At 45.6% G+C, this 57671-nt stretch carries 53 protein-coding genes (1 of these 53 running past the window's edge); 38 read left to right on the top strand and 15 right to left on the bottom strand.

Features of this window, described 5'->3' with window-relative positions; translation table 11 throughout:
* On the top strand, positions 1 to 446 hold the 3' portion of the coding sequence (metF, locus tag ACTRWI_RS07100) for a methylenetetrahydrofolate reductase (RefSeq protein WP_499130103.1). 454 nt of this gene lie to the left of the window's left edge; the window shows 446 of its 900 coding nt (coding positions 455-900); its start codon lies beyond the left edge, outside the window; the stop codon is at positions 444 to 446.
* 156 nt (positions 447 to 602) lie between these two features.
* On the opposite strand, the gene ACTRWI_RS07095 is transcribed toward metF, so the two are convergent.
* The 3 genes from ACTRWI_RS07095 to argE form a co-directional block, all read right to left on the bottom strand.
* The gene (locus tag ACTRWI_RS07095; protein WP_063525247.1) at positions 603 to 1142 is read right to left on the bottom strand and encodes a PadR family transcriptional regulator; all 540 of its coding nucleotides are present in this window, start codon (positions 1140 to 1142) and stop codon (positions 603 to 605) included.
* 348 nt (positions 1143 to 1490) lie between these two features.
* Positions 1491 to 4121, bottom strand: coding sequence for a phosphoenolpyruvate carboxylase (ppc, locus tag ACTRWI_RS07090; RefSeq protein WP_499130101.1), 2631 nt, complete (start codon positions 4119 to 4121; stop codon positions 1491 to 1493).
* Between the two features lie 257 nt (positions 4122 to 4378).
* Positions 4379 to 5515 carry an acetylornithine deacetylase gene (argE, locus tag ACTRWI_RS07085; RefSeq protein WP_499130099.1) on the bottom strand — a complete coding sequence of 379 codons (1137 nt, stop codon included), beginning with the start codon at positions 5513 to 5515 and terminating at the stop codon, positions 4379 to 4381.
* Positions 5516 to 5669: 154 nt separating this feature from the next.
* Between argE and argC the strand changes: the two genes are divergently transcribed.
* From argC to argH, 4 genes are all read left to right on the top strand, one after another.
* A complete protein-coding gene (gene argC, locus ACTRWI_RS07080; protein WP_499130097.1) occupies positions 5670 to 6674 on the top strand; it encodes an N-acetyl-gamma-glutamyl-phosphate reductase in 1005 nt (334 codons plus the stop codon).
* Between the two features lie 12 nt (positions 6675 to 6686).
* The gene (gene argB, locus ACTRWI_RS07075) at positions 6687 to 7475 is read left to right on the top strand and encodes an acetylglutamate kinase (protein WP_499130096.1); all 789 of its coding nucleotides are present in this window, start codon (positions 6687 to 6689) and stop codon (positions 7473 to 7475) included.
* 113 nt (positions 7476 to 7588) lie between these two features.
* The gene (locus ACTRWI_RS07070) at positions 7589 to 8800 is read left to right on the top strand and encodes an argininosuccinate synthase (RefSeq protein ID WP_063522850.1); all 1212 of its coding nucleotides are present in this window, start codon (positions 7589 to 7591) and stop codon (positions 8798 to 8800) included.
* Positions 8801 to 9147: 347 nt separating this feature from the next.
* Positions 9148 to 11022, top strand: a complete 1875-nt coding sequence (argH, locus tag ACTRWI_RS07065) for an argininosuccinate lyase (protein ID WP_499130094.1) — start codon at positions 9148 to 9150, stop codon at positions 11020 to 11022.
* Positions 11023 to 11240: 218 nt separating this feature from the next.
* Here the strand turns inward: argH and ACTRWI_RS07060 are convergent, their stop codons facing one another.
* Positions 11241 to 11489, bottom strand: a complete 249-nt coding sequence (locus ACTRWI_RS07060) for a DUF3624 domain-containing protein (RefSeq protein ID WP_499130092.1) — start codon at positions 11487 to 11489, stop codon at positions 11241 to 11243.
* 87 nt (positions 11490 to 11576) lie between these two features.
* Between ACTRWI_RS07060 and ACTRWI_RS07055 the strand changes: the two genes are divergently transcribed.
* On the top strand, positions 11577 to 11924 hold the full coding sequence (locus ACTRWI_RS07055; protein ID WP_004737155.1) for a RidA family protein: 348 nt from the start codon (positions 11577 to 11579) through the stop codon (positions 11922 to 11924).
* A 370-nt stretch (positions 11925 to 12294) separates the two neighbouring features.
* On the opposite strand, the gene ACTRWI_RS07050 is transcribed toward ACTRWI_RS07055, so the two are convergent.
* Together ACTRWI_RS07050 and ACTRWI_RS07045 are read right to left on the bottom strand one after the other, a co-directional pair.
* Positions 12295 to 13761, bottom strand: a complete 1467-nt coding sequence (locus ACTRWI_RS07050; RefSeq protein WP_499130090.1) for a dihydrolipoyl dehydrogenase — start codon at positions 13759 to 13761, stop codon at positions 12295 to 12297.
* 208 nt (positions 13762 to 13969) lie between these two features.
* Positions 13970 to 14698, bottom strand: a complete 729-nt coding sequence (locus tag ACTRWI_RS07045) for a glutathione peroxidase (protein ID WP_499130088.1) — start codon at positions 14696 to 14698, stop codon at positions 13970 to 13972.
* A 225-nt stretch (positions 14699 to 14923) separates the two neighbouring features.
* Between ACTRWI_RS07045 and oxyR the strand changes: the two genes are divergently transcribed.
* Positions 14924 to 15817, top strand: coding sequence for a DNA-binding transcriptional regulator OxyR (gene oxyR, locus ACTRWI_RS07040; protein WP_004737158.1), 894 nt, complete (start codon positions 14924 to 14926; stop codon positions 15815 to 15817).
* A 93-nt stretch (positions 15818 to 15910) separates the two neighbouring features.
* Here the strand turns inward: oxyR and ACTRWI_RS07035 are convergent, their stop codons facing one another.
* Entirely contained in the window at positions 15911 to 18472 is a 2562-nt protein-coding gene (locus ACTRWI_RS07035) for a penicillin-binding protein 1A (protein WP_499130087.1), read from the bottom strand.
* 151 nt (positions 18473 to 18623) lie between these two features.
* Here ACTRWI_RS07035 and pilM point away from each other — a divergent pair, with 151 nt between their 5' ends.
* The 18 genes from pilM (at position 18624) to ACTRWI_RS06945 (ending at position 39313) form a co-directional block, all read left to right on the top strand.
* On the top strand, positions 18624 to 19649 hold the full coding sequence (pilM, locus tag ACTRWI_RS07030) for a type IV pilus assembly protein PilM (RefSeq protein ID WP_499130086.1): 1026 nt from the start codon (positions 18624 to 18626) through the stop codon (positions 19647 to 19649).
* Entirely contained in the window at positions 19633 to 20232 is a 600-nt protein-coding gene (locus ACTRWI_RS07025) for a PilN domain-containing protein (protein WP_499130084.1), read from the top strand. Before pilM ends, ACTRWI_RS07025 begins: the two co-directional genes overlap by 17 nt.
* Positions 20225 to 20836: a type IV pilus inner membrane component PilO gene (locus tag ACTRWI_RS07020; protein WP_499130083.1), complete on the top strand. Its 612-nt coding sequence runs from the start codon at positions 20225 to 20227 to the stop codon at positions 20834 to 20836. Before ACTRWI_RS07025 ends, ACTRWI_RS07020 begins: the two co-directional genes overlap by 8 nt.
* On the top strand, positions 20823 to 21341 hold the full coding sequence (locus ACTRWI_RS07015; RefSeq protein ID WP_499130081.1) for a pilus assembly protein PilP: 519 nt from the start codon (positions 20823 to 20825) through the stop codon (positions 21339 to 21341). The genes ACTRWI_RS07020 and ACTRWI_RS07015 overlap by 14 nt, the downstream gene beginning before the upstream one ends.
* 35 nt (positions 21342 to 21376) lie before the next feature.
* Positions 21377 to 23092 carry a type IV pilus secretin PilQ gene (locus tag ACTRWI_RS07010; RefSeq protein WP_499130079.1) on the top strand — a complete coding sequence of 572 codons (1716 nt, stop codon included), beginning with the start codon at positions 21377 to 21379 and terminating at the stop codon, positions 23090 to 23092.
* A gap of 176 nt (positions 23093 to 23268) precedes the next feature.
* Positions 23269 to 23787 (top strand): shikimate kinase AroK, encoded by a 519-nt coding sequence (gene aroK / locus ACTRWI_RS07005; protein WP_004737165.1) that lies wholly within the window; start codon positions 23269 to 23271, stop codon positions 23785 to 23787.
* A gap of 25 nt (positions 23788 to 23812) precedes the next feature.
* Positions 23813 to 24901 carry a 3-dehydroquinate synthase gene (gene aroB / locus ACTRWI_RS07000; protein ID WP_499130077.1) on the top strand — a complete coding sequence of 363 codons (1089 nt, stop codon included), beginning with the start codon at positions 23813 to 23815 and terminating at the stop codon, positions 24899 to 24901.
* 79 nt (positions 24902 to 24980) lie between these two features.
* Positions 24981 to 26489, top strand: coding sequence for an SPOR domain-containing protein (locus ACTRWI_RS06995; RefSeq protein WP_499130076.1), 1509 nt, complete (start codon positions 24981 to 24983; stop codon positions 26487 to 26489).
* 69 nt (positions 26490 to 26558) lie between these two features.
* The gene (locus ACTRWI_RS06990) at positions 26559 to 27404 is read left to right on the top strand and encodes a Dam family site-specific DNA-(adenine-N6)-methyltransferase (protein WP_004737168.1); all 846 of its coding nucleotides are present in this window, start codon (positions 26559 to 26561) and stop codon (positions 27402 to 27404) included.
* A gap of 185 nt (positions 27405 to 27589) precedes the next feature.
* Positions 27590 to 28264 (top strand): ribulose-phosphate 3-epimerase, encoded by a 675-nt coding sequence (gene rpe, locus ACTRWI_RS06985; RefSeq protein ID WP_008222304.1) that lies wholly within the window; start codon positions 27590 to 27592, stop codon positions 28262 to 28264.
* Between the two features lie 120 nt (positions 28265 to 28384).
* Entirely contained in the window at positions 28385 to 29071 is a 687-nt protein-coding gene (locus ACTRWI_RS06980) for a phosphoglycolate phosphatase (protein ID WP_499130074.1), read from the top strand.
* Positions 29072 to 29222: 151 nt separating this feature from the next.
* A complete protein-coding gene (gene trpS / locus ACTRWI_RS06975; RefSeq protein ID WP_004737171.1) occupies positions 29223 to 30239 on the top strand; it encodes a tryptophan--tRNA ligase in 1017 nt (338 codons plus the stop codon).
* A 384-nt stretch (positions 30240 to 30623) separates the two neighbouring features.
* A complete protein-coding gene (locus tag ACTRWI_RS06970) occupies positions 30624 to 33218 on the top strand; it encodes an ExeM/NucH family extracellular endonuclease (protein WP_499130072.1) in 2595 nt (864 codons plus the stop codon).
* 209 nt (positions 33219 to 33427) lie between these two features.
* Positions 33428 to 34006: an aminodeoxychorismate/anthranilate synthase component II gene (locus tag ACTRWI_RS06965; RefSeq protein ID WP_499130070.1), complete on the top strand. Its 579-nt coding sequence runs from the start codon at positions 33428 to 33430 to the stop codon at positions 34004 to 34006.
* Positions 34007 to 34470: 464 nt separating this feature from the next.
* The gene (locus tag ACTRWI_RS06960; RefSeq protein ID WP_063522871.1) at positions 34471 to 35682 is read left to right on the top strand and encodes an aspartate aminotransferase family protein; all 1212 of its coding nucleotides are present in this window, start codon (positions 34471 to 34473) and stop codon (positions 35680 to 35682) included.
* A gap of 107 nt (positions 35683 to 35789) precedes the next feature.
* Positions 35790 to 36809, top strand: a complete 1020-nt coding sequence (gene astA / locus ACTRWI_RS06955) for an arginine N-succinyltransferase (RefSeq protein ID WP_408743263.1) — start codon at positions 35790 to 35792, stop codon at positions 36807 to 36809.
* A 39-nt stretch (positions 36810 to 36848) separates the two neighbouring features.
* Entirely contained in the window at positions 36849 to 38306 is a 1458-nt protein-coding gene (astD, locus tag ACTRWI_RS06950; RefSeq protein ID WP_499130068.1) for a succinylglutamate-semialdehyde dehydrogenase, read from the top strand.
* Between the two features lie 215 nt (positions 38307 to 38521).
* Positions 38522 to 39313: a DUF1338 domain-containing protein gene (locus ACTRWI_RS06945; protein WP_499130067.1), complete on the top strand. Its 792-nt coding sequence runs from the start codon at positions 38522 to 38524 to the stop codon at positions 39311 to 39313.
* A 175-nt stretch (positions 39314 to 39488) separates the two neighbouring features.
* Here the strand turns inward: ACTRWI_RS06945 and crp are convergent, their stop codons facing one another.
* From crp to ACTRWI_RS06915, 6 genes are all read right to left on the bottom strand, one after another.
* Positions 39489 to 40124 carry a cAMP-activated global transcriptional regulator CRP gene (gene crp, locus ACTRWI_RS06940; RefSeq protein ID WP_499130114.1) on the bottom strand — a complete coding sequence of 212 codons (636 nt, stop codon included), beginning with the start codon at positions 40122 to 40124 and terminating at the stop codon, positions 39489 to 39491.
* Between the two features lie 237 nt (positions 40125 to 40361).
* A complete protein-coding gene (locus tag ACTRWI_RS06935; RefSeq protein ID WP_499130065.1) occupies positions 40362 to 41231 on the bottom strand; it encodes a phosphoribulokinase in 870 nt (289 codons plus the stop codon).
* 76 nt (positions 41232 to 41307) lie between these two features.
* Positions 41308 to 41520, bottom strand: coding sequence for a YheU family protein (locus ACTRWI_RS06930; RefSeq protein WP_004737179.1), 213 nt, complete (start codon positions 41518 to 41520; stop codon positions 41308 to 41310).
* 128 nt (positions 41521 to 41648) lie between these two features.
* Positions 41649 to 42629: a hydrolase gene (locus ACTRWI_RS06925; protein ID WP_499130063.1), complete on the bottom strand. Its 981-nt coding sequence runs from the start codon at positions 42627 to 42629 to the stop codon at positions 41649 to 41651.
* Positions 42630 to 42899: 270 nt separating this feature from the next.
* Complete coding sequence (locus ACTRWI_RS06920; protein WP_499130062.1) at positions 42900 to 43370, bottom strand: TIGR02444 family protein; 471 nt, start codon at positions 43368 to 43370, stop codon at positions 42900 to 42902.
* Positions 43367 to 45289, bottom strand: a complete 1923-nt coding sequence (locus ACTRWI_RS06915; protein WP_499130061.1) for an ABC transporter ATP-binding protein — start codon at positions 45287 to 45289, stop codon at positions 43367 to 43369. The genes ACTRWI_RS06920 and ACTRWI_RS06915 overlap by 4 nt, the downstream gene beginning before the upstream one ends.
* A 171-nt stretch (positions 45290 to 45460) precedes the next feature.
* On the opposite strand from ACTRWI_RS06915, the gene kefG reads away from it, so the two are divergent.
* The 5 genes from kefG (at position 45461) to ACTRWI_RS06890 (ending at position 49965) form a co-directional block, all read left to right on the top strand.
* A complete protein-coding gene (gene kefG / locus ACTRWI_RS06910) occupies positions 45461 to 46045 on the top strand; it encodes a glutathione-regulated potassium-efflux system ancillary protein KefG (RefSeq protein WP_499130059.1) in 585 nt (194 codons plus the stop codon).
* Positions 46032 to 47828, top strand: a complete 1797-nt coding sequence (kefB, locus tag ACTRWI_RS06905) for a glutathione-regulated potassium-efflux system protein KefB (protein WP_499130058.1) — start codon at positions 46032 to 46034, stop codon at positions 47826 to 47828. Before kefG ends, kefB begins: the two co-directional genes overlap by 14 nt.
* Before the next feature lie 148 nt (positions 47829 to 47976).
* Entirely contained in the window at positions 47977 to 48177 is a 201-nt protein-coding gene (locus ACTRWI_RS06900) for a YheV family putative zinc ribbon protein (protein WP_004737184.1), read from the top strand.
* Positions 48178 to 48270: 93 nt separating this feature from the next.
* Complete coding sequence (slyD, locus tag ACTRWI_RS06895; protein ID WP_499130056.1) at positions 48271 to 48813, top strand: peptidylprolyl isomerase; 543 nt, start codon at positions 48271 to 48273, stop codon at positions 48811 to 48813.
* A gap of 186 nt (positions 48814 to 48999) precedes the next feature.
* Positions 49000 to 49965: an isoaspartyl peptidase/L-asparaginase family protein gene (locus ACTRWI_RS06890; protein ID WP_499130055.1), complete on the top strand. Its 966-nt coding sequence runs from the start codon at positions 49000 to 49002 to the stop codon at positions 49963 to 49965.
* Positions 49966 to 50080: 115 nt separating this feature from the next.
* Here the strand turns inward: ACTRWI_RS06890 and ACTRWI_RS06885 are convergent, their stop codons facing one another.
* Positions 50081 to 50308: a SlyX family protein gene (locus ACTRWI_RS06885; protein WP_004737187.1), complete on the bottom strand. Its 228-nt coding sequence runs from the start codon at positions 50306 to 50308 to the stop codon at positions 50081 to 50083.
* Positions 50309 to 50313: 5 nt separating this feature from the next.
* A complete protein-coding gene (locus ACTRWI_RS06880; protein ID WP_499130053.1) occupies positions 50314 to 51120 on the bottom strand; it encodes a WD40 repeat domain-containing protein in 807 nt (268 codons plus the stop codon).
* Between the two features lie 302 nt (positions 51121 to 51422).
* Here ACTRWI_RS06880 and fkpA point away from each other — a divergent pair, with 302 nt between their 5' ends.
* From fkpA to fusA, 8 genes are all read left to right on the top strand, one after another.
* Positions 51423 to 52199 (top strand): FKBP-type peptidyl-prolyl cis-trans isomerase, encoded by a 777-nt coding sequence (gene fkpA / locus ACTRWI_RS06875; RefSeq protein WP_499130051.1) that lies wholly within the window; start codon positions 51423 to 51425, stop codon positions 52197 to 52199.
* A gap of 204 nt (positions 52200 to 52403) precedes the next feature.
* Positions 52404 to 53129, top strand: a complete 726-nt coding sequence (locus ACTRWI_RS06870; protein WP_004737190.1) for a helix-turn-helix transcriptional regulator — start codon at positions 52404 to 52406, stop codon at positions 53127 to 53129.
* Positions 53123 to 53512: a sulfurtransferase complex subunit TusD gene (gene tusD, locus ACTRWI_RS06865; RefSeq protein WP_004737191.1), complete on the top strand. Its 390-nt coding sequence runs from the start codon at positions 53123 to 53125 to the stop codon at positions 53510 to 53512. Before ACTRWI_RS06870 ends, tusD begins: the two co-directional genes overlap by 7 nt.
* Complete coding sequence (tusC, locus tag ACTRWI_RS06860; protein WP_499130049.1) at positions 53509 to 53865, top strand: sulfurtransferase complex subunit TusC; 357 nt, start codon at positions 53509 to 53511, stop codon at positions 53863 to 53865. The genes tusD and tusC overlap by 4 nt, the downstream gene beginning before the upstream one ends.
* An 8-nt stretch (positions 53866 to 53873) precedes the next feature.
* On the top strand, positions 53874 to 54149 hold the full coding sequence (gene tusB, locus ACTRWI_RS06855) for a sulfurtransferase complex subunit TusB (protein ID WP_499130048.1): 276 nt from the start codon (positions 53874 to 53876) through the stop codon (positions 54147 to 54149).
* Positions 54150 to 54331: 182 nt separating this feature from the next.
* A complete protein-coding gene (rpsL, locus tag ACTRWI_RS06850; protein ID WP_004737194.1) occupies positions 54332 to 54706 on the top strand; it encodes a 30S ribosomal protein S12 in 375 nt (124 codons plus the stop codon).
* A gap of 106 nt (positions 54707 to 54812) precedes the next feature.
* A complete protein-coding gene (rpsG, locus tag ACTRWI_RS06845) occupies positions 54813 to 55283 on the top strand; it encodes a 30S ribosomal protein S7 (RefSeq protein WP_004737195.1) in 471 nt (156 codons plus the stop codon).
* A 142-nt stretch (positions 55284 to 55425) separates the two neighbouring features.
* Positions 55426 to 57522 carry an elongation factor G gene (fusA, locus tag ACTRWI_RS06840; protein WP_499130041.1) on the top strand — a complete coding sequence of 699 codons (2097 nt, stop codon included), beginning with the start codon at positions 55426 to 55428 and terminating at the stop codon, positions 57520 to 57522.
* Positions 57523 to 57671: the final 149 nt, after the last annotated feature.

The following is a 57671-nucleotide window of genomic DNA, read 5'->3' as shown; positions in this document are numbered from 1 at the left end:
TCCCTGAAGTTCACCCTGAAGCAAAAAGCGCTCAGTCTGATCTTATCAACCTAAAACGTAAAGTAGATGCCGGTGCTAACCGAGCTATTACCCAGTTTTTCTTTGATGTGGAAAGTTACCTACGTTTCCGTGACCGTTGTGTAGCGGCTGGCGTTGATGTTGAGATTGTACCGGGCATCTTACCGGTTTCTAACTTTAAGCAAGCATCTCGCTTTGCAGCTATGAACAACGTAAAAGTACCGGGTTGGATGGCGAAGCAATTTGAAGGTTTGGAGGATGACCCAACGACTCGCCAATTAGTCGGTGCCAGCCAAGCGATCGATATGGTTCGTACGCTGAGCCGTGAAGGGGTAAAAGACTTCCACTTCTACACGCTAAACCGTGCAGAAATGACTTATGCACTTTGCCATACGTTAGGTGTACGCCCACAGGTTGCTGCGCTTTAAGCAAGACCTAAGAAGTAGAGCCCAAACTCTCATAAAAGCATCGCTGTAAAATTCAAACCCTACAGATACAAAAAAGGCTTGGACTCTAAGAGTTCAAGCCTTTTACTTTTCTAGCTTCTAGCTTCTAGCTTCTAGCTTCTAGCTTCTAGCTTCTGCTTAAGCGATAGCACCAAGTTCAAGCAGTACTTCTTCTGCCCATAAAATCCATGCTTCACGGATAAGTAGGTTACGACGAAGTGTTAGGCGCTCAAGGCGAGCTTGCTTGTCTAGAGTTGATGGCGTTGCGTAGTAAGCCGCTTCGATTTCTTTGTAGTGAGAAACCAGTTTGCGAGACTCTTCTACAAGCTCAGAAAGTTGTACACGGTACGCGTCAGAAGGTTGTACAGCACAAGCCATTAGCTTAGCTGAGAACTCATCACGAACAGTTGGGTGTGCAGTCGGCTGTTCAAACCATTCACCCAGAGCACTACGGCCAGCATCGGTGATAGAGTAAACTTTACGATCAGGTTTGCCTTCTTGAGGTTCAAGCACGCAAGTCACCTGTTCGTTCTGAGCCATTTTATTTAGCTCGCGGTAAACTTGTTGATGGCTAGCTTTCCAGAAGTAACCTATGCTTGCAGAGAATTCTTTTGTGATATCGTAACCAGTAGCGTCGCGTGTACTTAGAACGGTTAAAATTACGTGTGGTAATGACATGTCTGAAATCCAAATGGTAAACAGTAAACAAATACTTAAACATCAAGTGTGCTTCTAGTGGCACGTTATATTGGTTATGTTTAAGTTGTACCAACTCATGGGTTGGTTATGTCACCTTACAAAGCCGTTTATCACCTAGGTCGACCAGTTTATTGGTCAAAGTACTGCAGATTATGATTATTGAGTGTTTCCACAGTAGAGCTGTAGTATATCTAAATAATAAGCATAAAGTAGAATACATGGATAAAATAATCCAAAAAACTGACAAAAAACTCATTATGGTTGTTTTTTTGAAATAAAAGGTCGCACTGGGCGACCTTTTGTCTGTTTTGTAGTGTGAATCACTAATTAACCGGTGTTTCGCATGCCTGCAGCAATGCCTGCAATGGTCACCATTAGCGCTTCTTCTAACTCTGCTGGTGGTGTTTCGCTCTTACGAGTACGGTACAGCAGCTCAGCTTGAAGCATGTTCAATGGCTCTACGTAGATGTTACGTAGGCGAATTGACTCAAGCCCCCAAGGGTCGCTCTGCATCAGGTTTTCGTTGTTCTCTACATTTAGCACGGTCTTGATGTCTTTTTTCAGCTGTTCGCGCAGTAATTCACCCAGAGGTAATAGCTCTTCGTCAACAAGACGTTGGTCGTAGTACTTAGCGATCTCCATGTTGCACTTCGAGTACACCATTTCCAACATACCCAGGCGAGTAGAGAAGAATGGCCATTCGCGACACATTTCTTCAAGTAGGGCTTGGTGACCTTGGTCTACTGAGTATTGAATCGCTTCACCAGCGCCTAACCATGCAGGAAGTACCAAGCGGTTTTGGCTCCAAGAGAAGATCCATGGGATTGCACGTAGGCTTTCTACGCCGCCGTTCGGGTTACGTTTAGCAGGGCGAGAACCTAGAGGCAGTTTACCTAGCTCTAACTCTGGTGTTGCTTGACGGAAGTAAGGAACAAATTTCTCTTCACCACGAACCACGTTACGATAAGCTTCACAAGAGACTTGAGATAGTACTTCCATTAGGTCGCGCCAATCTTGTTTTGGCTCTGGTGGCGGCAGAAGGTTCGCTTCTAGAATCGCACTTGCGTACAGGTTGAAGCTGTTTACAGCAACATCTGGCAAGCCAAGCTTAAAGCGGATCATTTCACCTTGCTCAGTTACACGCAGGCCGCCTTTTAAGCTCTTAGGTGGCTGAGAAAGCAGTGCAGCGTGTGCTGGCGCACCACCACGACCAACCGTACCGCCACGACCGTGGAAGAGTGTCAGCTCAATGCCTTCTTCTTCACAAACCTTAACTAGCTTGTCCATCGCATCATACTGCGCCCAACCGGCAGACATTACGCCAGCATCTTTTGCTGAGTCTGAGTAGCCGATCATCACCATTTGGTGGTTTTGGATGAAGCCACGGTACAAGTCGATGCTCATTAGCTGTTTCATTACTGCTTCTGAATTGTTCAAGTCGTCTAGCGTTTCGAACAGTGGACATACGTCCATTCGGTACGGACAGCCACATTCTTGCAGTAGCAAGTGAACAGCCAGCACGTCTGATGCAGTACGAGCCATAGAAATTACGTAAGCACCGAAGGCTTCACGAGGTTGAGCAGCAATGACCTTACAGGTGTCTAAAACCTCTTTAACCTGCTCAGATGGTTCCCAATCGCGAGGAAGTAGCGGGCGCTTAGAGCTTAATTCATTGGTTAAGAAAGCAATCTTGTCTTGCTCGCTCCATTGGTCGTAATCGCCAATGCCTAGGTAGCGAGTCAGTTCAGACAGTACATCTGAGTGACGGGTACTTTCTTGACGAACATCGAGACGAACTAGGTGGACACCGAACGCTTTTAGGCGGCGCAAGGTATCAAGCAGGGAACCGTCTGCGATTACGCCCATGCCACACTCATGCAGCGATTGGTAACACGCGTAAAGCGGAGTCCAAAGTTGGTCGATGTTCTGTAGTATTTCTTTCTTCGGAACTTCAGTGTTATGCAGTTTTGCATCTAGTACTTCTAGTGTGTTGTTCAGCAGAGTACTTAGGTTCTTCAGAATGGCACGGTACGCTTCGTGCTCATCACCAGCTAGTTCACGAACGGTATCATTGCACTTAGTCATCGATAGTTCGGTAATCAGCTCGTTAATGTCACCCAAGTAAAGGTCTGCAGCTTTCCAGAGAGATAGGCGCAGTACTTCTTTGGTGATGGTGTGCGTTACGAATGGGTTACCATCGCGGTCACCGCCCATCCAAGATGAGAAGTGTACAGGGCGAGCATCAATTGGCAGGCCTTCGCCAAGGTAGCCTTTTAGTCGACCATCCATTTCGCGTAGGAAGTCAGGAACGGCTTCCCATAGTGAGTTTTCTACTACTGCAAAGCCCCATTTCGCTTCATCAAGTGGCGTAGGGCGTTGCTGACGAATCACATCTGAGTGCCAACCTTGAGCGATCAACTGCTCTAGGCGACGTTCGGTCTTCGCGCGCTCTTTTTGTGATAGGTCGCTTAACTCTAATTTAGACAGACACTCGTTGATTTTTACCAACTTGTTGATCATGGTGCGACGAGTGATTTCTGTTGGGTGCGCCGTTAGAACGAGTTCAATGTTCAGGTCGCGAACGGCTTGAGCTGCATCTAGCTTACTGATGTCGTTCTGGCTTAATTTGGAAAATAGAGATTGCAGCACGTCTGGTTCACAAACATGCTCTTCACAGTGGCGAGAGATAGTGTGGTATTGCTCTGCCATGTTAGTGAGGTTGAGAAATTGGTTAAATGCACGAGCAACAGGGGTCAGTTGTTCGTTTGGCAGGTTTTTGATTTCTTCAACTAAGCTGTCACGATCAGCCTGGTTCCCTGCGCGGGCGGATTTGGAAAGTTTACGGATAGTTTCCACTTTCTCTAAGATAACGTCACCGTGTGCATTTTGGATTGTGTTACCTAGCAAGCGTCCCAGCATGCTTACGTTACTCTTGAGAGCGGCGTATTTCTCGTTCATTGTCATCCTGCCTCGTAAAAAAGTTACATCCATTGTTCCTTGTTAAGTACACAATCTAGCGAAAACTGCTGTATCTAGTCAAATAAAGCATTCTAAGTTTGTAATTATTAGTTTTCGAAATGCGGGAGAAGTAAATTTTTCAATACTTCGGAATAAAGTGAAATTTAATTACAAGATCAGCTTATAGCGGGGATAACAGAATAAAAGCCACCTTTTGGGGCAGCTTTTATAAAAAAGTATCGTATAGGTAGCAATAACTAGAAACAATATTTACGGATTGATTTACCTAAAATATCAATCGTTGGGTCAATGAAATCGAAGCTTAAGAATTCATCCGGCTGGTGGGCTTGGTCAATCGAACCCGGACCCAATACCAAGGTTGGACATAGCTCTTGTAGGAAAGGCGCTTCAGTACAGTAGTTGACGGTTTGCGATTCAACTTCACATACTGACTCCATGCCGCCGATAAACGGATGGTCGTGTTGGCACTCATAACCTGGGATTGGCTCATGCAGTGGTGTAATTTCAATTCTGCCCGGCCATTTTGCTTCTACTTCTTTCAGCGCGCTGCGCAGCATGTTATCTAAACCGTCTAAGCTGATACCTGGCAGAGGACGTACGTCGTAGTGCAGCTCACAGCAGCCACAGATACGGTTAGCGCTGTCACCACCATGAATATGGCCTAGGTTTAGTGTTGGGCTTGGAATGGCGAACCCTGGATGGTGGTACTCTTTAATTAATTTGTCGCGCAACTGCATTAAAGCAAACAAGACTTCATGCATGATCTCGATGGCATTAACGCCTAATGCTGGATCTGAAGAGTGACCTGATTTACCGGTTACGCGCACGGCATTCGCCACGTGACCTTTGTGCCCACGAATCGGCACTAGGCTAGTTGGCTCACCAATGATGCAGTAATCCGGTTTAAACGGTGCATTTTCAGTGAAGTGACGCGCACCTAGCATGGTGGTCTCTTCATCACAGGTTGCCAATACATAAAGTGGCTTGGTCTGTTTGCTCCAATCCATCTTTCTTACAGCTTCATAGATAAAGGCGAAAAAGCCTTTCATATCGGCAGTGCCCAACCCGTAGAAGCGATTGTTGTGTTCTGTCAGTGCGTGAGGGTCGAAATTCCAACGCCCTTCATCAAATGGAACGGTATCGCTGTGTCCAGCAAATAATAAGCCGCCTTCACCCGAGCCCATTTTTGCGATCATATTATGCTTGCCTGGCTCAACTTCCACGACTTCTACGCTAAAGCCCAGGTCTTTAAACCATTGAACCATTTTTTCGATCACTTTCTCGTTGCCATGATCCCAGCTTGGATCAGTAGAGCTAATAGAGTCGGTGGAAATTAGGCCTTTATAGACCTCAAGGAAACTCGGTAATTGCATAATATCTTCACTTCTACTATTGACAGGAAAACTATAAGTCGGTAAAACACATATTAAATCATATTTAATGCATAATAAATCAAATAAAGCCAGGGATTAAGTATGAATAGTCAAATTTTGAAATGTAACTTACCTCGGAAATGGATGTGTTGAGATGTTGAAAACCACGATCATTGGCGCAAGCGGCTACACAGGAGCAGAACTGGCTCTAATGATAAACAGACACCCTGAGCTCACGCTATCAGGTTTGTATGTCTCAGCCAATAGTGTAGACGCAGGTAAACCTATTGCATCGCTACACGGTAAGCTAACGGGCTTGATTGATATGCCAGTTCAGCCGCTGACTAATCCAGAAGAAGTGGCAAAACAGTCTGATGTGATTTTCCTAGCGACAGCACATGAAGTGAGTCATGACCTAGCTCCTATCTTTTTAGAGAATGATTGCCAAGTATTCGACCTATCGGGTGCTTTTAGAGTTAAAGGCGAAAACTTCTACCAAGAGTTTTACGGCTTTGAACATCAACACGAACAGTGGCTAGACAAAGCGGCTTACGGCTTAGCTGAATGGAACGAACAAGAAATAAAAGAAGCTCAGCTTGTTGCAGTCGCAGGTTGTTACCCAACCGTATCACAACTGGCGATTAAGCCTTTGGTTGAAGCTAAGTTACTAGACGAGAACCAGTGGCCTGTGATTAACGCGACCAGTGGTGTCAGTGGAGCAGGGCGCAAGGCGACCATGGTCAACAGCTTCTGCGAAGTGAGCCTGCAAGCTTATGGTGTATTTAACCACCGTCATCAACCTGAAATGGCTGCACATTTAGGGTGTGATGTGATTTTCACTCCGCACCTAGGAAACTTTAAGCGCGGCATTTTAGCGACCATTACTATGAAGCTGGCTCAGGGCGTGACAGAACAACAGGTACAAGATGCCTTTGAACAAGCTTACCAAGGCAAGCCAGCCGTAAGGTTGCTCGAAGAGGCATTGCCAAGAATCCAAGATGTAGAACAGACACCTTTCTGCGATTTAGGTTGGAAGGTACAAGGTCAACACATCATCGTTGTTTCAGCGATTGATAACTTATTGAAGGGTGCATCTAGCCAAGCGATGCAGTGTTTAAATTTACGTTATGGTTTTGCGCCATTAACTGCGTTAGTGTAAAGGAATCTAGATATGAGCTTTAATAATCAACCATTAGTCATAAAGTTAGGCGGCGCTGCGCTATCTTGTGGTGAAACACTTAGCAAGTTATTTGGTGCTATCTCTGCTTACCAACAAGAAGCACAACGACCTATCGTGATTGTTCACGGCGGTGGTTACCTTGTTGATGATTTGATGAATAAGTTGAACCTTGAGACCGCTAAGAAAGAAGGTTTACGCGTTACTCCTTATGATCAGATTGCTGTTATTGCTGGCGCGCTAGCGGGCACGGCGAACAAATTACTGCAAGGTCAGGCGATTAAAGATGGTATTAATGCCGTTGGCTTGAGCCTAGCTGATGGTGGTTTATGCAAAGTGAGCGAATTGAACCCTGAACTGGGCGCAGTTGGCAAAGCTGAGCCAGGTGATTCAACAGTTCTACAAGCCATTCTGAATACTGGCGCACTGCCAATCATTAGTTCCATTGGTCTTACTGAGCAAGGTCAACTGATGAATGTGAATGCTGATCAAGCTGCGGTTGCTGTTGCTGGCGCACTTGATGCAGAGCTGGTACTGCTTTCTGATGTCAGTGGCGTACTAGATGGCAAAGGCCACCTAATTCCAAGCCTTAACCAGCAGCAAGCTGATGACCTTATCGAAGGTAAAGTGATTACTGATGGCATGATCGTGAAGGTGCAAGCCGCACTAGAAGCTGCTAACGACCTTGGACGACCAATCGAAGTCGCGACGTGGCGATACCCAGAAAAGCTAACACAACTGTTTTCAGGTAAAAGCATAGGAACACAGTTTTTACCTCAGTAGGCCTCACTGCGAGTCACTACTTAAAGAATTTAGACAAATTAAATAAACATATAATTATGAAGTCATTTCCAACGCTGACCGCCATGTGCAGTATGGAAACTAGGAGAAAGAAAATGAGCAAAGTTAACGTAAAGAAAGTTGTAGTAGCCTACTCTGGCGGTCTAGACACATCAGTAATCATTCCATGGTTGAAAGAGAACTATGACTGTGAAGTCGTGGCGTTTGTCGCGGATGTTGGTCAAGGAGCTGAAGAACTAGAAGGTATTGAAGAGAAAGCAAAAGCTTCGGGTGCTTCTGAGTGTTACATCGCTGACCTTAAAGAAGAGATGGTTGCTGATTACATCTTCCCAACGCTAAAAACCGGTGCTTACTACGAAGGAAAATACCTACTAGGTACTTCAATGGCTCGTCCAATCATTGCTAAAGCCCAGGTTGAAGTTGCGCGTAAAGTAGGTGCAGACGCACTGTGTCACGGTTGTACGGGTAAAGGTAATGATCAAGTTCGTTTTGAAGGTGCATTTGCTGCACTAGCACCAGATCTACACGTAATTGCACCATGGCGTGAATGGGATCTAGTGAGCCGTGAAGAATGTCTGGATTACCTAGCTGAGCGTAACATTCCTTGTACTGCTTCTCTGACTAAGATTTACTCGCGTGATGCAAACGCATGGCACATCTCTACAGAAGGTGGCGTACTAGAAGATACATGGAACGCGCCAAACGAAGATTGCTGGGCTTGGACGGTAGATCCTGAGCAAGCGCCAAACGAATCTGAAACAGTAACGCTTAAAGTAGAAAAAGGCGAAGTGGTTGCCGTTGACGGTGAAACAATGACGCCATACAACGCACTGGTTTACCTGAACGAGAAGGGTGCTAAGCACGGTGTTGGTCGTATCGATATCGTAGAGAACCGTCTTGTTGGTATGAAGTCACGTGGTTGTTACGAAACTCCGGGTGGTACTATCATGATGGAAGCACTGCGTGCAGTAGAGCAACTGGTTCTTGATAAAGCAGCATTTGAGTTCCGTGAAGAGCTAGGCGTTAAAGCTTCTCACCTTGTATACGATGGTCGTTGGTTCACTCCACTATGTAAGTCAATTCTTGCTGCGACAGAAGAGCTAGCGCAAGACGTTAACGGTGAGGTAGTTGTTAAGCTTTACAAAGGCCATGCAACGGTAACTCAGAAGCGTTCTGACAACAGCCTATACTCAGAAGAGTTTGCAACCTTTGGTGAAGATGAAGTTTACGACCAAAGCCATGCTGAAGGCTTCATCCGCCTTTACTCGCTATCAAGCCGTATCCGTGCTCTGAATAGCCAAAAGTAATGCTAACAATGAGTTAGTAAGCTAGCCTTCACTGAAATATTGAAGGCCAGTAAACAGACATGATTATGCAAAGCCCACTCACTATTGATTAGTGAGTGGGCTTTTTACTTTCTAATCGCCTAATAAATCAGCTTCGGTTTTTACTATGGGATGGCATATAATTCGTGCTCTACGCTGTAAAGAATCAATGGATGAATTTTTGGGTGAATAAATATGTGAATAAAATGAATTAATACTTTATTTTCATTTTGAATTGCCGTAAGTTTAAACCATCAGAAAAATACTGAATCTTAATCAGAATTATCATTTGCAAAAACAGTGAGCACTGTGCAATTAGGAGATACACAATGGCATTATGGGGCGGTAGATTTACCCAAGCAGCAGACACGCGGTTTAAAGATTTTAACGATTCTCTTCGTTTTGATTACCGATTGGCTGAGCAAGACATTGTGGGCTCAATTGCCTGGTCTAAAGCTCTACTGTCGGTCAACGTATTAACAGAAGAAGAGCAGCAGAAGCTTGAGTTAGCACTGAATGAGCTAAAACTTGAGGTGATGGAAGACCCGGAGCAGATTCTACGTTCTGATGCAGAAGACATTCATAGCTGGGTTGAACAACAACTTATCAGCAAAGTCGGTGATTTGGGTAAAAAGCTTCACACTGGCCGTTCTCGTAATGACCAAGTGGCGACAGACCTGAAACTGTGGTGTCGTCAGCAAGGTAATCAACTACTGTTGGCGCTTGATCGCCTGCAGAGCCAAATGGTTAATGTTGCTTCTCAGCATCAAGGTACCGTGCTTCCTGGCTACACTCACTTACAACGTGCTCAGCCAGTAACGTTTGCTCACTGGTGTTTGGCTTACGTTGAAATGTTTGAGCGTGATTACTCGCGTTTGAATGATGCGATTAAGCGTCTAGATACATGTCCGCTGGGTTCTGGTGCCCTTGCAGGAACCGCTTACCCGATGGACCGTGAAGAGTTAGCTCACAACTTAGGTTTCCGTCGTGCAACGCGCAACTCTCTAGATTCAGTATCAGACCGTGACCATGTGATGGAACTGATGTCGATCGCTTCTATCTCTATGCTTCACCTTTCTCGTCTTGCAGAAGATATGATTTTCTACAACTCTGGTGAATCAAACTTCATCGAGTTAGCGGATACCGTGACATCAGGTTCATCTCTGATGCCACAGAAGAAAAACCCAGATGCACTAGAGCTTATCCGTGGTAAAACAGGCCGTGTATACGGTTCACTTGCTGGCATGATGATGACAGTAAAAGCATTGCCTTTGGCTTACAACAAAGACATGCAAGAAGATAAAGAAGGTCTGTTCGACGCTTTAGACACTTGGAATGACTGTATGGAAATGGCGGCGTTGTGTTTTGACTGCATCAAAGTGAACGGCGAGCGTACACTTGAAGCGGCGAAGCAGGGTTATGCGAATTCTACGGAACTGGCCGATTACCTTGTAGCGAAAAACATTCCTTTCCGTGAAGCTCACCATATCGTAGGCGTAACCGTCGTTGCGGCGATTGCGAAAGGCTGCGCTCTAGAAGAGTTAACCATTGCAGAGATGAAAGAGTTCTCTGAGGTGATAGAAGAGGATGTGTACGACATCCTGACCATTGAATCGTGTCTTGAGAAACGTAGTGCGCTAGGTGGTGTATCTCCGAAGCAAGTGGCTTACGCAGTTGATCAAGCTGAGAAGCGTTTGGCGCAACGTGATACCTCTATCGTTAAGGTTCGTCCTGCTCGTTTGACTGATATTGAAGCGTTGGAAGGCATGGTTGCTTACTGGGCGAACATGGGTGAAAACCTGCCTCGCTCTCGTAATGAACTGGTGCGTGATATTGGCTCATTCGCCGTCGCAGAACATCATGGTGAAGTGACCGGTTGTGCATCGCTCTATGTCTATGACTCTGGCTTAGCTGAAATTCGATCATTGGGTGTCGAAGCTGGCTGGCAAGGTCAAGGTCAAGGTACCGCGATTGTTCAGCACTTGGTTGAGAAAGCACGACAAATGGCGATTAAGAAAGTGTTTGTGCTGACCCGTACACCTGAGTTCTTTATGAAGCATGACTTCTTACCAACATCGAAATCTCTGCTGCCTGAGAAGGTACTGAAAGATTGTGACCAGTGTCCTCGCCAACATGCATGTGATGAAGTCGCCTTGGAAGTGAACTTGGTCGAGCAGATAATTGCTAAGGTGAATGTTGCATAACACCTTGATTTTATGGGCCCTAAAAAAAGATAAAAAATCTGATCTTTTTTGGGAACAAATTAAGAAAAGCCCGGTCTATTAAAGTACCACTGCTTTTTCTTAGAATTTTCTAAGAAAGCCCCAAAACCGATTGGTTTTGGGGCTTTTTTCTATCTGCAGTTTGGCGAAAGGTAAGAGATCGATAATTGAGATGGCCGCCTGTCCTATAAATACCTCAGCTAACGCTTTTTGCTTCTCAAAGGCAGTACCAAAAACTTCATTATCCAATGCAGCGACAATAAGCCACTGAATGCGAAAGCTGCCATCGTCAAAACGATGGCATTGATGATTTTTGGGTTTTCCCTGAAAAACAGCCACCATACTCCCCAACTCAATATCGTCAACACCGTGAGTTGATTCATACAACGTTGGCAACGACCGAGTTTGTTGAAGATTTTTTCATTTTTATTGCAATGAAGACATGTCATCTTGGGCTTGATTCGCGTTATGCTTATTGCCCTGATAATAATACGTCACAAGATATTGGATCACGGTGACATAGAGAGAGAAGATCGATGATTGAGCGCCAAGAAACCAAGCAACGCATGAGCCGTATTGTAAAACACAACGGTACTATCTACCTATGTGGCCAAGTTTGTGCGGATGCTACAAAAGGCATTACAGAACAAACACAGACGATGCTGGACAAAGTAGAAGCGTTACTTGAGCAAGCAGGCAGCGACAAAGAGCACATGCTGTCAGCAACGATTTACTTGAAAGACATGAAAGACTTCCAAGAGATGAACGCAGTATGGGATGCATGGGTTCCAGAAGGTCACGCTCCAGCTCGCGCATGTGTGACTGGCGATATGGCTCGTGAAGCACTACTGGTTGAGATCTCTGTGATTGCAGCTGAGAAGTAATTCTCTCGCATTTAGCGGCAAGTAACGGTTTTAAGAGATTCCAGATACTTCGTCCCTCAGTTCTGGAACGACGGACGAAGTTTTGGCTTAGTTGCTTAACTAAATCAACGTCATTCCCGATAGTGACGAAGGAGCGTAGTCGGGAATCTCTGTTTATGTGTGAAAGAGGCTCTAGATACTTCGTCCTTCAGTTCTGGAACGACGGATTAAGTTTTGGTTTAGTTGTACAAATAAACCAGCGTCATTCCCGAAAGCGACGAAGGAGCGTAATCGGGAATCTGTTATTTGCTCGTTGCCAAAAACAAAAAGGAAGGCCAATGGCTTTCCTTTTTAATATCTAATCTATGCGTTCTGTCTCAATCGACCGAGATTAACAACCTGGACCACAGTCTAGACAGTGTTTCACCATCTCTGGACCTAAGTGCAGTTTCGCGTTGAGGTCACGTAGTGCAGTTCGTACACCCTCTTCGATTACTGGGTGATAGAACGGCATGTCTAGCATTTCAGAAACCGTCATCTTGTTTTGGTGTGCCCATGCTAACAAGTGCGCCAAGTGTTCTGCGTCTGGTCCCATCATTTCAGCACCAAGGAAGCGACCTGTACCTTGCTCGCCGTAAACGTGCAGAATACCTTTGTTGCGTAGCATCACTCGTGAGCGGCCTTGGTTCTCGAAAGACACTTCACCCGTTGCGAAACAGCCACATGTGCCCAGTCGGGTGGTGATTTCTTTGTACGTTTCACCAACCATCGCGATTTGCGGGTCAGAGAAAACCGCTGAGATTTTAGAGCGGCGCAGGCCCGCACGAATCTCAGGGAAGCGACCTGCGTTGTCGCCGGCAATGCGCGCTTGGTCTGCTGCCTCATGTAACAGAGGTAGTTGATTGCTAGCATCGCCCGCAATAAAGATTGATGGTAACGATGTTTGCAGTGTGTAGTGGTCTGCAACTGGTACACCGCGCTCATCAAGCTCTAGAGAGGTATTCTCTAAACCAAGTTTATCCGTGTTAGGACGACGACCTGTTGCAGCCAGCACGTACTCAACGATGTTGGTTTCTAGCTCACCTTGCTTATTGATGAACTGAATTTCGACACGTGGCTCACCCGATTCATTGGTAATACGCTTCATGCTTTCGATTTTCACGTCGGCATCTAGGTAGAACTCTTCATTAAAGGCTTTATCTGCGTAAGCCATGATCTCTGGGTCAGTGACTGGGCCAACTTGACCACCCAGACCGAACAGTTTGGTTTTAACACCTAGACGATGCAGTGACTGACCAAGCTCTAGGCCAATAACACCAGGGCCAAATACGGCAACGGACTCTGGTAAATCGTCCCAGCTGAATACGTCGTCGTTAATGATTAGGCGGTCGCCAAGTTCATTCCAAACAGCAGGGTATGCAGGGCGAGAGCCGGTTGCGATAACAATACGCTTTGCCGTGATCACTGTGTGGTTATCAACTTGAAGTGTGTTGTCATCTAAGAATTTTGCGTAGCCAGAGATCTTATCTTGCTCTGGGATTTCATCGACGCCTTCTAAAACAAAACCAACAAAACGGTCACGTTCAAACTTCACTCGGTCCATGACTTCACGACCATTAATTACGATATCGCCTTGTGGGTGAACGCCAAAAGCCGGAGCTTTCTCGATTTGGTGTACGCTCTCCGCAGCGGCAATAAGCAGTTTAGATGGCATACAACCAACACGAGCACAGGTTGTACCGTAAGGGCCGCCTTCAATCATCACGACACTGTCAGTGTGTGCTTTTGCAGCGCGGTATGATCCTAGACCTGCCGTACCGCCCCCGATAACTGCTACATCTACATTGACTTGTTTCATAATAATTTTCTCTCGCAATGGCTAAATTTAGTGTGAATGCCCCCCTCCAACTCATGTGATATTTCAGTGAGTCAGGATAGCGGGTCAGTTTTGTGATTCTGTTTGATTAGGTTTAGCTTGTGACTGTGGTAAATGCGAGCCACAAGCTTGATTCAACCCGATAGGGTTAGCCAACCCACAAGTGGGTGGGTTAGCCATTTGGCAGTGATTAGCCTAAGAAAGTTTCTAGCTCTTCGCTACCACCAATGTGTTTACCACCGATGAATACTTGAGGAACCGTTGTGCGACCAGAGATTGCACGTAGGCTTACAGTAGTAGCGTTTTTACCTAGTACGACTTCTTCGTAGTTTAGACCTTTGTCGATTAGGTTCTGTTTCGCTTTCATACAGAAAGGACAGCCAGGCTTAGTGAATACTGTGATTGACTCTTGCTCTTTGTGCTCCGGATCAATGTAGTTCAGCATAGTGTCTGCATCAGAAACCTTGAATGGGTCGCCTGGTACGTCTTCTTCGATGAACATTTTCTCTACCACGCCGTTCTTAACCAGCATACTGTAGCGCCATGAACGTTTGCCGAAGCCGATGTCGTTTTTCTCAACTAGCATACCCATGCCATCTGTGAAATCACCGTTACCATCTGGGATGAATGTGATGTTTTCTGCTTCTTGGTCTGCTTTCCATGCGTTCATTACGAACGTATCGTTTACAGAAACACAAAGGATGTCATCAACACCGTTCTCTTTGAACACTGAATGTAGTTCGTTGTAACGAGGAAGGTGGCTTGACGAACAAGTTGGCGTAAACGCGCCTGGTAGGCTGAATACGATAACTGTTTTGTCTTTGAATAGCTCTTCAGTCGTTACGTTAACCCATGCATCACCTTGGCGAGTTGGGAATGTTACTTGAGGGATTGATTGACCTTCTTTAGATGCAAACATATTGATTTCCTTAAATAATATTTTAATTTTGTTCTAGTAGAGCTTAACGCTTTTCGCTGCCCTGTTTTGTTTTGTTTTGTTGAGCCCATTATTAGATAAATTCTTTGATAGCTCTAATCGTTTGATGTTATGGTTTTGATAGGTAAATTCTATCAAGAGCATTTTTCTTTTAAATGTTGCTATGAAAACCCTTGTTCTTTTTAAACCTGAGGTAAGAGACTGATCATGAACATTCGTGACTTTGAATACTTGGTGGCGCTCGCAGAGCACAAACACTTCCGAAAAGCGGCAGAAGCGTGCTTTGTCAGTCAGCCAACACTAAGCGGTCAAATACGCAAACTAGAGGATGAAATCGGACTTCAGTTAACCGAGCGTAGTCCAAGGAAGGTCATATTTACAGAATCAGGGTTACAACTTGTTGAACAAGCCAAACGTATTCTCAACGAAGTGAAGACTTTTAAGGATATGGCGAGTGGCCACGGTGAAGCGATGACCGGACCAATGCATATTGGTTTCATTCCAACCGTGGGTCCTTACATTCTGCCTAAGATTGTCCCTCACCTGAAAGAGAGCTTTCCCGAGTTAGAGCTGTACCTGCATGAAGCGCAAACTCATCAATTAGTGAGCCAATTGGAAGATGGCAAGCTTGATTGCTTGGTACTGGCTGCAGTTGATGAAACGGCGGTGTTCAAAGAGATTGATGTGTATGACGAGCCATTAAGTGTCGCGGTTCCATGTGACCATGAGTGGGCTCAGCAGGACACAGTAGACATGCTTCAACTCAATGGACAGACAGTCTTAGCACTTGGTGATGGTCACTGTTTGAGAGACCAAGCCTTAGGGTTCTGTTTTGCTGCGGGTGCAAAAGACGATGAGCGCTTTAAAGCGACTAGCTTAGAGACGCTGCGTAACATGGTCGCTGCAGGCGCGGGGATTACCTTGCTACCTCAATTGTCTGTACCGAAGGAAAAACAGAAAGATGGCGTGTGCTACGTGCCAGCGGTAAATCCAACACCTTCACGTCGTATTGTGGTTGCGTACCGTCCGGGGTCTCCATTAAAAGGGCGCTTTGAGCAACTGGCGGAGACGATTCGCACTCAGTTGGAAAAGGTCGTTTAGCTTAACCTCCGTATAGCAGAGACAAAAAAGGGTTGATATGAATTCATATTAACCCTTTTTATTGGTTCATCTTGCTAGGTTCATAAACCCTATCTAGAACAGCTCTTCTACCGTTTCACCTGAAGAGGTAGAGTAGATATCATCATTGAAACGCTCTGTGATGTACTCAGTAGGTTCAGTGCCTTTCACGAAGTACTCAAACATTGATGAGCTATCGTACTTGTTGGTCAGTAAGCCTGTATCACGATCAATACGAACACGAACGATGTTTTCTGGAATCTCTTTGCGTTGTGCTGGAATGCCTGCTAATGCCGTACCCATGAAGTCTACCCACGCAGGCTCTGCTGTCTTAGCACCAGCTTCCGCACCTGTAATCTGGTTCTTACCAAGGTTAGAGTTCGCTTTAGTACGACCTAGGTTACGGTTGTGGTTATCAAAACCAACCCATACCGTTGCAACCATGCCTGGGCCATAGCCGCTGTACCAAGTATCTTTCGAGTCGTTAGTTGTACCGGTTTTGCCACCAATATCACGACGTTTCAGTGGTTGAGCACGCCAACCTGTACCGTTCCAACCGGTTCCCGCACTCCAATCACCGCCGCCCCATATATTGCTGTACATCATTTCACGAACTAGGAATGCGTTCTGCTCAGAGATAACTTGAGGAGCGTATTGCACTTTCGCATCCACATCTTGCTCGGCAAACTCATCCGCCATTGGATCGGTCGTGATGGTCTGTTTGCAATCTTCTTTACAGACAACTTTTGGTGTTGCTTCAAACTCAGTCTCGCCAAATGGAGTCTCAACGCGGCTGATGTAGAAAGGTTCAACGTAATAACCACCGTTAGCGAATACTGAGTAACCTTGTGCTACTTTCATTGGCGTTAAACTACCAGCACCTAGCGCAATAGTTTCAGAACGAGGCACTTCATCGATATCAAAACCAAAGCGAGTTAGGTAGTTACGAGTATCATCTAATCCAACTTCGCGCAGTACACGTACCGCCATTACGTTTTTCGATTGAGCTAAACCAATACGTAAACGAGTAGGGCCGACGTAAGTTGGTGGTGAGTTCTTTGGTCGCCATGCCGTACCTTGGCTCTTATCCCATTGGTTGATTGGTGCATCGTTGATAAGAGAAGCTAGTGTTAAGCCTTTCTCAATTGCAGCTGAGTAAATGAAAGGCTTGATACCAGAACCAACTTGACGAATAGATTGCGTCGCACGGTTGAATTTGTTGTGTATGAAGTTAAAGCCACCAACCATCGACAATACAGCGCCGTTGTTTGGATTCATTGCCACGAATGCAGTGTTCGCATTCGGCACTTGGCTTAGGCGCCAAACTACTGGAGTGTCAGATTCTGTTGTTACTGACTCTTCTGTTGCTTCCTCAGAGACTTCGTTACCTGTGATGGCGTCATGACGTACCCAAACTTGTTCACCAACTGCAAGAATCTCTTTGGCTTGAGAAGGTGCTGGACCTTGGCGGTCGTCTGTTAGGAACTTACGCGCCCAATTCATACCTTGCCATTCGATCGTGCCTTCGCCTTGATTCTTCACCCATACTTTAGCGCTTTTCGAATCAACAGTAGTCACTACAGCAGGAACTAGGTCACCATAGGTTGGTTGAGACTTAAGGTGTTTAACGATCTTGTCGTGGTCCCAAGCCGATTGAGCGGTTTGCCAAAGTACTTTTTCAGCACCACGGTAGCCGTGACGCTCATCGTAGCTAAGTAGGTTCTTAATCGCAGCTTGGTTTGCCGCTTTTTGCAGCTTCGAATCAACGGTTGTGTAGACCTTCATACCAGAGGTATATGCGTCTTCACCATAGCGTTCAACCATCCAAGCACGAGCTACTTCTGCCACGTATGGTGCGCTCAGTTCGATTTCTGCACCGTGGTACTTCGATACAAGCTGTTCATTGCTTGCTTCATCAAATTCGGCTTGAGTGATGTATTTTTCGTCGAGCATACGACGCAATACAACGTTACGACGGTTAGTCGCACGTTCAATAGAGTAGAGAGGGTTCATGGTTGATGGTGCTTTCGGCATACCAGCCAGAGTCGCGATCTCACTCAGCGTAAGATCCGGAAGATCTTTACCAAAGTAAACGCGTGCTGCTGCGCCAAAACCATACGAACGGTGACCAAGGAAGATCTTGTTAACGTAAAGCTCCATGATCTCTTCTTTGCTCAGCAATTGCTCGATATGGATCGCAATAAAGATCTCTTTAATCTTACGCATGATCTTTTTCTCATTAGATAAGAAGAAGTTACGCGCAAGCTGCTGAGTAATGGTACTCGCCCCTTGTTTTGCCGAACCTGACATCGCTACTACGATAGCTGCACGAGTAATGCCGATTGGGTCAATACCAGGGTGTTCGTAGAAGCGGCTATCCTCGGTAGCAATTAAAGCCTCAACTAAGTGGCGAGGGATATCGTCATAAGTCACTGGAATACGACGTTTTTCACCAAATTGGGAGATCAACTTACCGTCTTGGCTGAAGACCTGCATTGGAGTTTGGAGTTCTACGTCGCGCAAAGTGGCAACATCAGGCAACTCTGTTTTTACGTAGTAATAAAACCCAAAAATTGTACTGACTCCAAGAATCATGCAAATCAATGTAAATATGAATAATCGCTTTATGAACTTCACCGGATAATCCCTGATTAGTTAAGGCTGATAAGCAGCAAACCCTTGTACTCTAGGCTAAAAAAATAGCTTTCGTTTATTAACGCTTATTTAACTAATAATCACAACCCCTAGATAATCAACGAAATGCTTGGCACTTCAGGAGCTAGGTCACATGGGTTCATCATTAATTACAGGTATAGATATAAATCACCACAGCATCAGAGCTGTGGTGCTAAAACCCGTGGGGGAATTGTATGCCCTAGTGGGATACAAAGAGCTGCCGATTTCGGACGACATTTTTACAGCTAACCATACTTTGGAGTATCAGAAAACTGTTAAGAAACTCAAAGAACTTAGGAAAGGGCTGCCTTTCGGCTGTCGTAATGTCGCCATTTCGGTACCTGATAACACGGTGATCAGCAAGGTACTGCAAATTGAGACTGAACTTGAAGACAGAGAGAAAGAGTTTTCGATTTATCAAACCTTCGCCCATCAATCTCCTTTTCCCATCGAGGAGCTGAGTTTAGATTTTGTGAAGCTGGAAGACAAACGATTTGGTAAAGGTTCGACGAGCAGTTATCAGGTTTATGCTACTCGTAAAGAAGTGGTCGATAGCCGAACAGAGGCATTAATCAAGGCTGGCTTTAAACCTGTTGTTGTTGATACGCAGGCGCATGGTTTGCTTCATGTGTGGCAGCTTGCTTCACGCTTGTACCCAGAGAAAAGTAATTGGCTGTTAGTGGACATTGGTGTTGATCAAACCTCGCTGGGCATCATTCCTCAGGGGGCTTCCCCTTTCTATAAAGACATCGCCTTTGGTACGCAAGACCTTTGCAGTATCGAAAACCCCAATGATATTGAGGCTGAGTTTGGCAGTGCCCAGGACACTCATCAATTTATCGTTAACTTGATTGAGAAGCTCAAACGTCAGTTGCAGATCTATTCCTCGGTGAATGCTCACCAACCTATCTCTGGTATTTGGTTAATGGGCGAGGGCGCCAGTACGCCTATGGTGACCGACGAGCTCGAACGCCATTTTCAGCTGAGCTGTGAATCATTGAATCCTTTATCCTTGTTTGAGAATCAAGTCGCGAGGAAGTGTCGCCTACAAATGGATTGGCAACATTTTGGTATTGCTGCGGGTATGGCGATGAGCGGACTTAAATGGCAGGGAGAGAAGCATGTTGCATCAAATTAATCTGCTACCTTGGCGAGATGAGATTCGTGCTCAACACCGAAAGCGTTTTATCCATTTAGTTATCCTTGGCGTGATTGTGGCTGTGGCTGGGCAATGGGCAGTCGGAAACTATTCCCATGATCAACAGGCTAAACAACAAGCTCGTCTTAATTATCTCAACCTATACATTGCAGGGCTTGACCGACAGATTCAGTCATTAAAAGTCGCGGAGCAAGAGCACAAAGCCATTTTGACTCGGCTTGATGTCGTGGAATCTTTGCAGCTCGGTCGCAATAAAACCACCGACGTTATGAACTTGATGCCGAAGCTGATTCCTGAGGGCGTGTATGTCGACAAGATAAAGATGAACGGCCAAGAGATTGAAATGGCCGGCATCAGTGACAGTACCGCTCGTCTTGCCACCATGCTGGATAACTTAGAACGCTCTGAATCCCTGAAAGAGGTCGAGATGCACTCTATTGTCCATAACCATAAGCGCTTCAATAAAGCGTTTCAGACCTTCAAGGTTTCTTTCGTGTTCAGCCCTGTGTTATTAGAGAGCACAACTGCACATCGAAAGGCTAAGGGGGCCAACCATGGCTAGCTTTCAAAACATGATGAGCCTGCAAGAGCTTGATATCGATGAGATCACCGAGTGGCCACTGTTGCCTCAGTTATTGGTGATTCTATTGCTGGTGGCGCTCATTCAAGGGCTGGGAACCTGGCTCTATATTCTGCCCTTGGATGATGAGCTACAACAAATGAAGCAGCAAGAGCAGACCTTGAAAGCAACACTGCGTATCAAAGCCAATAAGGTTGCTGCTTTACCTAAGCTTCAAGACCAACTGGATGAACTAACCAGTCGCTACGATTACCTGTTAGAACAGCTGCCTGTGCAAAAGGAGTTGGCGAGCATGTTGGCATCAGTCAATGAGCTTGGTTTAGATAACTCACTAACCTTTACCCGAATCGACTGGGGTGAAAAACAAAATAAAGCCTTCTTATACCGCTTACCTCTTAATATCGAGTTGACTGGCGATTACCACGAGATAGGTGACTTCTCTGCAGCTATCGCCAAGCTCCCGCGAATCATCAGCTTTGATGATGTGAGTTGGCAGAGAGTGAGCCAAGATAGCAGCACACTTCACTTTAGAGTTCGAGCTTATACCTACCAGTTTAAGTCGGAGGTCAACGATGAGGCTCAATAGCGTGCTCTATTCAACTTTATTACTGCTGATGTTGTCAGGCTGCAAAGCCAATCAAGATTCATTAGAAGATTTTGTGGTGCAGGTTGAGCTCAAAGCGAAAAAAGAGGTTGAGCAGCTTGTTCCTGCGACTGAGTTCTCAGCCGCAACCTACCAACGACGCGCTTTTCGTCCTCCCTTTGAACTACCCAAAGAAGCGATCGTGCAAAACCAGCCCTTGGTGAAGAAAGATTGCTGGCAACCCAGCGCTCGTGCACGTAGTGGCAAGTTGGAGAAATACCCACTGAGTAAATTGCGCTTGAAAGGTGTGATGGGCAGTGGAAAGAGTGTGTTTGGGCTTGTACAAACGCCTAAGGGCAATGTCGTCAATGTGAAAAAAGGCCAGTTTATTGGTTTAAACAACGGTCGAGTTACTAAGGTGACGAGCCAGTACGTTCTGATTAATGAAACTCTTCCAGATGGTTTAGGTTGTTGGCATAAGCGCAACGTTAGGCTGGCTCTGAAATAAACTAATGTCACATGATGTGAATATGAGATGTAAATATGAATAAAGGAATAAGTGGATTAGTGAGCAAAGTTCTACAAGGTCTTGCTGTGTCCATGATATTGGTTTTTAGCGTATTTGGTTACGCAGAGAGCTCGACTAATAAATTAGAGAACATTGATTTTAGAGTTAACAAGGATAAAGACGCTGTCATTATCATTGAGCTAGCAACCAGCAGCGCGGTCGTCGATGTTCAGCGAGCACAAGAAGGCTTGAGCATCGAACTTATTAATACAGAAGTAGATGATGACAAACTCTACCTTTTGGACGTCAAAGACTTCGCGACTCTGGTTGAGGATATTGAAGTATACAAAGAGACGCCAAGCACTCGGTTATTGGCAACGATTAACAGTGACTATGAATACGAATATGTCCTCAAGGGGCGCTTTATCGAGGTGGAGGTCAGTAAGCCTAAAATTGAAGAAGTTGCGACGGAGAAAAGCATACTTGAGAAAGAGAGTAAGCTGATATCGATTAACTTCCAAGATATCCCAGTTCGAAATGTCCTTCAGTTGATTGCTGACTACAATAAGTTCAACTTGGTGGTATCAGACTCGGTCGCGGGTAACCTGACGCTACGTTTGGATGGTGTTCCTTGGCAGCAAGTTCTCGACATTATCTTGCAAGTTAAGGGCTTGGATAAGCGCGTCGATGGCAACGTTATCTTGGTCGCTCCCAAAGCAGAACTGGATCTTAGAGAACAGCAAGCGCTCGAAAAGTCCCGCCTAGAAGAAGAGCTTGGGGAACTTAAATCAGAAATCATCAAGATTAACTTTGCTAAAGCCATCGACATTGCTGACATGATTGGTGGTGAAGGGGCGGTGAGTATGCTGTCTGATCGCGGTTCAATTACCATAGATGAACGCACGAACTCTTTGCTGATTCGCGAGTTGGAAGAGAACATTGCGGTGATCCGCGGCATTATTGAGTCGTTAGATATCCCTGTGAAGCAAGTACAGATAGAGGCGCGCATTGTTACCGTAACCGAAGGTAACCTTGATGAACTCGGCGTGCGCTGGGGCGTTTCATCGACCAATGGAAGCTTCACCGTTGGTGGTTCAATCGAAGGTAATCACCCTTCTGCCATTACACCTTATGATGATCATGGCAGCAGCGTGATAGATGATTACCTTAACGTGAATTTGGCGGCGACATCGCCAAATGCCTCGAGTATTGCGTTTCAGGTGGCTAAGCTTGGTTCAGATACGCTGCTCGATCTTGAGCTATCTGCACTGCAACAAGAGTCTAAGGCGGAGATCATCTCTAGCCCACGCTTAATCACCACCAATAAAAAGCCGGCTTATATTGAGCAAGGGACTGAAATTCCTTACTTAGAGTCCTCTTCGAGTGGTGCCACGTCCGTCGCATTTAAGAAAGCTGTGTTGAGTTTGAAAGTTACCCCTCAAATCACACCAGACAATCGCTTGGTTCTGGATTTGAGTGTGACTCAAGATAGCCCTGGGCAAGTGGTGAAAACAGGAACGGGGGAAGCGGTCGCGATAGATACCCAAAGAATAGGTACGCAAGTGCTTGTTAATAATGGTGAAACCGTTGTTCTTGGTGGAGTATTTCAACACAGTGTTAGTAGTACAGTCGATAAAGTTCCTTTGCTGGGAGACCTTCCTTTATTGGGTGCATTGTTCCGTCGTAGCTACGAAAATGTGGGTAAAAGTGAACTGCTTATTTTTGTTACACCTAAAGTTGTGATTCAGTAACGTACAATTAGATTAAAAATAAAGTTGCATTAGTGGCACCTAACCTTGATAATTTCGGGTCTTATCACGAATTATCTGTGAGGAATCGGTGCCACGGGCCTTTTAATTTCAGTACTTGTACTGACCTACCTTGTGGCGATGTCATTGAATTAACGTTGTAAATTACTGCTAAAAACATGGCTGAGAAACGCAATATTTTTCTTGTTGGCCCAATGGGCGCCGGCAAAAGTACAATTGGTAGACACCTAGCTTCCCAACTTCATATGGAGTTTCTAGACTCTGACACTGTGATTGAAGAGCGCACTGGCGCAGATATCGCATGGGTTTTTGATGTTGAGGGCGAAGAAGGTTTCCGTAAGCGCGAAGAATCTGTAATCAACGATCTGACTGAAGAGCAAGGTATTGTTCTAGCGACAGGTGGTGGTTCAGTGATGAGCAAAGAAAACCGTAACCGTCTATCTGCACGAGGCATTGTTGTATACCTAGAGACAACAATTGAAAAGCAACTTGCTCGCACAAACCGCGACAAGAAACGTCCTCTACTTCAAACAGACAACCCGCGTGATGTGCTAGAAGATCTAGCTGTATCTCGCAACGCACTATACGAAGAAGTGGCGGACTACACAGTTCGTACTGACGACCAAAGTGCAAAAGTGGTAGCCAACCAGATCGTAAAAATGCTAGAAGAACGTTAAGTTCATTTTTTCGGAGAGCAAACCCATGGAACGGATTACGGTCAATCTAGCTGAGCGTAGCTACCCTATCTCTATTGGCGCCGGGTTATTTGACGACCCGGCGTACCTTTCTTTTTTATCAGACAAGCAGAAAGTCGTTGTTATAAGTAATGTGACAGTAGCGCCTCTTTATGCTGATAAAATTCTATCTTTACTGGATCAAGTTGGCTGTCAGACATCTCTTCTAGAGTTACCTGATGGTGAGCAATACAAAACGCTTGAAACGTTCAATTCAGTGATGAGCTACATGCTTGAAGGAAATTACAGCCGCGATGTGGTGGTAATTGCTTTAGGTGGTGGTGTTATCGGTGATTTGGTCGGCTTTGCTGCATCTTGTTACCAGCGTGGTATTGATTTCATTCAAATCCCGACAACGCTTCTTTCTCAAGTGGACTCTTCTGTTGGTGGCAAAACCGCAGTAAACCATCCTCTTGGTAAGAACATGATCGGTGCATTCTACCAACCAAAATCTGTGATCATCGATACCAACTGTTTATCAACGCTTCCTGAGCGTGAGTTTGCTGCGGGTATTGCTGAAGTGATCAAATACGGCATCATTTACGATGAAGCCTTCTTTGATTGGTTGGAGCAGAATCTAGAGAAACTTTATCAACTTGATGAACAAGTACTGATTACCGCAATTGCTCGTTGTTGTGCAATTAAGGCTGAAGTGGTTGCCCTAGATGAAAAAGAGTCAGGAATCAGAGCGTTATTGAACCTAGGTCATACATTTGGTCATGCGATCGAAGCAGAGCTAGGCTATGGTAATTGGCTACATGGTGAAGCTGTGTCTTCAGGTACTGTAATGGCAGCGAAAACTGCTCAGTTACAGGGACTGATCACTCAGCAGCAGCTTAAGCGAATTATTTCTATACTTAAGAATGCGAAACTGCCAGTTCATACGCCAGAAAGCATGTCTTTTGAAGACTTTATGACGCACATGATGCGTGATAAGAAAGTGCTGTCTGGTCAATTACGTCTGGTATTGCCAACAAGTATTGGTACTGCTGAAGTGGTTGCTGATGTGCCTCAGGACATCATTAAACAAGCGATTGATTTCTGCCGTACTCTTTAAATTTGGTTGTGAGGTTGCCTAGTTAAACTCCAGGCAACTGAAGCGTTTTACTGATCGATCTAATCAGTAGGGATCCGCAATGAGTTTGGCTCATGAAATAAGAGTATTAGAGTTAGAGTCTCAAGTTGAGCTGCTAGAGCGCTTACAGCTTTTGACTAACTTTGGTTCAAATCTAGTAACGGTGGCTGGTAAACCTGGCTCTGGCCGTTCTTGGTTAGCACAGCGTTATCTCGAAGCGTGGGCGACAGAAAAAAATCAGTGTTTACTGCTTTGTCATCCAAGCCAAGACGACCAACAACGCCGCGCGCTTATTCTTAGCCAAATTGTTTCTGATCCGCTATTTAATCAACATGACTCCTTGTCTGATAGCCTAGCAAGGTTGCTGGATGGTGAGCCGTGTTGCGTGGTTATCGTTGTCGATGATGCCCACCGACTCTCTGAGCTATTGGTATCCGAACTATGGATGTTGGTACTGGAAGCTCAAGCTAATCCCCAATGGACGATCAATGTCGTTCTTTTCTCAGAAATTGGTCACCTAGACACCTTACTCACACGTCTAAGTTACGGCCAACAACATAAGCCTATCGATCTTGAGATCGATGACCTTTCGCAACCAGAAGCTGAACATTTCTTTGAATCATTGGTGATTCGATATGTGGATGATGAGTCTGAAACTCGTGTGCGACGTGCATTTAACAAAGCGCAACCTCTGCCTGGCGAGTTAATGGCTTTAGGAGAATTGAAAGTGGAAAAAAGGATTATTATTCGCTCAATCATTGGCTCACCAATCAATATCGCTATTGTGGTGGCCCTGTTGCTGTTGTTAATTGGTGGTGGTTATTGGTGGATGTTCAGCCAACCAACCCCAGATGACAAAGCGCAATCTCTGATCGCACCAATCGAGCAGACTGCTATCCCAACGTTTGAAATGGACAGCGGCTCAGAACAAGCCGGTGTTGAGGGAGTTGTAGACTCAGAAGCATCAACTGACATCAGTTATCAAGGCGCTGATGATGACAGTTCATCTTTGCCACCGGTTGTGGTGGAAGAGACGGCTAGCGTGGGTGAGGTTGAGCAAGACCAACAGCGTGTCGTGATTACTTCGGATGTGGTTGATGCTCTACTGGATGATAAAGCTCAGAGTGCTGATACCAGTGCCATTAATGCTGTGGTTGAAGAGAACACCCAAGTAGAGGCTAATTCACAGGCTGAGGCGGAAGCGGTTGCTTCAGTTAATGAAGAGTCTGACTTAACTGAATCAACGCCTCCGACTAAGAAGATCACCTTCTCGTTTTCTCGTGAGGAGCTACAAGCTATCTCACCGCGAGCTTACACCTTACAGTTGAGTGCGATGACTTCACTGGAGGACGTGCAATCTTTCATCGAAGAATACGACCTAGAGAACAAGGTTCGTATTTATCCAACTCTGCGCAGCGATACCAAGTGGTTTATCATCACTTACCAAGATTACCCAACGATTCAGGTGGCGCGAGATGCGGTAAGTACACTCTCAAAACCACTTCAACAGCTGGAACCTTGGGCAAAATCGATGAATCAAGTGCATCGAGAGATAGAACGTGCGAAATAACCCTGAGCTTAGTCTCAAAATATGTTACATTCCGCAGCCGTATTTTTGTGTTGATAGATAGAGCAGTAAATGAAAAAGCAGCGTGCCTTTCTAAAATGGGCTGGTGGTAAATATGGCCTAGTTGAAGACATCCAACGTCACCTGCCACCTGCTCGTAAATTGGTAGAACCATTTGTTGGTGCTGGCTCTGTGTTTTTGAACACGGACTACGAACAGTACCTGCTGGCTGATATCAATCCCGATCTTATCAACCTGTACAACCTACTTAAAACCGACCCTGAGACCTACATTGCGGAAGCAAAGCGTTGGTTCTGCCCTGAGAACAATCGCAAAGAAGCCTTCTTAGATATCCGAGCTCAGTTTAACGATACTGACAATGTTATGTATCGCTCACTTGCTTTCTTGTACATGAACCGATTTGGCTTCAATGGTCTGTGTCGCTACAACAAGAAAGGCGGTTTTAATGTTCCGTTTGGTTCTTACAAAAAGCCTTACTTCCCAGAAGCTGAGCTGGAATTTTTTGCTGAAAAAGCGAAAAAGGCCACCTTCGTGTGTGAGGGATACCATGAGACTTTTAGCCGTGCCCGTAAAGGTTGCGTGGTGTACTGCGATCCTCCGTACGCACCGCTCTCAAATACCGCTAACTTTACCTCTTACGCAGGTAATGGCTTCAGCTTAGATGATCAAGCAGCACTGGCTGACGTTGCTGAAAAAGCGGCGACAGAACGCGGCATCCCTGTTTTGATTTCTAATCACGACACGACATTAACACGTCGCTTGTATCATGGTGCAGAGTTGAACGTGGTGAAGGTGAAGCGCACCATCAGTCGAAATGGCGCTGGTCGTAATAAAGTGGATGAGCTACTCGCACTGTTCCATCAAGATAAAAACCAGCAACATGCAGCAGCAGAATAATCACGAACACCTCAAATTGAGTGACCAACAGGTACTTTCTTAAACTAATCTCTCGAACTGCTAGGATCTGCTTAGGTGCTTAGGTAGAATTGCCCCCCAAATAGTCTTGGGGTTGAATCTTGTATGCGTATGAGGTGCCAGCAAGGCGGTGAACTCGCAATTTACTTACTCTTAAGAGGTTTGGTATGAAAGATTTTCTAATCGCTCCATCAATTTTGTCTGCAGATTTTGCTCGTCTTGGTGAAGACGTTGAAAAAGTACTCGCAGCCGGTGCTGACGTTGTGCACTTTGATGTGATGGATAACCACTACGTACCTAACCTGACTTTTGGCGCACCTATCTGTAAAGCACTGCGTGACTACGGTATTACTGCTCCAATCGATGTTCACCTAATGGTGAAGCCGGTTGATAACATCGTACCTGAGTTTGCAAAAGCTGGCGCATCGATGATTACCTTCCACGTAGAAGCATCAGAGCATATCGATCGCACTCTACAACTGATTAAAGAGCACGGCTGTAAAGCGGGCGTGGTTCTAAACCCTGCAACACCACTATCTTGCCTAGATTACATTATGGATAAAGTAGACATGATTCTATTGATGTCTGTGAACCCAGGTTTCGGCGGCCAATCTTTCATTCCTCACACGCTTGATAAGCTGCGCGCGGTTCGTAAGCTGATTGACGAATCTGGTCGTGATATTCGCCTAGAGATCGACGGTGGCGTAAAGGTGGATAACATTCGTGAAATTGCAGAAGCGGGCGCAGATATGTTCGTTGCTGGCTCAGCTATCTTTAATCAACCAGATTACAAAGAAGTGATTGATGAGATGCGTGCAGAGCTTGCAAAAGTAAACGCATAAAAGTAGAACTAGGGTTAGTTGACCTAAAATCAAAAAATTTAGATTAAGGGGGCTGATTGGCCCCTTTTTTACGTCTTATTGCTCAACACATGAGACGAGTATAATTAATAGGAAAGTAAGATGTCATTAAGCTCAATAAAACTGATCGCCTTTGATTTGGATGGAACCTTATTAGACAGCGTGCCTGATTTGGCAGTAGCTGCTGACCAAGCTTGTCAGGAGCTAGGCTTCCCTTCAGTGAGTGAAGAGCAAGTTCGTGATTATGTAGGCAATGGTGCTGACGTGCTTATCGGTCGTTCATTAAGCCGCGACCTAACTGTGGACCCAAGTTTAGAGCCAGAGCTACTGAAAAAAGCGCGTATCTTGTTTGATGATTTCTATGAGCAGGGCGGCCATAAACTGAGCCACCTTTACCCATCAGTAAAAGAGACGTTGGCAGAGCTGCACCAAGCGGGCTTTACTATGGCATTAGTAACCAACAAGCCATCGAAGTTTGTACCAGACGTATTAGCGCAACACGGCATCGATAAGTACTTTGTAGATGTACTTGGCGGTGACTCTTTCCCAGAGAAAAAACCGAACCCAGTAGCGCTAAACTGGTTGCTAGAAAAGCACAATGTGAAAGCAGAAGAGATGCTAATGGTCGGTGATTCAAGTAATGACATTAAAGTGGCAAAGAACGCGGGTTGTCATTCGTTTGGCCTGACTTACGGCTACAACCACGGTGAGCCTATCTCAGCATCAAACCCTGACTATGTGGCAGATAATGTCGCGCAATTGCTCGATGTTGTTCTAGTTTCTGCATAAAGCGGACAAAAGTTAGCTAACCCACTAGCAAAATACTTATCAATGAGTACACTGGATGAGCCGCGCAGAAAGAGCTGTGCGGCTTTTCTATATTTAAGTTAAGAAGCTAAGCCATCAATTGACTTAGCGAATAAGCAAAGGAATTAAAACCATGAGCAAGCCCATCGTATTGAGTGGTGTTCAACCATCTGGTGAACTAAGTATCGGTAACTACTTGGGTGCTCTACGTCAATGGCAACAGATGCAAGATGACTACGATTGCCAATACTGTGTGGTAGACCTTCACGCAATTACGGTTCGCCAAGATCCGAAAGCACTGCATGAAGCGACTCTAGACGCACTAGCAATCTGTCTTGCTGTCGGTGTTGATCCAAAGAAGAGCACGCTATTTGTTCAGTCTCACGTACCAGAGCATGCTCAACTTGGTTGGCTTCTTAACTGTTACACACAAATGGGTGAACTGAGCCGTATGACTCAGTTTAAAGACAAGTCTGCGCGTCACTCAAATGACGTGAACGTAGGTCTGTTTGATTACCCTGTTTTGATGGCTGCGGACATCCTGCTTTACGGTGCTCACCAAGTACCTGTAGGTAGCGACCAGAAACAACACCTAGAGTTAGCGCGTGATATCGCAACTCGCTTCAACAACATCTACTCGCCAGAACAGCCAATCTTCGAAGTGCCAGAACCGTACATCCCAACAGTGAATGCACGTGTAATGAGCCTGCAAGATGCGACGAAGAAGATGTCTAAGTCGGACGACAACCGTAAGAACGTGATTACTCTGCTAGAAGAGCCTAAGTCGATCATCAAGAAGATCAACAAAGCGCAAACGGATGCAGAAACACCACCACGCATTGCTCACGATTGGGAAAACAAAGCGGGTATCTCTAACCTGATGGGCCTTTACTCGGCAGCAACAGGTAAAACATTCGAAGAGATTGAAGCGCAGTACCAAGGCGTTGAAATGTACGGCCCGTTCAAGAAAGATGTGGGTGCCGCGATTGTTGAGATGCTTGAGCCGATTCAAGCGGAATATCACCGTATCCGTGCTGACCGTGCCTACATGGACGCAGTAATGAAAGCGGGCGCAGAAAAAGCTTCTGAGCGCGCAGCAGTAACGCTGAAGAAAGCATACGAAGCAGTAGGTTTTGTAACTCGCCCATAGGGTGACTCAACACCTTCCGCTGTAAAATCTAAGCCCAAAGTAACTGTGTTTACTTTGGGCTTTTTAGTGCCCGCTAGTTAAGGCTTCCCAATAATCGTGCTGTTTTAATTGATGATTTACACATTTTACGCTTAACACATTCTTGATATCCATGTTGTGCAGAACATCTTATTAAATGAGTTTTGGCATTATAAATTTTCACTCATTTCTATTTGTGTTGGAAATATATTGTGTGCCAAACAATTGATGATTCCAAAGTGATAAGTTCCTCATTTTCTTGCTAACTGACTTATTCCTTTCATAAATAAACCTGATAGTTACCACAAAATACATGACTGCTCATAGATGGCAGTAATTATAAATCGATGAACTCAGGTGAAACGGATGGCTCTTTTACACAAACCTTCATTGCTAGCAGTGGCAATTGGTAGCTTGTTAACGACAAGTGCACACGCTGATTTGTTTATTTCACAATACGTGGAAGGCGGCAGCTACAACAAAGCGGTTGAGATCGCCAATAACGGCGACAGCAGCATTAATTTAGATGGTTATTCACTGGTTAAATCAGCGAATGGCAACGGATCATGGGGCGCCACTTTACCTTTAGATGGCCACGTTTTAGCGCCTGGTGAGGTACTTGTTGTTGCGCATAGCAGTGCAAGCGATGAGATTAAAGCGGTCGCTGACATTCTTAATGCTTCATTGGCTAATCACAATGGTGATGACCCGTTGGCTATCTTGAATGCAGACTCAAGCGTGCTGGACATGGTTGGCGTGATGGGCGATGTCGACTGGGGTAAAGATGTTACCTTGGTTCGTGCTGAACAAACCCCATTGGCGACGTTTGATGCTTCACAATGGGTATCGCTACCGAAAGACAGCATTGAAGGTCTAGGTTCTCTAGATAATGTTGAGTTGCCAGACGCCTTTGCTTGTACGCAAGACGGCGCTGCTCCAGTATTCACCACCATTCAAGAAATCCAAGGTGAGGGCGCAACATCGCCGTTCATCGATGGCTACCCGTACATCACCGACGATGAGTATTTCGTAAAAGGAGTGGTAAGCGCAGTTACTACCGGCCTAACTAAAGGTTTCTACCTACAAGCTCTTGAGGATGATTTCAACTCAAGCACTTCTGAAGGTCTATTTGTTCATACCAATCAATCTAGCTCTGAATTAGCTGCAGGCGATGTGGTGTGTGTGAAAGGTAAAGTACAAGAATACTACAGCCACACTCAGCTTAAAGTTGAAAACAATCAGTGGTTAAAACAAGGCGAGCAGGACGCGCCTGAAGCGACAGCCATTGAAGTATTAGACACCGATGAGAACTTCGCGGCGACACTTGAGCGCTACGAAGGCATGTTGGTGAAAACAACCGAAGCACTAGATATGCGTGTAACGCGTACCTTCGGATATGACTATGCTGGTCGTCGTAACAACATGGTTTTGGCGCATGAGCGTATCAACATGCAACCAAACCAACTTTTCGCAGCGGGTTCTGATGAAGCGAAACAGCAAACGGAAGACAATGCTGACCGTCGTCTTTTCGTAGAGACTGACCAAAAAGCGGGTGATGGACAAGTACCTTTCTACCCAGACTTTGGCCGTACCGACATCGATCAAGATGGCTCAACGGAAGACTATATCCGTATTGATGACACTATTGTTGGTCTAGAAGGCGTGTTGACCTACAGCTATGGTGAATACCGCCTGATCACGACTAACCAGATCACCGCTGAAAACTTCGTTCGCAACGACCCACGTACCGACAAACCAGATATGGATGAAGGCGACTTACGTATTGCGACCTTTAATGTACTGAACTACTTCAACTCTCCATTTGGCGGTGATGCGAACCAGCATGGTAACAACCGTGGTGCAAACACCATCACTGAGTTTGAAGTGCAACAAGAGAAGATTGTAAACGCGATTCTTCGCTTGGATGCTGACATCATCGGCTTGATGGAAATTGAGAACAACGGCTTTGGTGAAGGTTCGGCAATTCAACAGCTTGTGAATCAACTTAACGATCGTATTGAGCATAAGAAAGACCGTTACACCTTTGTTGCTGTCGACTCTAATGAAGATGGCGTTACCGACGAAATGGACTCGATCGGCACTGATGTGATTACTACGGGTGTTATCTACCGTAAGAAGGTGGTTAAGCTTAAAGACAGCCGTGTTATCGCGATGCCAAGCCAGCAAGCACCAGAGGTGTTAGACGACTCAGGTAAGGTGATTGAAGATGGTAAGAACTATCAACGTGACTCATTGGCGCCAACCTTTAAGGTGAAGGGCACCAAAGAGAAACTGACTGTCGCGATTAACCACTTTAAATCGAAAGGCTCTAAGTGTTGGGAAGATGCAGCTCCTGTTGAGCAAGGCGGTCAAGGTGGCGTAGATGCCGATAAGCAAGGCTCATGTGAGAATTTCCGTGTTGCAGCGGCGGTTGCACTGGGCGAAGCACTCGATGGCATTGAAGGTCACAAAGTGATTCTGGGTGATATGAACTCGTATGGCATGGAAGATCCTATGCTGGTTCTAACGGATTACTCTGAAGAGAAGTACGGCAAGCAGATCAAAGCGGCGCGTAACACTTACATTAATGGCGTTGAGCAGTTTGGTGATAACGGTGCTGTGATTACTAAGAACTACGGCTATGTTAATGCGGTCGCGCAGAAGCACCCAGACAGCTGGAGCTACTCATACAATGATGAAGTGGGTGCGTTAGACCACTTATTGGTGAGCGAGAGCTTAAAAGACATGGTGGTCGACGCGACCGATTGGCATATCAATGGTGGTGAATCGACGTTGTTTGACTACAACGAAGAGTACAAAGGCGACCTACCTAAGTACCAAGACCACTTCCGTTCATCGGATCATGATCCAGCGGTTCTTGAGCTAAAAGTCGGTGGTTCGTTTGGCTTTGGCGCGTTGATGTCACTGTTTGGCTTAGCGATGTGGCGCCGTCGTAAGTAGTGAGCGAATCAGCTTTACTGCGAACGGTGAAAGTGAGTACACGCCACCGAATGCGGGTAATTGATAGTTATCTGTAAACAATTAAGGTCAACTTAGGTTGGCCTTAATTATTGGTTAAATGCAGTTTCCACTTGCCTTTCGCTATGGGTATTGCACAATACTGCCCCTATATCTCCCAATCATTTAGTATTTAGCAAACGATTTCACCCATGTTACTTATCATTGATAACTACGACTCTTTTACCTATAACTTATATCAGTATTTCTGTGAGTTAGGGGTAACTGTAAAAGTTGTACGCAACGATGAAATTGATATTACGGGTATTGAAGCGCTGAATCCTAGTCATCTTGTGATCTCCCCGGGGCCTTGTACGCCGGATGACGCGGGTATCTCTCTACAAGTCATAGAATACTTTGTTGGCAAGTTGCCGATCTTAGGTGTGTGTCTTGGCCATCAAGCCATTGCTCAGGTATTTGGCGGTGAAGTGGTGAGAGCAAGACAAGTGATGCACGGTAAAACCTCACCGATACGCCACAATGGTAAGAGTGTTTTCCAAGGGCTGCATAACCCACTAACCGTCACGCGTTACCACTCCCTTGTGGTGAAAAACGGCACACTACCAGATTGCTTTGAACTGACTTCTTGGACAGAGCTTGAAGATGGCAGTATGGATGAGATCATGGGTTATCAGCACAAAACCTTGCCAATTGATGCGGTTCAGTTCCACCCTGAATCGATTAAAACAGAGCAAGGGCACCAAATTCTGGCTAACTTTTTAGCACGTTAAGTGTTTAAAGCAGGCGTTTTATTCTCCTAAATAGGAGAGCTTAACCTGCGAACTCCTTCGTTATACGTTTTAATTCGAGTTTTACCGAGCTCGATCCTTCTGACGCCGATCACTTTTTATAACATTTCTTCCTCATCAGGCTAAGTTTTTAGCCTATGCAAAGTTATTCGCCGTATTTCCTTTTGAATTCAATATACCGCTGTGCCAGTAAGGCTTTGCCTTTGCAGGATAGGCGTATACGTAGAAAAAGCTTCATAAAACAAGTTGATTGATGCATAAATAGTCATAGGTAGTGAGGTTTAGCTGGTTGTGAGCGATGGCTAAAGAATAATCTACTATTGAAAACGTTAATTAAATGTAAATATAATGCTGCGGCGGGATTGTAGCGAGACAAAATTTTTTCGTCTCACTTATGATTCATTACGCTTATTTGCGAAGCTTGCGGTATCGAGAAGGAATGTACGATGACAGTGGAAAATAATGTAGAACGTAGTCTGTTTAATGAGGTGATGGTGCCTTGTTATAACCCAATGGAAATGATCCCGGTAAAAGGGGAAGGCGCACGCGTATGGGACCAACAAGGCCGAGAGTATATCGACTTTGCTGGTGGTATTGCTGTGAGCTGTTTGGGTCACTGTCACCCAGCAATGGTGAATGCCGTTACTGAGCAAGCAAACAAGATTTGGCACTTAAGTAATGTAATGACCAACGAACCTGCACTGCGTCTAGCGAAGAAGCTAACTGACGTATGTTTTGCAGACAAAGTATTCTTTGCGAACTCTGGCGCAGAAGCGAATGAAGCAGCACTTAAGCTAGCTCGTCGTTGGGCAGCGGATGTTCACGGTCCTGAGAAATCTGAAATCATTGCATTCAAACAAGGTTTCCATGGTCGTACTTTCTTTACTGTAACCGTTGGTGGTCAAGAGGCTTACTCTGATGGCTTCGGTCCAAAGCCTGGTGATGTAACTCACCTACCTTACAATGATATTGCAGCTCTAGAAGCGCATATCTCTGATCGTACTTGTGCCATCATGATGGAACCTCTGCAGGGTGAGGGCGGTATTATTCCTCCAACGGCCGAGTTCGTGAATACGGTTCGTGAACTATGTGACAAACACAATGCACTGCTGATTTTTGATGAAGTACAAACAGGTAATGGCCGTACTGGTGATTTCTATGCTTACCAAGGTCTGGGTGTAACACCAGATATCCTAAGCACGGCGAAGTCACTAGGTGGCGGTTTCCCTATCGGCGCAATGCTAACGACATCTGAACTAGCAACACACCTTAAGGTTGGTACTCATGGTTCTACTTACGGTGGTAATCCACTTGCGTGTGCGGTAGCAGAAGCTGTAGTTGACGTAGTTAGCCAACCTGAAACTCTGGCTGGCGTGAAAGAGCGTGAAGCGCTATTCCGTGATGGTCTAACTAAGATTAACGATAAATACCAAATTTTCAGTGAGATTCGCGGTAAAGGCCTATTGCTAGGTGCTGCACTGAATGACGAATGGCAAGGACGTGCGCGCGACGTATTGGTAGCAGCAGGCGAGCAAGGCCTGATGGTACTGGTTGCGGGTGCAAACGTGGTTCGTTTCACTCCATCACTGGTTATCACTAAACAAGAAATTGAAGAAGGCTTATCAAAACTAGACAAAGCAATCGCTACGCTAGTATAGCCTGAGCGGCGTCATAGGAATGATCGCCACTAGAGCGATCCCATGACGTTCTGCTAAAGGCCCAAGCTTTTGGTCTTGGGCCTATTTTGCATCTGGAGGGAATATTGATGCTAGTTGTTCGCCCAATAAAACTGTCTGATTACGATGCGCTGCACACCTGTGCAGTTGAATCTGGTCATGGATTCACATCTCTTCCGGTTAACGAAGAATTGTTAACTAACCGAATTACCCACTCTGAATACAGCTTTGCGAAAGCAGACGTGACTGAACCTGGTGATGAAGGCTACCTAATGGTGGGTTTCGACGCTGAAACTGGTGAAGTCGCTGGTACAACAGGTATCGAAGCTTCGATTGGCTGGGATGTGCCTTTTTACTCGTACCACATCAGTAAAGTGGTTCACTCTTCACAGCGCCTTAAAGTGAATAACGTGGTTAAGCTGCTGACGTTTGGTAATAACTACACAGGTTGCAGCGAAATTTGTACGTTGTTCTTACGTCCTGATTACCGCAAAGGCTTGAACGGTCGATTGATGTCTAAGTGTCGTTTTCTACTGATGGCTGAGCACCCAGAGCGTTTCTCGAAAACGATCTTTGCTGAGATGCGTGGTGTATCAGACGCAGAAGGCAACTCGCCATTCTGGAAATGGTTACAAGAGCACTTCTTCTCGATTGATTTCACACTCGCCGATTACCTAACAGGTATTGGTAAGAAAGGCTTCATCGCTGACCTTATGCCGAAGCTGCCAATCTATGTAAACCTATTGAGTGAAGAAGCTCAGGCGGTAATTGGTCAAGTGCACGACAACACCCGCCCAGCATTGAAACTGCTGGAGCGTGAAGGTTTCACTAATCGTGGTTACGTCGACATCTTTGATGCGGGACCAACGGTTGAGTGTGATTTAAGAAACATCGAATCTGTGCGTCACTCTATTCGAGCACAGGTTCAAATTGCAGAGCACTCTAGCTCTAAAGACTTCCTAATTGGTAATACCTCGTTTGAGAACTTCCGCGCAGTTGCCGCGAAAGGTGCGTATGACCAGGCAAGCGACACAGTGATTTTATCATCTGAAGTAGCAAGCGCTCTTGAAGTGAAAGAAGGCGATTTCGTTCGCATGCTGGCTCAATAAGAGCGGCGATTATCTGTCGAAGATTTTAAGGATAGAAGTATGACTCAGTGGATAGCAGGACAATGGGTGGCAGGTCAAGGTGACGCCATGACATCAGTAAGCCCATACAACAACGAAGTAGTGTGGCAGGGTGATAGTGCAACACCGGCACAGGTTGAATCTGCAGTGACAGCGGCTCGCGAAGCGTTTCTAGTTTGGAAAAAACTGAGCTTTGCTGAGCGTGAAGCGATCGTGTTGAAGTTCGCGGAAAAGGTAAAAGAGAACAGCGAAGAGATCGCGCAAATTATCGCAAAAGAGACGGGCAAACCTATTTGGGAAACTCGTACTGAAGCAGGCGCAATGGCGGGTAAGATCGCTATCTCTATTCGTGCTTATCACGACCGTACTGGTGAAGCATCACGTGAAGCAGCGGGTAACCAAATTGTACTTCGTCACCGTCCATTGGGCGTGATGGCGGTGTTTGGTCCTTACAACTTCCCGGGCCACCTACCTAATGGTCACATTGTTCCAGCACTGCTAGCGGGTAACACTGTGGTATTCAAACCATCAGAGCAGACACCTTGGACTGGTGAGTTTGCGATGAAGCTATGGCAAGAAGCGGGTCTTCCTGCTGGCGTAATCAACCTAGTGCAAGGTGCTAAAGAGACAGGTATCGCACTGGCGGATGCTAAAGGCCTTGATGGTGTGCTGTTCACAGGTAGCGCCAATACGGGGCACATCCTTCACCGTCAATTCGCGGGTCAACCGGGCAAGATGCTGGCACTAGAGATGGGGGGTAATAACCCTATGGTGATCAGTGACCAGTACGGTGATGCAGACGCAACGGTATACACCATTATCCAATCAGCGTTCATCAGTGCTGGTCAACGTTGTACATGTGCTCGTCGCCTGTATGTTCCTGTTGGCGAGAAGGGCGATCTGCTACTCGACAAACTGGTCGCAGCGACACAGAAGATTCGTGTTGATCAGCCATTCGCTGAACCAGCTCCTTTCATGGGGCCGCAAATCTCTGAAGCTGCAGCTAAGTTTATTCTAGAGGCACAAGCTAACCTGCAATCTCTAGGTGGTATCAGCCTAGTGGAAGCAAAAGCGGGCGAAGCGGCATTTGTTTCTCCAGGCATTATCGATGCAACTCACATTGCTGAGCTACCAGATGAAGAGTACTTCGGCCCATTGCTGCAAGTGGTTCGTTACCAATCGCTAGAGCAAGCGGTTGAGTTAGCTAACGATACTCGCTTTGGTCTGTCTGCTGGCCTGGTATCAACCGACGATACTGATTGGGAATACTTCGTTGACCATATCCGCGCGGGTATTGTTAACCGTAACCGCCAGCTAACAGGCGCAAGTGGTGATGCACCATTTGGTGGTCCGGGTGCGTCAGGTAACCTACGTCCAAGTGCTTACTATGCGGCAGACTACTGTGCTTACCCAATGGCTTCAATGGAAGGCGGTGAAACTCAACTGCCAGCCACATTTAGCCCAGGCATCGAGCTGTAGTTTAGATTGATATTAAGCTAATCCTTAATTGATAGTTATGAGATAAGGAAGCGGCGTATCGTTTCCTTATTTTAACCACGCTCAGCATCAAGATTGGGCGGCAGATAATAATAGAACAAGTATGTCACAGGCTGATGGCTGCTGACTTTTTGTCTCAGTCTCTCCCTTTCTAATCCAAATCACTAGCTTGCTAGAACCTCTGACAAGGAGTCACCATGACGCCCGATCTACTCTTTAAATCTCTATGGGACGATTACATTCATAGACTTTGCCCGTTGGCAGAGAAAGTGCATCACTTGTTAAAAGAAGATGAAGCGCTGATCAACGATCACATTGCATTGCGTACCTTTAATGTTGCCCCTCTAGGTATTGAAACATTAGCTAAGCCATTCCTTGAACTGGGTTACAAAGCATGTGGCGATTACTTGTTTGAAAGTAAGAAGCTAGTGGCTAAACACTACGAACACCCAGATCCAAAACAACCGAAAGTGTTTATTAGTGAGTTGAAGGTAGAAGAGTGTTCTAGTGAATTACAGCAGATCGTTGCCAAATTGGTTGAGCAGGTTGATGCAAGTAAGTTAGAGGGACATGAATTCCTATTTGGTGGCCGCCTCTGGGATTTAAGCTTCGCTGATTTCCAACTGCTAGCCAAGGAGAGTGAATACGCCTCTTGGTTAGCCGCTCACGGTTACGGTGCCAACCACTTCACGGTTAGTGTCAATCAATTGAACAAGTTCGATGAAGTACAAGCAGTGAATGACTACCTAAGTGATGCTGGTTTTACGATTAACGCATCAGGTGGAGAGGTAAAAGGCTCTCCAGAGGTATTATTAGAGCAATCATCAACCATGGCAGATAGAGTGCCAGTGGCATTCGTTGAAGGCAATGAGATGATTCCTGGTGGCTTCTATGAGTTCGCTAAGCGCTATGCTATGGCCAATGGTGAGCTTTATACTGGTTTTGTTGCTGCATCGGCGGATAAGATCTTCGAAAGCACCAACGGGTAACGAAAGATACGAGCACGGGCTTTGCCCTAGAGAGGTGGGTACGCTTCGCTTCGAGAATGTTTACAAGGCGAGAGCCTCATGTGTTCCATTCGTATCTCGTATCTTCTCTCAATAAAGAAAAAGCCACCAATTTCGCATTTGGTGGCTTTCATATTTTTGACTCAGTTAATCGAAATTAACGAGTGCCGTATACCACGATAGTCTTACCGTGTGCAGAAATTAGGTTCTGCTCTTCTAGCATCTTCAAGATACGACCTACTGTCTCACGAGAACAACCGACGATTTGGCCAATCTCTTGACGAGTGATCTTGATTTGCATGCCGTCAGGGTGAGTCATTGCATCTGGCTGTTTCGCTAGGTTTAGTAGCGTTTGAGCGATACGACCTGTTACGTCAAGGAACGCCAAGTCACCAACCTTTTGGCTAGTTACTTGTAGGCGGCTTGCCATTTGCGCTGAAAGACGCATTAGGATGTCTGGGTTCACTTGGATAAGTTGACGGAACTTCTTGAAAGAAATTTCAGCTACTTCACAAGGAGATTTAGCACGAACCCAAGCTGTACGCTCTTGGTCTTCTTCGAACAAGCCTAGCTCACCGATGAAGTCGCCTTGGTTTAGGTAAGAAAGAATCATTTCCTTACCTTCTTCGTCTTTAATAAGAACTGCCACAGAACCTTTCACGATGTAGTACAAGGTCTCTGCCTTTTCACCAGCATGGATCAAAGTACTTTTTGAAGGGTACTTATGAATATGACAGTGTGAAAGGAACCACTCTAATGTTGGATCGGTTTGAGGTTTACCTAGAACCATAATATCTCACTTCCTCTGCAGGGTATGCTTGCTGCTTTCCGTATTTTAGCTAAGCCTGAATTGACTTCTTAGGATAAGAGCACTCGGTGGGCGCTGCAAGCTATCTTGTGTTTCGTTTAAGAATAGTATCCTTTTTCAGGTACTATTTCTTGATTTTAATCGTGACCAAGCTACGATTTTTTACGCAAAATTGTGCACATGATCACGGTGTGAAAAGTAATCAGCCAAAATGCCGTTTTGTTAACCTATTTTTCCGGTTTCGATGAGTTGTTGCAGGATTGGCCTAACAATGAGCTCCATGGCAAAACTCATCTTGCCTCCTGGCACCACTAGCGTGTTGTGACGAGACATGAATGAGCCATCAATCATGGCTAAAAGATACGGGAAATCGACGTTTTTGATGCCGCGCAAACGTATAACAACGAAACTTTCATCTAAACTTGGAATCCCTTTGGCGTTAAGTGGATTCGATGTATCTACGGTTGGGACACGCTGAAAGTTGATATGAGTACGCGAAAATTGCGGGGTGATATAGTTGAGGTAATCATCCATTGAACGAACAATGGAGTCCATTACCGCTTCGCGTGAGTGGCCACGATCGCGTGTGTCACGAACGAACTTTTGAATCCACTCTAGGTTTACGATAGGAACCATGCCAATCAGCAGATCGACGTGTTGAGATACATTGATGTCGCCATCAACCACACCACCGTGCAGGCCTTCGTAAAACATCAAGTCTGAATTTTCAGGGATATCTTGCCATGGCGTAAAGGTGCCTGGCATCTGGTTATAAGGTACAGCTTCATCGAACGTATGAAGGTAACTCCGTACTTGACCAGTACCTTCATTACCGTACTTGCGGAAAAACTCTTCTAATGCTGCGAAGTCGTTGGCTTGCGGGCCGAAGTAGCTGATGTGCTTACCTTGCTCACGTGCCTTGCGAATCTCGACGTCCATTTCTGGTCGAGTGAAGCGGTGAAAACTATCTCCTTCAACCCAAGCAGCCTTCACGTCCATCATATTGAACATTTTTCGGAAGGCTTCTGAAGTAGTGGTGGTGCCGGCTCCTGAAGAACCCGTCACCGCAATAATTGGATGTTTAGCGGACATGACAACCCTTGTCTTATGAGTAACTTACTTGTTAGCAATCGTTTCCACTATAACACGGCTCTGTGTTAAGCGCAGCTTAGAAGCGTTTTGTGAGCTGGATATCAACCGTCTCGTGCAGTTCGGAAAACACGATATTGGCCTCACCAGAAGCTAATTGATGTTTCACTTGGTCAATCTTGTTTTGTAGAGAGATCTCCACGTCGCCGTAGTCTGTACCCTCACGCAGTACGAATTCTTTGATGAGGTTTTCTAGCGTATCAGGCTCGATGTCTTTCCATGGGATGATCATAAATACTTCTCTCTTTTATGTTCATTGATATGTTGATGAGTGTGTCTAGTGGTGTTTTTAGTACAACCCCAATTAGGGGCTGCGCTATCTTATCAAGGTTTCACTTATATATTTAGCAGGCTTAACCGTTATGCTGAACCTTGAATACTTTCATAGTAGGCAGGCAGTGCTTCTTCTAACCAAAACCTTGGTTTTAGTGTACTACCAGTAATGAATCCAACATGCCCCCCTTTCTGAAACAAGCGATAATCGATGTTATCTGGCAGCACGAAATTAGGAATCACATCATCGGTCATAAAAGGATCGTCTTTAGCATGGATGATCTGAGTCGGTAGCTTTATCTTATTGAGTTTAGGAAGTGCAGAGCACTGTGCGTAATAGTCTTGAGCGTTCTTGAAGCCATGCAGAGGCGCGGTGATTCGTTCGTCAAACTCATACAACTTATCGATCTTCTTAATTGTCTCAGCGGTAATGTCGAGCTTCTCTTGCAGCAGGTTAATCTTTTTTAGGGCGTTTGACTTAAGAGAGCTGAGCAGGTAATTCTTGTAGAGCTTAGAAAAGCCTTTCTCAATGCGACTCGCGCAACAAGCCAGATCAAAAGGGGCTGACACTATGGTTGCTGCTGATAGCAGGGGATCGTCTGAATACTCAGCCAGATAATTTGCTAGCATGTTTCCGCCTAAAGAGATGCCGACCGCCACCTTAGGGCTGTTGGGAAACTTTGCATGCAGGTGCCTTAAGAAAAAGCGCGCATCTTCGACTTCGCCCGAATGGTAAGCTCGAGCTAAACGATTCGGTTTACCGCTACAGCCTCTAAAGTGCATCATCACGGATAACCAACCATCTTTCGCAAACGCATTCATCAGCCCGTTGGCATAAGGACTTTCAAAACTGCCTTCTAAGCCGTGGAACAGAATAAAGATAGGTTTGTTGCTCGTTAGTTCATCGTTATCTGGTGATTCACTCCAAGCAAGGTCTAGGAAATCACCATCAGGCATTTCTAAGGTTTGCCACGTAGGATGGAACAACGCCTGCTTTCTGATAAACCTTGGCACTAAAGTTTGTAAGTGTGGGTTAGATAAACCAGCCGCTGCGGTAAATATGGTCATAAAACAGTCCGTGATTTTTATGGGCTTTGAAAAGTATTAGGTATCGCGATGCGCCCACGTTTTTATTTGAGCTTGGTTGATTCTCAGTGCAAGCGCAAGCCTTTCACTGAGACTCAATGTAAAAACATGTTGTTAGTAACTGATTGAATATTAACAAGCTTGTACGAGCTAGCTCCTGCTTGCTATGAGCATTCGTTTTGCTAGGTGCGCCGAAATATCAATACGAGAGTAAGCTTGTACCGGAACAACTCAAAAGAGAAAGAAAATGAGTTAAGGCTGAGGAGCGGGTTCAGAAAATGCGTCATAGAGGTTTTCTGCCCCGAGTAGACGACAATATTGCAGGGCCAGTGGCGCTTGTTGATTAGTGAACAGTTGCAGTGAGTTAATACAGTCGACAAGATCGGATTGCTGCTGCTTCTCAAGTTGCAGTTCAAACTGTAAGGCTTCACGGTAGAGAGAGTCGACAACATGCTCTTTAAGGTGCTTACGTAACTCTCGATAACTATGAAGTAGGGTTTCGGAGCGGCTTAAGCACTGTTGTACTTTGTGCCACTCTTCTTCTGCAAAAGATACTTGCTGCTCATCAAGCCATTTGAGGAGCAGCAGAAGATTGACGTTGCCGTGGAACTGGTTTTGTAAAGCTAAGCACGCATTTTTAACACCGTGCACACTATAATACTGAAGGCTAAATTGCCACAGTCGTTCCAGTGTTAGTGATATTGGGGCGTGCTTTGGGCTCATAGGCTATCCATATCCTGTTCCATCTGTTCAAGTTCCTCTTGAGTGGACATCCAATCCATTTCAACTTCTTCAAGTTGCGACTTACTGCTCGCTTGTAGGGCGAGTACTTCATTCAGTTTAGCCTTATTTTCAGCTTCATACAGTGAAGTGTCGGATAATTGTTGCTCGGCTTCTTCAAGAGCAAGCGTCAGTTTATCCATCTGATTTTCAAATTGAGTCAGCTTTTTACGGATTGGTGCGGTTAACTTACGGAACTCGGCTTCTTTACGTTTTTGCTCTTTTTTCGCAGCAGCACTGTTGGCGCCATCTTTCGCTGGGACCTGCGCTTGTGCTTCTTTGCGTTCCACTTTTTGCTGTTCGGTTAGCCACTTGTAATAATCGTTCAGGTCACCGTCAAACGGCGCAACTTGGCGGTCGTGTACAAGGTACAGGTCATCAGTGGTTGCACGAAGTAGGTAACGGTCGTGCGATACGATAACCATCGCGCCTTCAAACGTCTGTAGAGCAAATGTCAGCGCCTGACGCATGTCGAGATCCAAGTGGTTGGTTGGTTCATCGAGTAACAACAGGTTCGGCTTTTGCCATACCAGCAGCGCCAATACTAAACGTGCTTTCTCACCACCGGAGAAAGGAGCCACTTTATCCAGTGCCTTCTCGCCTTGGAAGCCGAAGCTACCTAGATAATCACGCAACTGTTGTTCGGTGTGCTTTGGTGCAATCTGCATCATGTGTTGCAGTGGTGTCTCTTCTGGGTGCAGCGTTTCTAGTTGATGCTGTGCGAAGTAACCAATCTTAACGCCTTGTGAGTAGCTCAGCTCGCCACCTTGCTGTTTCAGTTCGCCAGAAAGCAGCTTGATAAGTGTCGATTTACCTGCGCCGTTACGACCCAGTAGGCCGATACGGCTACCCGGAACAAGGTTAAGGCGAATCTTCTCTAGAATTAATTTGTCATCGTAGCCTGCAGAGACCTCATCCATCATCATGATTGGGTTTGGTAGCGCGTCTGGTTCTCTGAACTCAAAGCTGAATGGGTTATCAAATTGAGCAGGCAGTACTTGTTCCATTTTCTCTAGTGCTTTAATACGGCTTTGCGCTTGGCGAGCCTTTGAAGCTTTATAACGGAAACGGTCGATGTAGCTCTGCATGTGAGCCATCTGCTTTTGTTGCTTCTGGTACATCGCCTGTTGCAGAATCAGCTTTTGCGCTCTTTGATTCTCAAACGATGAGTAGTTACCTGTGTATTCATTTAACTTTTGGTTTTCTACGTGCACGATGCGGTTGACGATAGGGTCTAAGAAGTCTCTATCGTGCGAGATAAGAATCAGTGTGCCAGGGTAGCTTTGTAGCCAGCGCTCTAGCCACATTACCGCATCCAAGTCCAAGTGGTTGGTTGGTTCATCGAGTAGCAGTAAGTCACTGCGGCACAGTAGGGCTTGCGCTAGGTTTAAACGCATACGCCAACCACCTGAGAATTGGGTAAGGTTCCACGTCATTTGTTCCTGGCTAAAGCCTAGGCCGTCTAGCAATTCAGCTGCGCGAGCCTTGATGCTGTAACCACCAATGGTTTCTATCTTGCCGTGAATCTCTGCGGCGAGTGTGCCGTTGTCGGCTATTTCAGCTTTCTGTAACTGCTCTTCAAGGCCACGATATTCACGGTCACCATCAATCACATATTCGATTGCTGTTCTTTCTAATGCTGGGGTTTCTTGAGCAACCCACGCCATTTCCCAATGAGCAGGTTTGCTGAATGAGCCAGCATCAATCGATAGTTCGTCTTTAATTAAAGCGAACAGAGTCGATTTACCACAGCCGTTTTTACCTACCAAGCCAATCTTATCGCCAGGGTGAAGAGTCGCAGATGCTTGGTCGAGGAGGGGCTTACCGCCGCGTAGCAATTGAATATCAGAGAAAGTAATCATAGAAATAGCATAGAAATTAGAGGTGAACAGACGCCTGCATAGTAGGCTGAAACCAGATAAAAGTCGATCACAATGCAATTTGCGTTATGATGCCAATAACATATTAAAAACTTTTGCTTAAATTCTTGTGGCCTTGCCACCGTTTAGCCTTAAAAGGAAAGCTTCAAAGGAATGAGTAATACTCCCTCGACAGACAAAGTAGTGCCCAAAGTATTGGTTATCTACGCGCACCCAGAGCCAGAAACCTCTATTGCCAATCAGATGATGGTTAAGAAAATAGAGTCGCTCGGACATGTCAAAATTCACGATCTCTATACTGTCTATCCTGATTTCTTTATCGATGTGCCGTATGAGCATTCTCTGCTCCTAGAATATGATGTGATTGTGTTCCAACACCCTCTGTTTATGTATTCCTGTCCTTCATTGCTAAAAGAGTGGTTTGACCGAGTCTTGGGTAAAGGCTTTGCGTTTGGTGAGCAAAGTGCACTTAAAGGTAAATATTGGCGTAGCGTTATCACTACGGGTGGTAAAGAAGAGGCGTTTGGAGCAGCAGGCTATAATAAATATCCATTACAAGAGATTTTACAGCCTTTCGAACTTACAGCTGCTTTGTGTCAGATGAACTGGATTCCACCTTTGGTTTTACACTGGGCACGAAATGTCTCAGACATGACTCGTTATCAACACGCAGAGGCTTATCGAAAATGGTTGCGAGACCCGCTACAAGATAGAGGAGCGAACGATGGCTCTGACTAATGAATTTTTGCAAAGTAGCGTTATATTCCTAGCTGCAGCGGTGGTTGCGGTACCTATCGCGCAGCGCGCCGGTTTAGGCTCGGTATTGGGCTATTTATTAGCTGGTGTGGCAATTGGCCCATGGGGGCTCGGTTTAATCAGCGATGTTGAAGCGATTCTGCATTTCTCCGAATTCGGGGTGGTGCTGCTGCTCTTCCTGATTGGTTTAGAGCTGAACCCTAAAAAACTGTGGCAGATGCGAGCGCCTATTCTCGGACTCGGTGGCGCGCAAGTGCTGATTACCACTCTGATCATCACCGCTATTGCCTGTATGTTTGGTTTAACGTGGCAAACGAGCTTAGTAATAGGTATGGGCTTAGCTCTTTCTTCGACCGCGATCGCTTTAAGGGTTATTGAAGAACGAGAGCTTGGGGGCAAAGAAGCAGGCCAGTCAGGTTTTGCAGTATTACTTTTCCAAGATATTGCCGTGATCCCTATGTTGGCTATGCTGCCTTTACTTGCAGGTAACACCGGCGGCAGCTGGGCAGGCATGTTGTGGATGTTAGGTGGTGTGGTTGGTTTACTAGTCGGTGGCCACTTCTTGTTGAGGCCTCTTTTCCGTTATGTAGTAATGAGTGGTGTGCGTGAGTTGTTCACCGTTGCAGCTCTGTTATTGGTGATTGGTATTGCCGTTATCATGCAGCAGATTGGCTTGTCGATGGCATTGGGTACTTTCTTAGCGGGCGTACTTCTGGCTGAGAGCGAATACCGACATGAGTTGGAAATTGCGATTGACCCATTTAAAGGGCTGCTACTTGGTCTGTTCTTTATCTCGGTCGGTATGGCCGTTAACTTAGGGTTATTGGCCGAAAGCCCATTTGCAATACTGATCGCTGTTCTAGCGTTAGTCGTACTAAAGGGGTTAGTTTTGTACGCCCTTGCTCGAATGTTTGGTACTCAAGCCAAAGCACGTAGTCGCATGGCGATGATTCTTAGCCAAGGCGGTGAATTCGCTTTCGTTATCTTCACAGCGGCAAGTGCACAAGGCATCTTGAGTGGCGAACAAGTGTCGTTCTTGCTAGTAGTCGTGAGTCTCTCAATGGTGACCACGCCATTAATGCTTAAGCTGCAAGACAAGTTCTTTGCTCGCCAGTTGAATCAAATCAGCGAGAATGCGATGCCTTCGGATGTGGTTGATCGCAGCCCTCGGGTGATTATTGCTGGCTTTGGTCGTTTTGGTCAGATCATCGGTCGCCTGATGTACGCCAATAAGATCCGCATTACGATCTTGGAAAGTGACGCTAGCCAAATCCATATCTTGAGAAAGTTTGGCTACAAGGTATTTTACGGTGATTCCACTCACTTAGAGTTGTTACGCGCAGCGGGGGCGGATAAGGCAGAAGCGATTGTGTTGTGTACTGACTCTCCAGACGAAATCATGAAAACCGTCGACTTATGTAAGCAGCACTTCCCAAGTCTTAAAATCTTGGCGCGTGCACGAAGCCGTGTTGAAGCGTACCAATTGCTTAATCACGGAGTAAACAATTACTCGCGCGAAACCTTCCTCGGAGCACTGGACCTTGGTCGTCAAACTCTGACTGAACTTGGTATGCATCCATACAAAGCGAAGCGAGCAGAAGCACATTTTAGGAAGTTGGATAATAGTATGCTGAAAGAATTACTGCCTCAGCATAATGAAGACGCAGAGTTGGCCCAAAGAGCGAAAGAGGCTCGTAAAGAGCTTGAAGAGATCTTTGGACACGAGATGGAGAATGACCACCAATCTCGTAACTATTGGCAATAGTTTCTGTTTAGAGTGATTGGATCGAGTATGTAATGCATGCTTTGAGCCTAAAGTTATTGCCCAGTGAAACCTAATAATAAACGTGGTCCTATTCGCTTCCATATCAAGCATAGAGAACCGCGAATCCAAAGTAGTAAAGGATATTAACGTGAAACAGAAAAAACGCTTTATCGCAGGAGCGAGCTGCCCAAGCTGTAATACTCAAGACACGCTTCGTTGGTGGATTGAGAATAATATCGAGCTGGTGGAATGTGTCGATTGTGACTTCTCAGAGCAACGTAAACCGAAAACTGTAGAGAAATCTGAACACGCGAATCAAGAAATGATCGGTATTTTTAAGCCTGAGTGATTGAGTTTCGATAATTGATCCCCATAATATCCGGTACAGAATTTTTCCTAAGCTCAATTGTTGGAGCTTAGTCCAAACCTCCTTGGAGCTCTCATGAAAATTGAAAAGAACGTAGTAGTTAGTGTTGCATATCAAGTGAAACTTGAAGATGGCGTAGTAGTTGACCAATCAACTGCAGAAGCTCCACTAGATTACCTTCATGGTCACAACAACCTAATTACAGGTCTTGAAAAAGAGCTTGAAGGCAAAGTAGCTGGCGACAAGTTCTCTGCAACTGTTACTCCAGAAGACGCTTACGGCGATCACAACGACGCACTAGTACAACGTGTTCCTGCTGACGTATTCCAAGGTGTTGAACAAATCGAAGTTGGCATGCGCTTCCTAGCGGATACTGACCAAGGTCCAATCCCAGTAGAAGTCACTGAAGTAGACGGCGACGAAGTTGTTGTTGATGGCAACCACATGCTAGCTGGCCAAACTCTAACGTTTGATGTTGAAGTATTAGCGGTTCGTGAAGCGACTGAAGAAGAAGTTCAACACGGTCACGTACACCAAGCTGGTGGCTGTGGCAGCGAAGGTCACGACCATGACCACGAAGGCGGTTGCTGTGGTGGCGGTAGCTGTGGTTCTCACTAATACCGATCTAACGGATTAGTTTTAGAATATGAAAGCCTCCCTTGTGGAGGCTTTTTTCGTCTTGGGGGGGGCTTTCTGGCGTGAGCATGACCGCTAGCGAAACATTTGTTGTTGATATCAGACATCGAGCTTTGGATATGATATTGATAGCGACAGATAACAAGAATACGTCAGTGGAGAGTTTACATGTCGCAACCTTTTTCAATTGCCATTCATGGTGGTGCTGGCACTATCTTGCGAGCGCAAATGAGTAATGAGCTAAAAGCGGGCATTACTGAGGCTTTAGAGAAGTCAGTATTGGCTGGTTACCAAGTGCTGCAGTCGGGCGGTGATGCTTTGGATGCGGTAGTGGCATCGGTAAAGGTGATGGAAGACAGCCCACATTTCAATGCAGGTAAGGGTTCCGTTCTTACGCATGATGAGTTTGTGGAGATGGATGCTTCGGTGATGCACGGTCGTGAAATGGATGCGGGTGCTATTGCTGGTGTTCGCCATATTAAAAACCCGATCGAATTAGCTCGCGATGTGATGCTGAAAAGCGACCATGTATTGTTGATTGGAGAAGGGGCCGAAAAGTTTGCCTTTGAACACGACCATATCTTTACCGAGCAAGACTACTTCTTCACTGAGCGCCGTTACGATCAGCTTCAATCGATGAAAGAAAAGGGTATATTTGCTTTGTCTGAAGCGAAATACGATGAACAGCAAGCGGAGAAGTACCCAGACGACAAAAAATACGGCACAGTTGGCGCTGTGGCATTAGACCAAGCGGGCAACTTGGCGGCAGCGACTAGTACTGGTGGTGTGACAAACAAGAAGTATGGTCGTGTGGGCGATTCGCCAATCATTGGCGCGGGCACTATTGCTGAAAATGGTAATGTTGCGGTTTCGACCACAGGCATGGGGGAGTTCTTCTTAAGAAAAATGGTCGCCAGTGATGTTGCTGCGCGCATGCGTTATCTTAATGAAGATGTTCATACTGCATGTGAACACATCATCCAAGGTGAATTGAAAACCATGGGCGGCGAAGGTGGTTTAATTGCGATCGATGATCAGGGTGATATTCACTTCGGCATGAACAGTTCCGGCATGTACCGTGCTAGCGTTGATACTGAAGGGCGAGTGGAAGTTAAGATCTATGCCGATAACTAACCAAGCTTTGGTGTAACTCAAATTCCCAATCAAATACACAAAAGGCGACAGATATTCTCTGTCGCCCTTTGTTTTTCAACCAGACCAACAAGCCGCAGCTCATTGGCAACGCACATTAGTAATGTGGCGGTGGCGTCTCTTCAGATGCGTCAGCTAAGTTCGAACCATCAATGTTCTTTACTTTACCCACTACATATTTCATTTGGTCTTGCATCTTAGTGATCAACATCTGTTGTTGGCTAAGTGCTTCATTGAGTTCTTCAATGGTTTGCTCTTGGAAAGCTAGCTGACATTCTAAGTCATTAACGCGGCTTTCTAACTGTTCAACTCGCTTTTCTGTCATCGTTCTTAATCCACATTCCAAGCTTGGGCGATGCCCGCAGAGGTGCCCGATATTACACGGTTCTTATCATCAAAGGCTGCATCATACACTACCGCACGAGGAGGGCGAGTATCTTTTAGTGGCTCTGCATCGTGTTGTGAAAGTCGTTTGCCATCCTGAGTATCCCAGACACTCACCTGGCTGGCTGGAGTGCCTGTCACTAACAGACTACCATCATCGGAAAAACGGGCACTGGAGAATATCAGTTGTCTCGACCAACTCTGTAGCTGAGCTTGAGGTTCTCCCGTTTCAAGATCCCAAATCATCGCTTGATTGCCACCATCAGAGGTAAAGGCTAATTCGCCATCCCGTTGTAAGGCCACGCGTACGACTCTTTGTTCGTGTTCAAAGGTGCGTAATACCAAGCCGGTTTCGGTGTCCCACAGGTAGGCTTTGTAGTCGTTACCACCGGAAAGCGCATAGCGACCGTTCGAAGAGAGGGCGACGGAATTAACTTTTTCTCTATGAGCAAGGAACTCCAGACGGCGTCCGGTGACTAAGTTCACATAGATGGATTTACCATTCGATAAACCGAGCAGTACTTTCTCACCATTGCTAGAGATGTCAACATCGCGAATCAAGCCGTCAGAGATAGACCATAGTCCTTCAGCTTGGGTCCAAGATAGGTCCCAAACGGCAAAGTTTATTTGGCTGGCAGTAATGGCAAAGCGGCCATTGTCAGAAATTCGCATGCGCGATACTTGGTTTTCGGACTGATCTTGAGGGCCGAGCTGGGCTAACTCTTTGTTTTCGGCAAGGTCCCAAAGCAACAAATGTTTCTGCTGAGAGTAGAGCAGGGCGAAGCGTCCATCTCTGCTAAAAGCAAAGCTGGTGGCGCCGTTGGGCTCTATTTCCCAACGCTGCTCATCGTCTTGAAAGAAAAAGCATCCATTTAACAAGGTGATGACAATTGCACATAGCAAGGAATGGAAAAATATTTGCATCACATCTAATAATCCGGTTTGTGTCGAAAGACATATGACTAGTATATTGTTATAACTAACGTATTCACACCAATCTAATCATTAGATTTGTGCACAATAACCAATGGTTTGGCCATTAATTGGAGAATTCAATGAAATCAGTTTTAAAAGTATCACTGCTTGCCGCAACGGTTATGCTAGCAGTTGGGTGTCAGAAAGAAGAACCAAAGGCAGAAGCACCTCAAGTAGAAGAAGTTAAAGTAGAAGCAGTAAACTTTAAAACCGAAGATGACAAAGCGGCATACGCAATCGGCGTATCTTTTGCTAACTACCTGAGCACAAGCATTGATAAGCCAAGCGAGCTAGGTATTAACTTAGATAAAGACATGGTTCTTCAAGGTATTGAAGACGTATTCGCAGAAAAAACTGCACTTAACGAAGAAGAAACTCGTGCGGCGCTTGAAGCTTTAGACAAGCGTGTTGCTGAAACTATGCAAGCACAAGCGGCAGAGAAATCAGCGGCAACTAAGAAAGCTGGTGACGACTTCCGTGCTGAGTTCGCTAAAGCTGAAGGCGTTAAGCAAACTGAATCTGGCCTACTTTACCAAGTAATGACACAAGGTGAAGGCGCTTCTCCAAAAGACACAGATACCGTTCAAGTACACTACAAAGGTACACTGACTGACGGTACTCAATTCGACAGCTCTTACGACCGTGGCGAACCAGCAACATTCCCTCTAAACCGCGTAATCCCAGGCTGGACTGAAGGCGTACAACTAATGCAAGTCGGTTCTAAGTACAAATTCGTAATCCCGCCAGAGCTAGCATACGGTGAGCAAGACACACCGACTATCCCAGCTAACTCAACGCTAGTGTTCGAAGTTGAACTACTAAGCATTGATAACGCTGAAGTAACAGCTGCTCAGTAATAGCTGAAAGAAATCCCGCTATAAAAAGCGCTGATTGGCTAAAAAGCCTAACTTCACGTTAGGCTTTTTTATTATTCGAATATGAGTATCTGATTTTTAAACTTGTTCTAAATCACTAGTTACAATGTTAGCTAGGTGTGCAATTAAAATTTTCTGATAAACTTACGTGAATTTGTTGATTTTTCACACGAAGGTAAGGAATAAGTGACTACTACAGAAACAGTCAATGCAGATGTGTTACTTGAAATGGAATCAGTCAATGTCATGCCATTCAGTGAACACGATAAAATCATTCTAAGATCTTATGAAGCGGTGGTAGACGGCATTGCGAGCCTAATTGGCCCATTTTGTGAGATCGTTCTGCACTCTTTAGAAGACCTCAACACCTCTGCAATTAAAATTGCTAACGGTGAGAATACTGGGCGTCAGGTTGGCTCGCCAATTACTGACCTTGCATTGAAGATGCTAAAAGATATCGAAGGTTCTAAACGTAACTTCTCACGCTCATACTTCACTCGTGCTAAAGGCGGCGTGTTGATGAAGTCTATCACTGTGGCTATCCGCAATGGTGAAGACCGAGTGATTGGCCTGCTGTGTATTAACGTGAACTTAGATGCGCCTTTCTCACAAGTGCTGCAATCTTTCATGCCGACACAAGACGCAGACGAAGCTGCATCATCGGTTAACTTTGCAAGCGACGTTGAAGAACTTGTCGACCAAACGGTTGAGCGCACCATTGAAGAGATCAATGCCGACAAGTCAGTATCGAACAATACCAAGAACCGTCAAATCGTGATGGAGCTGTATGACAAAGGTATTTTTGATATCAAAGATGCGATTAACCGTGTTGCTGAGCGATTGAATATTTCTAAGCACACTGTGTACCTATATATCCGTCAGCGTAAAACAGAGGATGAAGAGGGTTGTTAAGCTATACACTCCTAGTTAATGGACCTCTCTATGGTTCACAGTCAGCAAGAAGTGCTTACCAGTTTGCCGTGGCTCTGCTTCAACAGGGCCACAAACTCCACAGTGTATTCTTTTATCAAGACGGCGTAAGTAACGGCTCTGACCTTACCGTGCCAGCTAATGATGAATTTGATTTGGCTGCGGCTTGGCAGAAATTGGCAAATGAACACAATGTGAGTCTTGAGACCTGTGTTGCGGCGGCACTAAGACGTGGCATTATCAGTTCTGAAGAAGCAGAGCAGCATCAACTTAGTGGCTCTAACTTAGCTTCTGGGTTTACACAGGCTGGTTTAGGCAGCTTATCGGAAGCGCTACTCACGCAAGACAGAGTGGTACAGTTTTGAGAAAATTAGCCTTTGTATTTAATAGTCTTCCTCATACTACCGCTGCGGGTAGGGAAGGGTTAGACGCGTTATTAGCTGCGTCCGCATATAGTGATGATATCGCGGTGTTTTTTGTTGGTAATGGTGTGACACAACTTCTCAAAGCACAACAGCCTGAACAGACACTGTCCCGTGACTACATTTCGACGTTTAAGTTGATGGACCTCTACGACATCGAACAGGTGTACGTTTGTCAGCGAAGCCTGAGTCAGTTTGGTCTTTCAGCTGACGACTTGTTGATTGATGTCACCGTTGCTGAAGCTGATGAGTTAGCGCAGACGTTAGCTCAGTGCCAACAGATACTGACTTTCTAGGAATTGCGATGGTTCATATTGTTAAAACAGCGGATAAACTCAAGCTTGCACTCGTCTACTCTCAACCACAAGATAGGTTCTTGTTAGTTGAAGATGCAGTGTATGTTTGCCTTCCAAATCATGAGTTATTCACTCAAATCAGTGCAGTCGAGCACATTTCGGTATTAAAACCCGATCTAGAGAGTCGCGGCCTACAACAGTTGGCCTCTGAAGCCATCCCACAAATAGGCTTTGATGGCTTTGTTGAATTGACGGTTTTAAACGATAAATCAGTCACTTGGTAGCTATGTTCTATCAGTTTAGTTAAAAGCAGACCATCCTGAGCTCTAGACGGCTAAAAAAGATCTGTATATTTCTTGACACACATCCCACTGCTGAATAGAATTTTGCGTCCCTAATTGCAACATGTAGTTAGGGATAGATTTTTCACAAAGCTTACTTTCAAGTAAATTTCAGGAGCTAGTTAATGGCAACTATTAACCAGTTGGTTCGCAAACCTCGTGTAAAGCAAGTTGTTAAAAGCAACGTGCCTGCACTAGAAGCGTGCCCACAAAAACGTGGTGTATGTACTCGTGTTTACACTACTACACCTAAAAAACCTAACTCGGCACTACGTAAAGTATGTCGTGTACGTCTAACCAACGGTTTCGAAGTAACTTCGTACATCGGCGGTGAAGGCCACAACCTACAAGAGCACAGTGTTGTACTAATCCGTGGCGGTCGTGTAAAAGACCTTCCGGGTGTACGTTACCACACTGTTCGCGGCGCACTTGACTGTGCTGGCGTTAATGACCGTAAACAAGGTCGTTCTAAGTACGGTGTGAAACGTCCTAAGTCTTAATTGATTCTCTTTTTTAAAAGAAATCGTTAAGTAAGGCCAAACACTATTTTATTTATTATTCTGAAAAGTTTTGGAAAAAACCTGAAGAAGACAACGGAGAATATCCATGCCACGTCGTCGCGTAATAGGTCAGCGTAAGATCCTTCCAGATCCAAAGTTCAAATCTGAACTGCTGGCAAAATTCGTTAACATCCTAATGGTTGACGGAAAGAAATCTACTGCAGAAAAAATTGTTTACACTGCACTAGATGCAATGGCTGAGAAGTCTGGTAAAGACCACTTAGCTGTATTTGAAGAAGCTCTTGAAAATGTTCGCCCAGCGGTAGAAGTTAAATCTCGCCGTGTAGGTGGTTCAACTTACCAAGTACCTGTAGAAGTTCGTCCGGTTCGCCGTAACGCACTTGCTATGCGTTGGGTAGTTGAAGCTGCGCGTAAGCGTGGTGAAAAATCTATGGCTCAACGCCTAGCTGCTGAAATGCTAGACGCGTCTGAGAACAAAGGTACTGCGGTTAAGAAACGTGAAGACGTTCACCGCATGGCTGACGCAAACAAAGCGTTCGCACATTACCGTTGGTAATACCTTTTTAGTGCTGCAAGGTTCCTTGCAGCACTTCTTTAGTTCCTATGCTTATGCTAGGAACTATTGCTATTTCTAGGGCAGGCAATTTTTATCCTAGGTATAGCAATAGTCCCTAAGTCTCTAATAAGAGGATTCAACCGTGGCTCGTAAAACTCCTATTGAGCAGTACCGTAACATTGGTATCGTTGCTCACGTAGATGCAGGTAAAACAACCACAAGTGAACGTATTCTGTTCTATACCGGTCTTTCTCACAAAATCGGCGAAGTTCACGATGGTGCAGCAACCATGGACTGGATGGAGCAAGAGCAAGAGCGCGGTATTACGATCACTTCAGCAGCAACCACTACGTTCTGGCGTGGTATGGAAGCGCAATTCCCAGATCACCGTATCAACATCATTGACACTCCTGGACACGTTGACTTCACCATCGAAGTAGAACGTTCTCTGCGTGTACTTGATGGTGCCGTTGTCGTGTTCTGTGGTTCATCTGGTGTTGAGCCTCAATCAGAGACAGTTTGGCGTCAAGCTGATAAATACCAAGTTCCTCGTATGGTTTTCGTTAACAAAATGGACCGTACTGGTGCAGACTTCTTACGCGTTATCGAGCAGATCAAGGACCGCTTAGGTGCAACTCCTGTTCCGATTCAACTGAACATTGGCGCTGAAGAAAACTTCCAAGGTGTTGTCGATCTTATCAAGATGAAGGCAATCAATTGGAACGAAGCTGATCAGGGCATGACTTTTACGTACGAAGACATTCCAGCAGACATGCAAGAAATGGCTGAAGAATACCGTACAGAACTTGTTGAAGCAGCGGCAGAAGCCTCTGAAGAACTAATGGATAAGTACCTTGAAGAAGGTGAACTGACAGAAGCTGAAATCAAACAAGGTCTTCGTGCTCGTACCCTTAACAATGAAATCGTACTAGCAACATGTGGTAGCGCATTTAAAAACAAAGGTGTACAAGCTGTTCTAGATGCAGTGGTTGATTTCCTTCCTTCTCCAGTTGATGTACCTGCAATTAAGGGCATCGATGAAGACGAGAATGAAGCAGAGCGTCACGCGGACGACAAAGAACCGTTCTCAGCGCTAGCATTCAAGATCGCAACAGACCCATTCGTTGGTACTCTAACTTTCATTCGTGTTTACTCTGGTGTTGTTGAAAGCGGTAAAACGGCTTACAACTCTGTGAAGAAACAACGTGAACGTTTAGGTCGCATTGTACAAATGCACTCAAACAAGCGTGAAGAAGTAAAAGAAGTACGAGCTGGTGACATCGCCGCTATTATCGGTCTAAAAGATGTGACCACTGGTGAAACTCTGTGTGACCAGAACCATAAGATCGTTCTAGAGCGCATGGAATTCCCAGACCCAGTTATTCAGATCGTTGTAGAGCCAAGCTCACAAGCCGATCAAGACAAAATGACTATCGCTCTAGCTAAGCTGGCAGCAGAAGACCCATCGTTCCGCGTCGATATGGATGACGAAACAGGCCAGACACTGATTTCTGGTATGGGTGAACTACACTTAGATATCATCGTTGATCGTATGAAGCGTGAATTTAGCGTGAACTGTAACGTTGGTAACCCGCAAGTGGCTTACCGTGAAACAATTCGTGGTACAGCGAAAGCGGAAGGTAAATTTATCCGTGAACACGGTGGTAAAGGTCAATACGGTCATGTTTGGCTGAAACTGGAACCATCAGAAGTTGGCGAAGGCTTTGTCTTCGTGGATGAAATTGCCGATGGTACGGTACCTAAAGAGTTTATCGCTTCAGTAGCTAAAGGTGTTGAAGAGCAGATGAACAATGGTGTGCTTGCTGGCTATCCAGTTCTGGATATCAAAGCTACACTATACGATGGTTCTTATCATGAAACAGATTCAAGTGAGATGGCGTTTACAATCGCTGCCTCTATGGCTTTCAGAACAGGTGCACTTGAAGCGCAACCAGTTCTGCTTGAGCCTATGATGAAAGTTGAAGTAACTACTCCAGAAGACTGGATGGGTGACGTTGTTGGCGATATTAACCGTCGTCGCGGCATCATCGAAGGTATGGACGAGGGTACAGCTGGCCTGAAGATAATTCGTGCACAAGTTCCGTTGTCTGTCATGTTCGGTTACTCAACTGATTTGCGTTCTGCGACACAAGGTCGTGCTTCTTACTCTATGGAGTTTAGTGAGTACGCTGAAGTGCCTAACAATGTTGCAAAAGCAATCATTGCAGAGCGTGGTTAAACAATAGGGCTGCATTTTTTTCATTTTTTTGAAAGATCTAATGCGTCCAAATATTGCGCTAACGAGAGTTGGCGCATAAAATAGCAATTTCTGGCGCGTCTCGACCAATAATGGTCGTGGCGAATCATAACTAGGAAGGAACACGATCG

Source organism: Pseudoalteromonas sp. G5_S1_14_S5 (assembly GCF_054968605.1).
Note: the sequence above shows the minus strand (reverse complement) of the source record. Positions and strands in the feature narration are given on the sequence as shown.

Bases quoted from the DNA above. Each gene is read 5' to 3' on its own strand.
- ACTRWI_RS06890 (WP_499130055.1), top strand. From the start codon at position 49,000: ATGTCGCAACCTTTTTCAATTGCCATTCATGGTGGTGCTGGCACTATC.
- ACTRWI_RS07050 (WP_499130090.1), bottom strand. From the start codon at position 13,761: ATGAAACAAGTCAATGTAGATGTAGCAGTTATCGGGGGCGGTACGGCA.
- tusB (WP_499130048.1), top strand. From the start codon at position 53,874: ATGGTTCATATTGTTAAAACAGCGGATAAACTCAAGCTTGCACTCGTC.
- ACTRWI_RS06920 (WP_499130062.1), bottom strand. From the start codon at position 43,370: ATGAGCCCAAAGCACGCCCCAATATCACTAACACTGGAACGACTGTGG.
- rpsL (WP_004737194.1), top strand. From the start codon at position 54,332: ATGGCAACTATTAACCAGTTGGTTCGCAAACCTCGTGTAAAGCAAGTT.
- ACTRWI_RS06915 (WP_499130061.1), bottom strand. From the start codon at position 45,289: ATGATTACTTTCTCTGATATTCAATTGCTACGCGGCGGTAAGCCCCTC.
- ACTRWI_RS07010 (WP_499130079.1), top strand. From the start codon at position 21,377: ATGAATAAAGGAATAAGTGGATTAGTGAGCAAAGTTCTACAAGGTCTT.
- argH (WP_499130094.1), top strand. From the start codon at position 9,148: ATGGCATTATGGGGCGGTAGATTTACCCAAGCAGCAGACACGCGGTTT.
- kefG (WP_499130059.1), top strand. From the start codon at position 45,461: ATGAGTAATACTCCCTCGACAGACAAAGTAGTGCCCAAAGTATTGGTT.
- slyD (WP_499130056.1), top strand. From the start codon at position 48,271: ATGAAAATTGAAAAGAACGTAGTAGTTAGTGTTGCATATCAAGTGAAA.
- ACTRWI_RS07045 (WP_499130088.1), bottom strand. From the start codon at position 14,698: ATGTTTGCATCTAAAGAAGGTCAATCAATCCCTCAAGTAACATTCCCA.
- ACTRWI_RS06945 (WP_499130067.1), top strand. From the start codon at position 38,522: ATGACGCCCGATCTACTCTTTAAATCTCTATGGGACGATTACATTCAT.
- ACTRWI_RS07095 (WP_063525247.1), bottom strand. From the start codon at position 1,142: ATGTCATTACCACACGTAATTTTAACCGTTCTAAGTACACGCGACGCT.
- ACTRWI_RS07015 (WP_499130081.1), top strand. From the start codon at position 20,823: ATGAGGCTCAATAGCGTGCTCTATTCAACTTTATTACTGCTGATGTTG.
- argE (WP_499130099.1), bottom strand. From the start codon at position 5,515: ATGCAATTACCGAGTTTCCTTGAGGTCTATAAAGGCCTAATTTCCACC.
- ACTRWI_RS06960 (WP_063522871.1), top strand. From the start codon at position 34,471: ATGACAGTGGAAAATAATGTAGAACGTAGTCTGTTTAATGAGGTGATG.
- ppc (WP_499130101.1), bottom strand. From the start codon at position 4,121: ATGAACGAGAAATACGCCGCTCTCAAGAGTAACGTAAGCATGCTGGGA.
- kefB (WP_499130058.1), top strand. From the start codon at position 46,032: ATGGCTCTGACTAATGAATTTTTGCAAAGTAGCGTTATATTCCTAGCT.
- ACTRWI_RS06925 (WP_499130063.1), bottom strand. From the start codon at position 42,629: ATGACCATATTTACCGCAGCGGCTGGTTTATCTAACCCACACTTACAA.
- ACTRWI_RS06965 (WP_499130070.1), top strand. From the start codon at position 33,428: ATGTTACTTATCATTGATAACTACGACTCTTTTACCTATAACTTATAT.
- aroK (WP_004737165.1), top strand. From the start codon at position 23,269: ATGGCTGAGAAACGCAATATTTTTCTTGTTGGCCCAATGGGCGCCGGC.
- oxyR (WP_004737158.1), top strand. From the start codon at position 14,924: ATGAACATTCGTGACTTTGAATACTTGGTGGCGCTCGCAGAGCACAAA.
- ACTRWI_RS06885 (WP_004737187.1), bottom strand. From the start codon at position 50,308: ATGACAGAAAAGCGAGTTGAACAGTTAGAAAGCCGCGTTAATGACTTA.
- astA (WP_408743263.1), top strand. From the start codon at position 35,790: ATGCTAGTTGTTCGCCCAATAAAACTGTCTGATTACGATGCGCTGCAC.
- ACTRWI_RS06930 (WP_004737179.1), bottom strand. From the start codon at position 41,520: ATGATCATCCCATGGAAAGACATCGAGCCTGATACGCTAGAAAACCTC.
- ACTRWI_RS06935 (WP_499130065.1), bottom strand. From the start codon at position 41,231: ATGTCCGCTAAACATCCAATTATTGCGGTGACGGGTTCTTCAGGAGCC.
- ACTRWI_RS06970 (WP_499130072.1), top strand. From the start codon at position 30,624: ATGGCTCTTTTACACAAACCTTCATTGCTAGCAGTGGCAATTGGTAGC.
- ACTRWI_RS06990 (WP_004737168.1), top strand. From the start codon at position 26,559: ATGAAAAAGCAGCGTGCCTTTCTAAAATGGGCTGGTGGTAAATATGGC.
- trpS (WP_004737171.1), top strand. From the start codon at position 29,223: ATGAGCAAGCCCATCGTATTGAGTGGTGTTCAACCATCTGGTGAACTA.
- argC (WP_499130097.1), top strand. From the start codon at position 5,670: ATGTTGAAAACCACGATCATTGGCGCAAGCGGCTACACAGGAGCAGAA.
- astD (WP_499130068.1), top strand. From the start codon at position 36,849: ATGACTCAGTGGATAGCAGGACAATGGGTGGCAGGTCAAGGTGACGCC.
- ACTRWI_RS07025 (WP_499130084.1), top strand. From the start codon at position 19,633: ATGTTGCATCAAATTAATCTGCTACCTTGGCGAGATGAGATTCGTGCT.
- ACTRWI_RS07070 (WP_063522850.1), top strand. From the start codon at position 7,589: ATGAGCAAAGTTAACGTAAAGAAAGTTGTAGTAGCCTACTCTGGCGGT.
- ACTRWI_RS06995 (WP_499130076.1), top strand. From the start codon at position 24,981: ATGAGTTTGGCTCATGAAATAAGAGTATTAGAGTTAGAGTCTCAAGTT.
- pilM (WP_499130086.1), top strand. From the start codon at position 18,624: ATGGGTTCATCATTAATTACAGGTATAGATATAAATCACCACAGCATC.
- aroB (WP_499130077.1), top strand. From the start codon at position 23,813: ATGGAACGGATTACGGTCAATCTAGCTGAGCGTAGCTACCCTATCTCT.
- ACTRWI_RS07060 (WP_499130092.1), bottom strand. From the start codon at position 11,489: ATGACATGTCTTCATTGCAATAAAAATGAAAAAATCTTCAACAAACTC.
- rpe (WP_008222304.1), top strand. From the start codon at position 27,590: ATGAAAGATTTTCTAATCGCTCCATCAATTTTGTCTGCAGATTTTGCT.
- rpsG (WP_004737195.1), top strand. From the start codon at position 54,813: ATGCCACGTCGTCGCGTAATAGGTCAGCGTAAGATCCTTCCAGATCCA.
- fkpA (WP_499130051.1), top strand. From the start codon at position 51,423: ATGAAATCAGTTTTAAAAGTATCACTGCTTGCCGCAACGGTTATGCTA.
- ACTRWI_RS07055 (WP_004737155.1), top strand. From the start codon at position 11,577: ATGATTGAGCGCCAAGAAACCAAGCAACGCATGAGCCGTATTGTAAAA.
- ACTRWI_RS07020 (WP_499130083.1), top strand. From the start codon at position 20,225: ATGGCTAGCTTTCAAAACATGATGAGCCTGCAAGAGCTTGATATCGAT.
- argB (WP_499130096.1), top strand. From the start codon at position 6,687: ATGAGCTTTAATAATCAACCATTAGTCATAAAGTTAGGCGGCGCTGCG.
- ACTRWI_RS06980 (WP_499130074.1), top strand. From the start codon at position 28,385: ATGTCATTAAGCTCAATAAAACTGATCGCCTTTGATTTGGATGGAACC.